We start from the raw sequence: 57671 nt of genomic DNA on the forward strand, positions 1-57671 counted from the left end.
ATTCGTCCAAGAAGAGAAAAAAATCCCATACACCTACGTAGAAACCGACTTCGGCCAAGCAGACATAGGCCAACTAAACACAAGAATGGCCGCCTTTATTGAGATGCTTTAGGGGATATTTTTTGATTGACTATTACCTTAAAGATAATATAATGATATTACCTTAAAGGTAATTTGGTTTCGGAGTTTAAGATTTGATAATAAATTATTCTAATAGAAAACTGATGAAAGAATGCACTAATATTAAGATAGCGAGAAAGCATTATGGTGAGAAAATAGCTTTAAGACTTCTTAAGGCAATAAATTTTATAGAATCTTCATCTAATTTGAAAGCGTTGATTAACAACAGAATTTATAATTTTCATAAACTCTCAGGTGATAGAAAAAATCAGTATGCTATAGATATAGGTAGTAGGAGAGATGGCTACCGACTAATACTTGAGTTTGATCAAGATGATGTATTTGTAAAAGCTGTTGAGATTGACGAACTTACAATTAAAGAAATGGGGAATCATTATGAGTAACTTTACAGAATATAAAAATTTAATAGCTTTTCATCCGGGATCTTATGTAGAAGATATAGTTGCTGATTTGAATATAAGTCAAAAAGAATTCGCTAGTCGTCTTGGTGTCTCTGCAAAAACTATTAGTACTTTGATAAATGCTGAATCTAATTTATCTACTGATTTAGCCTTGAAATTGGAGAAGCTAACAGGAATAGATTATCAAACTTGGATAAATCTTCAAAACAACTACGACAAAAAAAAGTTAGAAATTGAAAACGAAAAAATAAAAGATGAAGATATAGTTCTTGATAAGATTGATTTTAAATATTTTAAGAAAAATGGATTAGTAGAAGATAGGAAGTATAAAAGATCTGAGAAAAAAGACAGCTTATACTCTACCTTATACATTAGTAGTTTGACTTATCTATCAGCTTTCAATCCATTAGTAAGCTATAGAAATAACGATATTGATAATTTGAAGTCGGTTGTAAACTCTAACATAATGCTTTGTCTTGCTGAAAACATTGCTAGAAATATGTCGCAAAAAAAGCTTGATATAAGTAAGTTAAATGATTACTTGACTGAAATAAAGGCTATGAATTTAGAAAACTATGAAGACTTTATGCCAAGACTTAAACAATTACTCATGGAATGTGGAATTGTGCTTGTTACTTTGCCGCACTTATCAGGATCAGGACTTAATGGAGCATGCAAGATATTTAAAAATGGTTCCGTGTTGCTTTTAATGACTGATAAAAATAAGAGGGCCGATATATTTTGGTTCTCATTAATGCATGAGTTAGGTCATATAATTAATAAAGACTTTTATACAGATCTTTATGATATAGAAACCTATAAGAAAAAAGAAAAAATAGCAGATAAGTTTTCTGAAGAATTCTTCTTAAGTGAAAGCGAGTATGAGGAGTTTAAAATTGCGGGAGATTACTCCTATGGATCTTTAGTCGAATTTGCGAAAAGAAAGTCAATAATGCCAAGTATTTTAATTGGTAGGTTAAAAAATGATAAGCTGATAGAACAAAATAAATTAAATGACTTAAACAAATATTATAAATTTTCAATTGATATAAACAAATAAATATATTAAACATTTAAGCCTCACTAACTAGTACCTAGTGAGGCTTTTGAGCTTTTATGGAACAAATATTTAAATGTACTTACTAAGTAAATCATTGATGTAAAATAAAGTTAAATGCGAAGGAGGTAGACGTGGAAAATAATACTAAGAAACTTTCTTACTGGCTTTCTTTAGGAGCCTTGTTTGGGATGATTTTTGGAGGACTTTTTGATAAACTTGCTCTAGGAATTTGCCTGGGGTCTGTTTTTGGAATTTTGTTGGGCTTATCTAATAGCAAAGGGGGAAAATAATTTATCTTCCTCCTACCAATAAGCCTGTTAAATAGTACATTAATAGAAGGAGGAAGTATGAATTTTTTGGAAAATATTATTACGTCTTTGATGTTGATTAGGGTGACGGATATTATTGATATTGCAATTGTTGCCTTTGTTATTTATAAACTTTTCTCACTTCTAAGAAACACCAGGGCCGAACAGGTGCTTAAGGGGCTAATTTTTGTTTTGTTTTTCGCATCTATTGCGGATATGTTAAATCTTAATACAGTCTCTTGGGTGATGAATCAATTCTTGACAGTTGCTTTAGTCTTTATCATAGTTGTCTTTCAGCCAGAGCTTAGGAGTGCTCTTGAAAGGCTCGGTAGAGGTAGGAGTTTGTTTTCTAGTGAGAAGATCCAGAGGGATGAGAGAAGTATAGATGAGCTAGTTTCTGCTATGAGCTCTCTTTCTAGACAAAAGATCGGAGCCCTCGTGGTTTTGGAAAGGGAGGTTGGTCTGTCTGATATTATAGAAAGTGGGACCAAGCTTGATAGTGATATCTCTTCAGAGCTTCTTATCAATATCTTTATTCCCAACACTCCTCTTCACGATGGAGCTGTGATTATTAGGAAAAACACCATTGCTGCTGCAGCATGTTATTTGCCTTTGTCTTCTTCAAATACTATAGCCAAGGAGCTTGGTACAAGGCATAGGGCTGCTATTGGAATTTCTGAAAAGAGCGATTGTCTTGTGGTAATTGTATCAGAAGAGACGGGAAGTATTTCTGTGGCAGAAAATGGCAAGATCAATAGGTATTTTGATGAAGAAAGTCTAAGGATAAGGCTAAAAAATGAGCTTGTAAATACTGATAGTGCAAGCGAGGTATTGAAGAAAGAGAAGAAGGGAGAGGGAAATGAAAAAGAAAAATGATGTGCAATTGATAGTCCTATCTGTTATCCTTGCTATTGTCATGTGGGCCTTTGTAGTTACTTCGACCAACCCTTCTGTGAATAGAACTTTTAGAAATGTACCTATCCTCGTCCAAAACAAGGACGCCCTAGAAGCTAGAGGCTATACGATTATTGGCCTCGATGAGACAAGTAATGTCAATATCAGAGTTGAAGGCACTAGGGATAGGATTGTTGGAACTAAGCAAAACGACATCCAAGCAAGTATTGATGTCAAAGATGTGAAGGAAGGTATCCAATCCGTTGGGGTCAAGGTAGATACACCAAGCGGGGTTGGGATTTCCATGGTAGATCCTCCTTCAATAAATATCAATGTTCAAAAAAAGGTGGAAAAGGCCCTACCTATCAATATTGTGATAAAGGATAGCCTCAAGGACGGAAGATCTGTGGAAATTAACGAACAATCAATTAAGGAAGTTACAGTAAAGGGACCTGTATCTGCTATCAATCAAATCGATAGGGTTGAGGTAAATATCGACGAAGAAAGCTATCTAGATGGCAAAATCCACAATCTCGATATTCATATTTTGGATAAGGATGGTAAGGAAGTCACTGGCATCGAGAAGTCTAACGATGATATAAATATTTCCTTTAGGGCAGAGGAGACTAAAAGAGTTCCCATAAAAATGAGTTATTATGGTGAGCCAGCTTCTGGCTTCGAGATTAAAAATATAAGTCTATCTCAGAAGGAATGTGTCATAAAGGGAGATAGCGAGTCTCTTAAGTCAGTCGATCAAATCGAAACTTATCCAGTAAATGTAACTGAGATTAAATCTGAGAAAGACGGTGAAATTAAGCTTAATATTCCAGATGGGGTAAGTCTCTATGATGGGAAGGATCCTGTATCCTACAAGATAGAAGTAGATAAAAAAGAGAAGTGATGAGACTTAATACAAAGATAAATTACGAAAATATAATAGATAGATTGAATGAGGCTGGCTTTAAATCTTTTCCTGTGGGAGGAGCTGTTAGAGACAGCCTTCTTTCTAGGGAAGTTTCTGACATAGATATCACAACTGATGCAAGGCCAGGAGAGATCGAGGAAGTCTTTAGGGACTTTAAGCTAATCGATATAGGAAAGAGATTTGGAACTATCAAGGTCATAGTAAAAGGTGAAGCATTTGAGATTACGACTTTTAGGAAGGAAAGTGCCTACAGGGACGGGAGACACCCTACAGAAGTTAGCTTTTCTGATAATTTGATAGATGATTTAGAAAGAAGAGACTTTACAATAAATGCTATAGCCTTTGATAAGGGAGAGATTATAGATCCCTTTGGGGGTCGTGAGGACCTTTCAAGAAAGGTCATAAGGGCTGTAGGAAATCCTAGAGAAAGAATTGATGAAGATCTCTTAAGATGCCTTAGGGCGGTACGCTTTGCCAATCGCTTGGGCTTTACTATAGAAGAATCCTTGAAGGAAGCTATTAGAGAAAATGCAGGAAAAATCAATTTACTATCAAAGGAGAGGATAGCCAGTGAATTAAGTGAAATCCTTACTTCAGCTACTCCTTCCAGGGGTATAAGGCTTATGGATGAAGTAGGTCTCTTAGCTGAAATTTTCCCTGAAGTAAAAAGAACAATAGGCTTTGACCAACATTCAAGTTATCACGCAGATGATGTCTACGATCATAGCCTTAAGGTTCTTGATAGAAGCTATCCAGATCTTACAATAAGGTTTGCAGCCCTCTATCATGATGTAGGCAAGGTCGATACATTTTTCTTAGATGAAAGAGGAGAGGGGAGATTCTTCGGCCATCAAAATCTTTCTGAGGAGATGTTAAGGAAAAGGCTTAAGGAGCTAAAGTTTTCCAATAAATTCATAAGTGATGCGACAAGCCTTGTCAAAAGACATATGGACTGTTCAAATACTTACACGAAAAAGTCCATCAGAAAGCTTCTAAGAAGAATAGGTGAAGAAAATCTTAGACGCTTATTCGACCTACAAAGGGCGGATATCCTTTCAACCAAGCATCCTGATCCCAGTAATATAGACCTTGGAGAAAAGCTCCTTGCTGAGGTCTTGGCAGATGATATACCGAAGAAAAGATCAGATCTTGCCATTGATGGCAATGATCTAATAAGGATGGGCTATCCTCAAGGAAAGATTATAGGAGATCTTCTAAGAATAATAGAAGAAGAAATACTAGAAGAAAATTTAAAAAATAATAAAAAAGCAATCGAAGACTTTTTGACTAGAATGGGTGAAAACCTTGATAGCTTGACAAAGAAGTAGTATATTATTTCAATGAGTAAGAACACCAGGAGGAAAAAATGACAGAATTAAAATCACACGAAAATAACATAGCAAAATTCGAATTCAACGTGCCTTATGATGAGTTCAAAAAGGCAACTGACACTGTATATAAAAGAAACAAATCTAGATATAGGGTAGATGGCTTCAGACCTGGTCACGTTTCTAGAAAAGTACTTGAAAAAATGTACGGACCAGAAATCTTCTACGATGAAGCAATCCAAATAGTTTTCCCTAAACCATATGAAGAAGCTGTAGAAGAACTTGATCTTGAAGTAATCGACCAACCATCTGTAGACCTTGATGATATCGAAAAAGGAAAAGATATCACATTCAAGGTTGAAGTTGAAACAAAACCACACCCAGAACTAGGAGACTATTCAGAATTAATCGTTGAAGAGGTATCTAGTGAAGTAACAGATGAAGATGTTGAAGCAGAACTTAAAAAACAACAAGATGAAAATGCAAGACTTGTTCCAGTTGAAGACGATGAAGCAAAAGAAGGCGATACAGTAAATATCGACTTTGATGGTTTCCTTGATGGAGAAAGATTCGAAGGCGGTAAGGCAGAAAATTACGACCTAGTTCTTGGATCAAATACCTTTATCGAAGGTTTTGAAGGACAAGTAGCAGGCCACAAAGTTGGAGATAAGTTCGATGTTAATGTAACCTTCCCAGAAGATTACCAAGCTAAAGAATTCCAAGGAAAAGATGCAAAGTTCGAAGTTGAAATCAACTCAATTACCAGAAAAGAACTTCCAGAACTAGACGATGAGTTCGCAAAAGACATCTCAGAATTTGATACGCTTGATGAATTAAAAAACAGCCTAAGAGAAAAACTTGCTGAAGATAAGAAAGATTACGCTAAAAACCTAATCCAAAACCAAGCTATCGAAGCTCTAGTAAACAAGTCTGAAGTAAGCGCACCAAGACCAATGGTTGATGCTGAAATCGACTACGAACTACAAAACCTAGACCAAAGACTTCAACAAATGGGTATGACCCTAGCTCAATATATCGAGATGACAAAGATGGATATCAACGAAATCCGCGACCAATACAGAGCTCAAGCAGAAGCTAGAGTTAAGGCAAATCTCGTTATAGATGAAGTTGCTCTTAAAGAAGGCATTGAAATTACAGAAGAAGAAAAAGAAAACGAAATCAAAGAAGCAGCAGAAAATTATGGAGTAGATGATCTTGAGAAATTCAAAGAGCTTTTCGCTAAAAACATCTCTGATAAGACTCTAGAAGAAAATATCATGAGAAGAAAAGCAGTTGAACTTCTTACAGAAAATGCTAAAGCTCTTCCTCACGAAGAATACCACAAGGCAGTTGGTGAAGCAAACCACGACCACGAGGAAGGCGAAGATAAATAAGCTCCATTTAGATAAGGAGATAAAATGATTTCTAAAAATTATTTAGTACCAACAGTTGTAGAACAAACAAATAGAGGCGAGAGAGCCTATGATATATATTCAAGACTTCTAAAAGATAGGATAATCTTCCTATCAGGTGAAGTTCGTGATGAAATTTCAGATATAATCATAGCCCAATTGCTCTTCTTAGAAAGCGAAGACCCTGACAAGGACATCCAATTTTACATCAACTCTCCTGGTGGAGTTGTAACAAGTGGACTTGCCATATACGATACAATGAACTACATCAAACCAGATGTATCCACAATTTGTATAGGACAAGCTGCGTCAATGGCGGCAGTCCTTTTATCATCAGGAGCTAAGGGAAAGAGATACTCCCTTCCTAGCTCAAATATCATGATTCATCAACCTTCTGGTGGGGCCCAAGGTCAAGCTAGCGATATTGTGATACAAGCTGAGCAAATAATTAAGATAAAAGAAAGACTAAACAAAATCCTTTCTGATAATACAGGACAAAGTCTAAAGAAGATAGAAAAAGATACCGATAGGGACTTTGCTATGACAGCAGCTGAAGCGAAAGAGTACGGTCTTATCGATAAAGTAATTGAAAGTAAGTAGGAATAAATGTCTGATTACGAACAAAAAGAAATAAGATGTTCTTTTTGTGGCAAGGATAGCTCACAAGTTAAAAGAATTATAGCTGGTCCTAATGCTTATATTTGTAACGAATGTGTCGACTTATGTCACGAGATTATAGCCCAAGAGACTAATTCGGCCTCTGAGTTTTCGGCTGATATCGACCTATCGACACCAAAAGAGATCAAGGACTTCCTTGACTCTTATGTTATAGGTCAAGATGATGCCAAAAAGACCCTTTCCGTTGCAGTATATAACCACTACAAAAGAATTAATAGCAATGAAGAAGATAGCGACATAGAGCTACAAAAATCAAATATATTAATGCTAGGACCAACTGGTTCAGGAAAGACCCTCCTTGCCCAAACCCTTGCTCGCAAGCTAAATGTACCTTTTGCTATAGCAGATGCGACAAGCCTTACAGAGGCAGGTTATGTAGGTGAGGATGTGGAAAATATTATCCTAAAACTCGTCCAAGCCGCAGATTACGATATAGACATAGCAGAACGTGGAATTATCTATGTAGATGAGATAGATAAGATCACAAGAAAAAGTGAAAATCCATCTATAACCCGAGATGTATCAGGTGAAGGAGTCCAACAAGCCCTTCTTAAGCTAATCGAGGGAACAGAAGCGAATGTCCCTCCTCAAGGAGGAAGGAAGCATCCTAGCCAAGAGTATATCCAGGTTGATACGACAAATATCCTCTTTATCCTAGGAGGAGCCTTCGATGGAATTGAAGATATTATAAATAGGAGACTATCTGAAAAGACCATAGGCTTTGGGGCAAGTGTTACGAAAAATGCTAGTGCTAGCCTTAAGGAAGTTAATACAGAAGACCTCCTTAAGTACGGGCTCATTCCAGAATTTATAGGAAGGGTGCCTATAGTTGTAAGCCTTGATGCTCTTGAAGTTGACTCTTTAGTCAAAATCCTAAAGGAGCCAAAAAACTCCTTCGTAAGACAATACCAAAAGCTCTTCGAGCTAGATGGTGTTAAGCTTACATTTGAGGATGAGGCATTGGAAAAGATTGCCGAAAAGGCCTACAATCAAAAAACTGGTGCCAGAGGACTAAGGACCATAATGGAAAATCTCCTCCTAGATCTCATGTTTGAAATTCCTTCAATAGATAATCTAGAAGAAGTGATTGTCACAAAAGAGTCTATAGATGATAAGGAAAAATTAGTTTATAAGAAAAGATAGAAAGATGGGGTTGTTGCCGAATGAACAATCGTCCAGATATCATTAACGAATCTCTATTAATTTAAGATTATGTTTAATGAATGACGATAGTATTCATAAATTTGCAACAGCCCCATTTTATAGCGAGGTAAAAGATGACAGATGTTTATGAAAAAGTTAATAATAAATATCCTCTTATAGCCCTAAGGGGCTACTGGCCAATGCCAACCACCTTCCTAAGTTTCGATGCCAAAAGAAGTATTTCGGTAAATGCAGTTGAAGATGCAAGGCTTAGAAATACCAATCTATTTTTGGTAAACCAAAAGGATGTCTTCGATGACAATCCCAAAAAGGAAGGCCTCTACGAATTTGGTATAGTTGCAAGCATAAAAGATACCTTCGAGCTTCCAAATGGTGTGACAAGAGTCTTTGTAGATCCAATAGGAGTGGCAAGACTTGATGATCTAGAGGTATCTGAAGGCTTTCTAAAAGCTAATGTATGCGAATACCACTACAAGGAAGAAGAGGAAAAAGATAAGGAAAATCTCCTATCACTAAAGAAGATCTTGATAGATGACTTCAAGGAATATATCAGCCTTGATAACAATGCTCTTGATGAAATAGCCTATAGTTTGATAGAGATTGACAACTTCCACAGGTTAGTTGATGTGATAACCTTCCACCTAGAGCTTGCTCCAAAAGAGTATTACCAAATACTCGAGACTATCGACACAGAAAAGAGGATGCTTGCTCTCCACGAGATACTAAGTAAGGAAATTAGCCTTAAGAAGCTATCCAAGGAGATAGAAAAACAGGTTCAAGATAATATCAACAAGAGCCAAAAGGACTATTATCTAAGAGAGAAGATGGAAGTCCTAAAGAAAGAAATCAACGAAAATAACGGAGAGGCCAAGTCTGAGGCTGACTATTATAGGAAAAAAATAAAGGCTATTAAGCTTGATAAGGAAAGCAAGAAGTCACTAGAAAAGGATATCGAAAGAATCGACTCCCTACCAGAGATGAGCCCTGACTATGGAGTTTTGTCTGCCTATCTTGACTTTGTGGTATCCCTTCCTTGGAATAAGCTAAGCAAGGATGTAATAGACATCAATAGGGCAGAGAAAATCCTAGACGAAGACCACTACGGCCTAAGAGATGTAAAGGAAAGAATCCTAGAATCTATCGCAGTTCGACAAAAAAATAAGAACTCAAAGGGATCTGTTATTTGCCTAGTAGGACCTCCTGGTGTGGGAAAGACTTCTATAGCTAAATCCATAGCCCGAGCCCTTGATAGGAAGTTTGTCTCTATGAGGCTTGGTGGAGTAACCGATGAATCAGAAATCAGAGGTCATAGGAGAACTTATGTAGGAGCTATGGCAGGAAGGGTTCTTGCAAATATCGACAGGATCAATGTCAAAAACCCAGTCTTTCTCCTAGATGAGATCGACAAATTAGGATCAGATTTTAGGGGAGACCCATCAAGTGCCCTCCTGGAAGTCCTAGACCCAGAACAAAACGATAAGTTTATCGATAGATACCTAGATATACCTTTCGACCTATCAGATGTCTTCTTCATCACAACGGCAAACGACATGAATGAAATTCCTGATGCCCTCTACGACAGACTAGAAGTAATAGAGCTATCAGGCTATACAATAAGCGAGAAGGAATCTATAGCTAAGAAATATTTAGTAGCGAAAGAAATGGAAAACAATGGACTTAAGGAAGATGAAATTACTATATCAGATTCAGTAATTGAAAAAATCATCAAAAACTACACTAGAGAAGCAGGGGTCAGAGAACTTGAAAGACTTATTGCCAAGATTTGTAGAAGAGCAGTCAAAGAAATCCTTGCAGGCAAAGATAAGGTTCGTGTTACGATGCAAAACTACACGAAATACCTAGGCAGGGAGAGATTCCTCGACGATGCTATAGAAAAAGAAGACCAAGTAGGCCTTGTAAATGGACTCGCTTGGACCTCTGTTGGAGGCACTATGCTATCTGTTGAGGCAAATGTCATGGAAGGTAAGGGCAATGTAGAAATGACAGGATCCTTAGGAGATGTAATGAAAGAATCCGGCCAAGTAGCCATGGCCTATATTAGATCAAAGCAAAGTGAACTTGGAATCCGTGGGAAGTTCTACGAAAATAAGGACATCCACGTCCACTTTCCAGAAGGAGCAACACCAAAAGACGGTCCTTCTGCAGGAATTACTATGACCACTGCAATGGTATCAGCCCTTACTGGCAAGAAAGTAAGAAGCGATATAGCTATGACTGGAGAAGTTACAATCCGTGGTAATGTCCTCCCAATAGGAGGCCTTAAGGAAAAGGCTCTAGCAGCCTATTCTTACGGAATCAAAAACGTCATAATTCCAAAAGAAAATGAAAGAGATACAGAAGATATTCCAAAGGAGATTAGAGATAAGATTAACTTCATCACCGTCTCCAAGGTATCTGAAGTCATAGAAAAGGCCCTAGTATGAAGATAAAAAATATTGAACTAGAACAAGTTGCAGGCTTTAGAGAACAATGGCCAAGGGAAGACCTTCCAGAGCTTGCCTTTGTAGGTAGAAGTAACGTAGGTAAGAGCTCCTTTATCAATTCCTTACTAGGCAGAAAAAAGCTTGCCAAGACTTCCTCTGTTCCAGGCAAGACTAGGACGATCAACTTCTATAGGATAAATGATAAGTTTAGGCTAGTAGACTTACCTGGCTACGGCTATGCCAAGGTCAGCAAGAAGGAGAAGGCCAAGTGGGATAAGCTAATTAATGAATACCTCCACCAAAGAGAAGCCCTAAGAGAAGTCTTCCTCCTAGTTGATATCAGACACGAGCCAACTAGCCTAGACAAGCAGATGTATGATTGGATAAGAGAAACTGGCTTTACAGGCTTTGTAATAGCAACCAAGTTTGACAAGATTAAGAAAAGCCAGACCCAAAAACATATCAATCAAATCATGAAAAAACTAGAGATCGACGACGAAGGCCTAATATTTGCCTACTCTTCAGAGACTAAACACAACAAGGATGTCCTAGAAGAACAAGTCGATGTGATAATTAATTATTAAAGTCTAACCCCAAAGTCTAGACATAAGGTGACCCCAAAAAGTTGGACCTAATACCAGGACTGGTAGTTTACTAGTTCTGGTATTAGTTTATTACTTTCCACCCCTAGGGGTGGATTTTTTAAGCCGCATTCTTTTCTCTATATTCCACCGGACTTAAATATCCTAACTTTTCTTTTATTCTGTATTTATTGTAATATTCGATATATTCTTCTAATTTTTCTTTTAAGTCTTCATATGAATAGAATTTATTTCCATAGTATATTTCTTGTTTTAATATCCCAAAGAAGTTTTCCATTGGTGAGTTATCTAGACAGTTTCCTTTTCTTGACATTGACTGGATTATTCCTTCATCGTCTAGTCTTGATGTGTATTGTTTTACTTGATAGGCCCATCCTTGGTCTGAATGAAATATTCTATTACTCTTGTTCACACTTGTTATTTCTATTGCTTCATCTAAAGCTTTTAGTATTGGTTCTAGTGTCGGTTTTTTTGATATTTCATAGCTTATGATTTCACTATTGTACATATCTAGATATGGGTTTAGGTAAAGTTTTTTTACTTGGTAATTTCCTTTTTTGTCTTTTTCTAAGTATTTAAATTCTGTTGTGTCTGTTGTTATTTGTGTATATGGTATTTCTCATTTGAATTTTCTATTTATTTCATTATCGGCAATTTTACCTATTGTTCCTTTGTATGAGGAATATTTTCTTGTTTTCCTTGAGAAGTTTGTTACTTGAAGTTTTAATTTTTGTATTAGTTTTTGTACTTTCTTCTTGTTTATTAGTAGCCATTGTCTTCTCAATATACCTGTGATTCTTCTATATCCATAGTTTGGATTGTTTTTTCTAATTTCTATTATTTTCCTCTCTAGATGCTCATCCTTATTTGGTCTGTCTAAGCGTTTTTGCCAATACATGTAGGTTGATTTTGGCATTTTGAAATATTCTAACAAGTCTTTTAGTTTAAATTTATCTCTTAGTGATTTAATGATCTTAGATATTCGTCTATTTCTGATTCTGTCATTTGAGAGAATTGAATCTTTTTTTTTAGAATTTCTACTTCCATTTGAAGGTGGTAATTTTCTTCTCTTAGTTTTTCTATTTCACTTATATCTTCTTTAATTTCAGTTTTTTTAATAGGTTTCTTCTTACCATCTCTTTCCATTTTTGAAGGCCTCCCTCTCTTTTTAGGTTTTAGTCCTTCAATTCCTTCTTCTCTAAATTCTTTTACCCATCTAACTATTATGCTTGGGTTATTGATTTTCATTTCATTAGCGATGCTTTGATAGGATATTTCTCCAGTTAAGTACAATTTTACTACTTTTAATTTAAACTCTAAAGAGTAACTATTATTCCTTCTTGATACTTTTAGTTCATCATAACCTTGAGATTCGTAAGCATTAACCCACACTCTAATAGTTTTCTTATCTCGGATACTATATTTTTTAGCTAATTCATTGTAGCTTATCTTACTTTCAAGATATTCTTTTACTAATTTATATTTAAATTCTAGTCAAGTCCATAATATTGTGTAAATTAAACTAGCACAATATTTACTATTTCATTCTAATATATATTTTAGAAGATGTTATCCAATCCTCATTGATATCAATGAGGATTGCGCCTATTAGACGCATGGCTGAATCTTCATTAGGAAATATTCTAACGACTTTTTCTCGCCTTCTAACTTCTTGATTTAATCTTTCTAAGCAATTTGTTGACCTAAGTCTGCTATGAATTACATCATTAGCTAGATATGCAAAAGCATCTTCAAATCCTTCATCTAAGGTGTTTAAGGAGTTTTGAAATTTCTTTTCGGTTTCATATTTTAAGAATATTTCATCTTTCATTTTTCTTGCCAAGTTTATATCTTGGATTTTAAACAGTGTTTTGATATCAGTTCTAAATTCTTCAGTGTTTTTCTTTGGTGCCTTTGATAGGATGTTTCTTAGAAAGTGTACCTGACATCTTTGCCATATTACATTTACGAATGTTTCTTTTATTGCTTTTACTAGTCCTTTGTGAGCATCTGATATTACCATTTTGAGTCCAGATAGTCCTCTAGATTTTAAATATTCAAAGAAGTTTGACCAGGAGTATTCACTCTCGCTAGAGCTTAGGTCTAAGCCTATGATTTCTCTATTTCCTTTTTCATTTATTCCTATTGCAATATGACAAGCCTTTGATACTACACGATTGTTTTCCCTTACTTTTATATATACAACATCCACAATTAGATAAGGATATTTTATCGTACTTAGGTCGCTATTTCTCCGTAGTTTTACTTCTTCGTCAAGTTCTTTAGTTAGGGATGATACAAAGGATTTAGAATATGTTTTTCCGCACATATTTTCTATTACCTTGGATACTTTTCTTGTTGATACTCCTTGAACATACATTTCTAGCATTGTTGTAAGTAGAGCTTTTTCATTTCTTTGGTAGCTTTCAAAAACTTCTGTCGAGAATTTACCGTCTCTTGTTCTAGGAACTCTTAGAGTTAAAGTCCCTATCTTTGTTGTGTAGTCACGTTCGTAGTATCCGTTGCGGTAAGTGCTCCTATTAGGATCCCTTTGATAGGCTTTATTTTCTAAGTATTCATCTCTTTCTTTTTCCATTAGCTCATTAAAAACTTTTGTTAAGATAGATCTAGCAATTTCATTGTCTACAGATTTATTAATTAAATTTTGTATTTCTTCTTGATTAATTGTAAAGTGTAATTGGGTCATTTGTTTCTCCTAGTTGGTTTTTGTCGTTGAAAACATTGTACTAGTTTAGGTTCCAAATGACCTTTTCTTTTTACACAATTATACGGACTCTATCTAAATTCTGTACTATATTTTGTCATTAAAACCGACCTTAACTGGCCGATTTTTAATTTCTTATTTTGAAGACAAGGTAAATTCTTCGATTTTTTCATAGTTACCATTTGTTAGTTTGCCGGAGGATTCATTTAATTTTGCTCCTAATAGGGTAAATTCTATTTCTCTACCATCTTTTATTTCATCTAGACTTAGGTCTGAGAATGTTGAATTGTAGATGAAGGTTGCCACTCCATCAGAGACTGTTCTTAGGTCTAAGGAGACTTCTTTGCCTTCTTGGTCAACACCTTTGATTTGATAATCATAGTTTGAATCTAATCCTTCAATTACAGCGGTCATAGCTATTGGATTTACCTTCATCATTCTAATGTTTGCACCATTTTCTAGTTTATAGTTTTCTGCAAGTATTTTATTGTCTTTGTTTACTATATTTGAGCTTGCTTTGATTGATACAATTTCATTTGAAGTGCCACTTCCAATATAAAGGTCAATATTTGCATCTTCTAGTTCTGGGAAAGTCTTTTCGAATGTTGTCATGTATTCAGAAACAAAGGCCTTGCCGTCATCTGACATGCCTGTTGATCCGCTTTGCCCCCATGCCTTGTAGGTCTCACCGTTTATTACTACTTTATAGATATTTGTGGTATTAGAAACGTCTTCCTCAAGGCTTCTTCCTTTTGGATCTCTGAGTATTGTTGAATAGATCTTGTCATCTTCGATTACAAGATTTTCGAGAATAATAGATTCATCACCTATTTCTATTGGCTTATGAAGTTCTGTTACATACTTATAGGATTCTGGGCTTGCTCCGATTGTTTCCATCATAGATACTTTAAGGTCTGTGAAAGTCTTAGAAACACCTGCCCTTACAGGAGGCATTGTTAGTCCTGCTGCAAGGAGGAGAGCGGCTGCTACTGCTATATATTTTTTCTTAGAATTTTTCTTGTAGGATTTTGCTGTCATATATAATTTCTCTCTTTCTATATCATCGAGCTTAAATTCGCTAGTTTCAAAGTCTAGGTCATTTATCTTATCATAAACATTTTTCATTTTCTATATCCTTTCTAATTTTTTTCTTGCCTCGGGATACTCTGTTATAAAGCCCAGCCTTTGATATGTCGTAGATTTTGGCAAGGTCATCATAGGAGTAGCCTTCTATAAATAATTTACTAAAAATTTCTCGGTCTTTTTCGTCTAGGATCTTTAGAATTTCATCTGTTTCGTCTAAGTTAATCCCACTTTCATCTTCTAAATAGTTTTCTACTTCATCAAAATCCACACTTTTGTGTCTGATTTCTTTTCTTAGGGCGTCGATTGCCTTATATCTTGCAACACCTGCGCACCAGTTTTTAAAGCTTGATCTTTTAGGGTCAAAGGAATCTATATTATCCCAAACTGCAAGGATGCTGTCATTTAGGACTTCCATCCTTATATTTTCGTTAAAGGTTAATACCTTATAAATAGATGCTTTCATAACTGGGCCATAGGTGTCGATAAAAATCGTTAAGGCTTTTTCATTTCTTTTTTTCATGCCCTTTATTATTTTTTCTTCACGCATCTTATCCTCCTTCACCTATATATTCGTAACAAGATCTTGTTTTCTATCAAAAATTATATTATTTTTCTAATAATAATTATTCACCAAATTCTATTAAAATCTACTTTTTACTGAATATTTGATATAAAGCATAAGTATTTATAGAAAATACTTTAACCCGCTATTTTAAGGACTTGCAAACATTATCATAATTTGTTATCATTTATAAGCAGTATTAAAAAGGGAGGATATATGAAGAAGAATAAAATTTTGCCAATTCTTTTATCAGCAGCTATGCTTTTTACTGCATGTGGCAATAATACAGCTGATAATAAGGATGGAGCTAAGGAAGAAAATGCTAAAGTAGAAAGCGTTAAGACTACAAAAGCAGGACACAACGGAGACATAGAAGCTACAGTTAATTTCGATGGAGATAAGATAGCTTCAATTGATCTAGTACATAAGGAAACAGAAGGCTTAGGAGATGAAGCAGCTGATAAAATCGTAAAAGAAATTGTAGATAAACAATCTATAAATGTAGATACTGTTTCAGGAGCTACAGTTACTTCAACTGCCCTAATCGAAGCAGTAAAGGCTGCCATTGAAGAAAGTGGTCGTGATCTTAAGCTTTATGAAAAGGAAAGTGACGAAGCTAACAAGGAAACAGAAACTAAGGATTATGATGTAGTAGTTGTAGGTGGTGGTGGAGCAGGATTTGCTGCTGCAGTAACTGCCAAAGAAGCAGGTGCTAATGTCCTACTTCTTGAAAAACTTGGCCAAGTTGGTGGTAATACCCTAATTTCTGGTGGAGAATACGCAGCTCCAGTTAACGAACTTCAAGAAAAAGAAGGAATCGAAGATAGCAAAGAACTATTCGCCAAAGACGTTGAAGAAGCAGGCGGAAATAAGGAGTTAATCGAAGTATTAGCTGATAAGGCAACAGATGGTGCCCACTGGCTAAGAGATGACATCGGAGTAGAATGGCTAGATAGTTTGATGTTCTTCGGTGGACACTCAGTTAAGAGATCTTACATTCCTAAAAACCACACAGGAAACGAATTAATTTCAAAATACAAGACAAAAGCAGAAGAGCTAGGAATCGACCTAATGACAAACACAGACGTTAAGGAAATTCTTACAAAAGACGGAGTAGTGTGCGGAGTTAGGGCAGAAGGAAGCGATAAAAACTACGAAATCAACGCTAAATCAGTAGTTCTTGCTACAGGTGGATTTGGTGCAAATGATGAGATGACTTATGAGAACGACCATGAAATCGACGAACATGTCCTATCAACTAACTCTCCAGGAGCAACAGGAGATGGTATCGTAATGGCACAAGCTCTTGGTGCAGATACTGTAGATATGGACAAGATCCAACTTTACCCAATATGTGACGTTGAAACAGGTAAGCTTCTATATGTTGGAGATACAAGACTAGTAGGTGGAGCACTTCTAGTAAACAAAGAAGGTAAGAGATTCGTAGAAGAGCTTGATACAAGACGTGCTATCTCAATGGCTATCAAAGATCAAACAGACTATGTAGGATACCTAATTTGGGATGAAAAATCAAACGAAAAAACTGGTACAATGAAATCTAACCCAGAAGAAGCTAAGAGCCTATTTGATAGAGGCCTTCTATACAAGGCTGACACAATAGAAGAGCTTGCAGACCACTTTGGTATCGACAAAGAAGCTTTAGTAGAAACAGTAAATACTTTCAACGAAAACTCTAAAAATGGAGAAGACCCAGAATTTAATCTAAGAATGCTAGGTTGGACAATCGATGAAGGTCCTTACTACATGCTAAAGGCAGCTCCAGCAGTTCACCACACAATGGGTGGTCTAGTAATAAACACTGACGCAGAAGTTCAAACAGAAGATGGCAAGTCTATCGAAGGACTTTACGCAGCAGGAGAAGTAACAGGTGGAATCCACGGCAAAAACAGGCTTGGTTCTGTAGCTATGGCTGACATCACAGTTTACGGAAGAATAGCAGGAGAAAATGCAGCAAAACACGCTGGAAAATAAGATAAGAATTAAGGAGTCAGAGAAATCTGGCTTCTTTTTTTGCTTTCTTTGGGTATAGATTAAGATGAAAAACGTGATAGACTTTTCTAAAGTTAAGATAAAGAAAGGATAAAATGTGAAGCTTGAAATATGTATAGATTCCTATGAATCTTTTATAAATGCGAAAGAAGCTGGTGCTAATAGAGTAGAAATATGCTCCGCCCTAGATCTTGATGGTATAAGTCCCTCTGTGGGACTTGTTAGTAAAATTGCAGGAGATAAAAATATAGAAAAAGTTGTCATGATTAGACCAAGGCCCTACGATTTTTCCTATAATGATGAGGAATTTGAGATGATGAAAGAAGAGATAAGGATCTACAAGGACTTCGATATAGATGGCTTTGTCTTTGGACTTCTCAAAAAGGATGGGAGGATTGATCTAGCTAGGACAAAAGAATTGGTTGAGCTTTCTAGGCCAAAGGAAGCTATATTCCACAGGGCCTTTGATTACTCCAAGGATGGGGAGGAAGTGATAGATGATTTGATAGAAATTGGGATCAAGAGAATCCTTACTTCAGGGAAAAGCCCCACAGCTATAGAAGGAATTGAGCTTTTATCAAGGATTAATCACAAATACAAGGACAGGATCGAAATTATGGCAGGATCTGGAATAAACTATTCAAATATCTACGAAATCTATAGGAAAAGTGGAATTGAAAACTTCCATATGTCGGCTAAAAACAAAAGAAAAACAGAGATGGTCTATCTTAAAGAATCGAAACTATATCAAGATATAGGCTTTAGTGATAGATCGCTTATAAGAAAAGCCAAAGAGACAATAGAGAAATTATCTTAAAATCAGCTTAAAAAAGTGGCCTAAAGATAAAAAAAATAAACTAAAAAGGAGCTTTCTGGCTCCTTTTTTAGCTTATTTTATTCTTCAACAAAAGTAATCTTGCCGTCTTCTAATTTTGCAATTCTTGCTAGGGAGTATACTTCTAGTCCCATTTCGTTCTCGATTACGCTACGACCTTCAGAGAAGGACTTTTCTATTACTATACCAAAGCCTACTGGGTTGGCGCCTGCTTGTCTTACTAGAGCAACCATTCCCTTGGCTGCTTGACCATTTGCCAAGAAGTCGTCTATCATGAGGACGTTTTCGTCTTCTTTGATGAAGTTTTTGGAAACTATAAGCTCATTTGTAACTTGTTTGGTGAAGGAGTATACGCTTGAATGATAAACATCATCTCCGGTTGTAAGGGATTGTTGTTTTCTTGCGAATACACACTTTACTCCAAGCTCTAGGGCTGTAGCAAGGGCTGGGGCTATACCTGATGATTCTACTGTTAGAACCTTATCTATCTTTTGATCTTTGAAATGCTCAGCAAATTCCTTGCCCATTTGTTGGATAAGCTTACAGTCTATTTGTTGGTTGAGGAAGGAGTCTACCTTTAGGATATTAGGTCCAATAACGATTCCTTCTTCTAATATTTTTTCTTCAAGTTCTTTCATGTTCACTCCTTATGTAGAATTTATACGCTTTTAATAATTATAGTGTTTTTAAGAAATTAGTCAAATTCAGATAAGTTAGAAGGGTTTTGAAGGAATATGATTGATTTTGAATGAAAATGATGATATAATATCAGCATGATAGTAGAAGAAAGACTCGATATGATATTGGATGTGCTTTTTAAGGAAAAGAAGATATCCAACAGATATTTAACTAAGAAGCTACATGTCAGTGAGTCAACCCTAAGACGCGACCTCGACATCTTGGAGGAAGCTGGAAAGATAAGGAGGGTCCACGGGGGAGCTGTATTAAATATAAAGACAGATGAGAGAAGTTTCACTGATAATGAGCAAAGCATGTTAGAAGAGAAGAAATCTATAGGAAGAAAGGCCGCAAAGTTAGTCACTGACAAGAGCTTGGTTTTCTTAGATGCTGGATCTACAACAAATATGATGATCGACTTTCTAGAAGCCAAGGATATAAGGATTGTGACAAATGGTCTAATGCATACCAGTAAACTAATTGAGAAAGGGTTCGATACGATAATTATCGGAGGAAGGCTTAAGGCAAAAACCAGGGTCACTACTGGGGTAATTGCTATGAATGAGCTTTGCGATTTTAATTTCGACCTAGCTTTTATTGGTGCAAATGGCTTTGATGATGAGTATTTCTATACCGCTGATATAAACGAGGCTCTTATAAAGAGAAAGGCGATTGAGCTTTCCAACAAGGCCTATATCCTAGCAGATTCTTCTAAGGACCAAGAGTTATATCATGCGAAGATTATAAAAAGAAGTGAAGTAGAACTGATTGAGGAGGACAGATGATTTATACATTAACAACGAATCCATCAATAGATTATATAATGAGGATAGAGGACTTTGCCCACGGAGCTACCCTTCGCAGCAAGGCAAGCGAAATGTATCCAGGCGGTAAGGGAATCATGGTCTCAAAGCTACTTAAGAACTTGGGAGATGATCCGGTAAATATTGGCTTTCTTGGTGGCTTTACTGGAGATTTTATAAAAAATGAGCTAGAAAAGCTAGGCATTAAGGAAAACTTTACAGAAATTAAGGAAGATTCTAGGATCAATGTCAAATTAAAATACCAAGATGAGACAGAGATCAATGCAGAAGGACCTCATATAGAAGAGACGGAAGTAGAGAAGTTTTTTGCTAGTCTCACGGAGGTTAAAGAAGATGACCTTCTAGTAATCTCAGGATCTTTACCAAAAAGTCTAGATAAAGACTTCTATAAGGAAGTAATAAGAAGGATTTCTTGTAAGTTTACAATAGATATAGCAAACAAGGAAGTCCTAGATTATCTAAAATATAAGCCAGTTCTTGTGAAACCAAACAAAGAAGAGCTGGGAAGGATATTTGAAACTGAGATAGAAACAGATGAGGACATAATCTCTTACGCAAGAAAGCTTAATGAACTTGGGGCAGAAAATGTAATCGTATCTCTAGGAGGAGAGGGATCTATCTTTGTAGATAAGGATAGGGTCCTTAAGGCGAGCCCAATTACAGGAAAGCTTGTAAACTCCGTTGGAGCGGGAGATTCCATGGTGGCAGGATTTGTCTACGGCCTAAGCCATGGCTTATCTAAGAAAGACGCCTATAAGCTAGCGGTAGCTTGTGGAACAGCGACAGCCTTTAGCCCTGATATAGGAAGTAAGGAAAAAATTGATGAGATTTTAGAAAAAGTGGAGGTAAAGGAAAGTGGAAATTAGAGACTTACTCAAGCCTGAACTGATGATATTTGACCTTCAGGCAAATGATAAGAAAAGTGCAATCGATGAAATAGCCTCAAAGTTTTTCGAAAAAGGCTATGTAAAAGACAAAGAAGACTTCAAAAATGGACTTATAGCAAGAGAAGAAGAAGGATCAACTGCCCTAGGTGAGTCAGTAGCTATCCCTCACACCAAAAACGAAACTGTCAAAGAACCTGCAGTTTTGTTTGCAAGAAAAATGGGAGGACTTGACTACGAAGCCCTAGATGGCGAGCCTACAGAAATATTCTTCTCCATAGGTGCACCTGCTGGAGAAAACAACCTCCACGTAGAAACCCTAGCCGAGCTTTCAAAAATGATTATGAAAGAAGGCTTCATAGATGACCTTAAAAAATGCTCAAACCCAGAAGAAGTTTACGCTATAATCGACAAATACTCAGAGAAAAAGAAGGCCCCAGTAGTAGAAGAAGCAACAAACAGCGATATCAAATTGCTAGCAGTAACAGCTTGTCCAAACGGTATAGCCCACACTTATATGGCCCAAGAAGCTCTAGAAAAAGCAGCCAAAAAAGCAGGAGTTTCAATCAAGGTCGAGACAAATGGGTCTGATGGAATAAAAAATAGACTAACTGCCAAGGAAATCGAAGAAGCTGACGCTATAATCATTACAGCTGATAAGAAAGTCGAAACAAATAGGTTCGATGGCAAAAGACTTATCCAAAGACCAGTATCTGACGGAATCAGAAAAAGTGATGAACTAATCGAAAAGGCCATCAAGGGTGAAGGAAGAATCTTTACTGCAGAAGAAGGAGCAAGTAAGGAAAGCTCTGACGATGGTGAAGGTCAAAGCTTCTGGCAAAAGATTTACGGAGACCTAATGAATGGAATAAGCCACATGTTACCATTTGTAATCGGTGGTGGAATCCTTATGGCAATCTCCTTCCTAGTAGAAAGATTCGCAGGAGATAGCTCCCTTGCCTTCACCTTCCTAAATGGTCTTGGTGGAGATGCCTTTAGCTTCCTAATACCAATCCTTGCAGGCTTTATTGCCATGTCTATTGGAGATAGACCAGCCCTAATGCCAGGTATGGTTGCAGGACTTATGGCAAGCCGTGGAGCAGGCTTTATCGGTGGACTAATCGGAGGTTTCCTTGCTGGTTACGTAGTTAATTTACTAAAGAAAGCCTTCAGAAATCTTCCAAAATCAGTCGAAGGCCTAAAGCCAATGCTAATCTATCCAGTATTTGGTCTTCTAATTGTTGGAGCCTTGATGTTCTTTATCATAGACCCAATATTTACTGGAATTAATACCTTCATTAACAACTGGTTAATGAGCCTATCAGGGGCTAATATGCTTCTTCTAGGAGCAATCCTTGCAGGCATGATGGCAATAGACATGGGTGGTCCTATCAATAAGGCTGCTTACGCCTTTGCAATCGGAGCCTTCACAGATACAGGAATAGGAACCTTTATGGCAGCTGTAATGGTTGGAGGAATGGTTCCACCAATTGCAATAGCAATAGCAACAACATTTTTCAAAGGTAAATTTACAGAAGATCAAAAGAAGACTACAATTACAAACTACATCCTAGGACTAAGCTTTATCACAGAAGGAGCAATTCCTTTCGCAGCTGCGGAACCAACTAAGGTAATCCCAGCAAGTGTTATAGGATCTGTCATAGCAGGAGCAATAGTTGGAGGCTTTAACATATCAGCCCCAGCCCCACACGGAGGAATCTTCGTATTGCCAGCTATGTCAAGCCTAAGCCAAGCCCTAATCTTTGTAGGAGCTGTATTAGTAGGTGCAATTGTTGGTGGTCTAATCTACGGATTTATCAAAAAGAAAGACTAAGCATAATAATTAAAGAAAAAGAAGTTTTCTATTTAGGAAAGCTTCTTTTTCTATTTGCAGTATTTAACGTTATTTGAGAGATAAGTAAAAAAAATAGAGAAGAAATGAAAATCATCAAATCTTCTCTATAGATCAAGTTTCTAATTTATACTGGAAAGATATTTGTAAACATATATAGGAGCAATCAAAGCGCCTATTACACTGTGAAATCTAAATAATATCCAACTTTCCGCCTTACCTTTATCTGTAGAAATATGGAGGGCTGGAAATATATAAGGGATTGTTACAATAAAAAGTATTCGTAGAAATAGGACTAAATACTTATTTAAACTAGTAGTTCTTAAAAATACATTGACTGCGGAAACTACAACTATTACGACAATCCAAGCTATAACTGTGGCTATGTAATCGCCGGTTTTCTCAGGTTTTTCAACAGATTGCCACAAGGCTGCTTTTAACACTTTTTATCTATTAAGCCCTCCTTAAATCTCAAAATATCGTTTAATATTTTCTTACCCTAAATTTTCTTATATAAATTTAATTAGCTAATAAAAAATATTGTAAAGATTATGTAAAATGTTTTCCTATATATTCTAATCTAGGTCAAAATATCTTATAATATATATAAGAACTATTTGGGAGGCTTTTATGAAGAGAAAACTTAAGATTGGGCTTGGTGTGATTGTAGCTATAATCATAATTCTTTTTATTGCTTTTTCTATCTTTATCGGCAAGGCTACCTTCGATGGGATGACTGAAAATGTAAGCAGGGATGTGACTAATAAGGAGCTTATTTCTTATAAAGAAGTTTACGATGACTTTGCTCGAGGAAAAGATAGCAAAGAAATCAAGATAAAATCAAGCGAAGATGGACATGAAATTCCTGCTGTATTTATCAAAAATCCACAAGCTAAGGGGATTTGCATCATGGTTCACGGGATGGGAGGGACTAAGTATTCTCTTTATCCTCAAGGTCAGATTTTCTATGATTTAGGATATTCTCTTATATTCTATGATCAGAGAAATTCTGGGGATAATCTAGCACCTTACAATACCTATGGGGTTCTTGAATCCTTTGATTGTCTGGATGCGATTTCTTATATAAAAGAGGATTATCCAGATGAGAAGATTATCCTTTATGGCGAATCCTATAGAGGAGCGACTAGTCTTATTGCTGCTAGTAGGGATAGTTCAAATATTGACTACCTGATCTTAGACTGCCCTCTAGGAGATAGTAGAGAAATGGTAGATAAGGTCTTAGCTAAAGTAGAAGAAGAGGAGAAGATCCCTCAAAGTTACATGAAATTTTTGGGAAATATCTTCCTAAAGATGAAATTAGGCTTTGGCCTAGAAGATATTGACTCTACTGAGTGGGCGAGACAGGCAGATATCTCAAACCCTGTCCTTGTAATAAATTCAAAGATAGATACTATGACCCCTTATCATATGGGATATGAAGTATATGAGTCTATAAACTCAAGCAAGAAAGAAATCTATACAGGAGAGGACTTCGGCCACTGTGAGTTTTCTAAGATTGATCCCGAAGGCTTTAAGGATCTTATAGGAACTTTCCTAGCTAAATATTAAAATTATTACAATCACCAAGCTTATCTTATTTCAAAATGAAGGAAGGATAATTTTGGGTATGATATAAGTATGAATAGTTTAGAATTTAGTAAAGATTTAATAAAATTTATTGATGATAGTCCAGTTTCCTATTATGCAGTAGAAAATGCTCGTAAGATATTAAAGGAAAAGGGCTACACAGAACTTTTTGAAAATGAAAAGTGGGATATTAAGGAAAAGGGCAAATATTTTGTAGTTCGTGACGGGACTGCTCTTTTTGCCATAAATCTCGGAAAAGATTTAAGAGATGGCTTTGATATAATTGGTTCCCACACAGAAAGTCCAACTTTTAAAGTAAAATCCAATCCTGAAATGGCAGAAAATGGATATCTCAAGCTAAATGTTGAAGCATATGGAGGGATGATTTATTCGACATGGCTTGATAGGACTTTATCACTTGCGGGAAAAGTAGTTTATGAAAAAGAAGTCAAGCTATTATCTAGTCTAATAAATATAGATAAGGACCTTCTAACAATACCAAATGCTGCAATTCATATGAATAGGGCTGTAAACAAGGACTTTTCTTACAATCCACAGGACAATTTGTATCCTATCATTACTACTATCAAAGATAGGGCCCAAAAGGACGGCTACATTCAAAAGCTTATAGGAGAAGAGCTAGGAATTGACCCAAAATCCATAATAGATTATGATTTATCCTTATACGATAGACAAAAAGGAACAATTATAAATGACATGTATCAGATAGGTAGAATTGACAACCTAGGATCTGTCCACGCCTCTCTTATGGCCTTTGTAAATGCTGATTCTACAAAGACAAATGCCTTAATTTTAAATGATAACGAGGAGATTGGTTCAAGGACAAGAACAGGGGCCTTCTCACCATTTTTAGGAGATTGCCTAAAGAGATTTACCCTTTTAAGTGGAGGAAATGAGGAAGATTATCAAATAGCAATTGAAAACTCATTTTTGATAAGTGCTGACCAAGCTCACGCAATCCATCCAAACTTCAAAGGAATCTCTGACCCAACTAACGAAGTTAGGATGAATGAGGGACTTGTGATAAAAATTGCAGCAAATGGTGCCTATAGTACAAATATCGAAAGCAAGGCAAGAATTATTAAAATTGCAAGAGACTTAGGCTTAAAGCTTCAAACTTTCCATAATAGAAACGACAAACAAGGTGGTTCAACTATTGGTCCAATAGCTTCAGCAAATTTGGGTATAAGAAGTATAGATGTAGGCGAGCCTATCCTTGCCATGCATTCTATAAGAGAGCTTGGAGGAACCTATGATCACTTTGACGCTTATAAGATTTATAAAAGATTTTACGAGGAGGATTAGATGGCAGTAGTAGAAGTATGCCTAATACCAATAGGAACAAAAGAAACATCAGTAAGCAAATACGTAGCAGAAGCAGAGAAAATCCTAATGGCAGAAGGTGTAAAATATAAACTAAACCCTATGGGAACAGTGATAGAAGCAGATGCCGACAAGGCACTTGAAGTTATCAGAAAAATGCAAGAATCTGTCTTTGATAAAGGGGCAGATAGGGTGTATTCTGTAATCAAAATGGACGATAGAAGAGATAAAAACGCAAGTATGGAACAAAAAATCAAATCAGTAGAAGATAAACTATAAATCAGGAATGAACCCTCTAGTGGTTCATTCTTTTTTTGAAAAAATCTTGTTATAAATTTAACTATTTGTTACAATAATAGTAAATAATGTTGGATAGATGCTGGTAAATTTTTTGTAATTAAATAGTCAAATCTAGGTGGTGTTTATAGCTTAAGATAAAATTTCTACCTAGATTAGCTCATATGGTTATGAATAGGGATTTGCCAACACAGAGAAAATTCTAGGAGGAATTATGAAAAAGAGAAACATATTCGTAAGCCTTGCCCTTGCAGGTCTTTTGCTTACTTCTTGCGGTAATAAGGATACGAAGGAAAATGCAGAAACTAGCGATAAGCCACTTAAAGTAGCCATGTATACAGAAATCGATTCTCTCGATCCTTTCAATGCTACTGCAGGAGATACCAAGACTATCATGGATCAAGTCTTTGATGGACTCTTCGATGTGGATGAAGATGGAAATCTAGTTCCTGACCTTTGTGAATCTTACGAGATAAGTGGAGATGGCCTTACTTATGATTTCAAATTAAAAGAAGGGGTCAAATTCCACAATGATAAGGACTTTACTGCAGATGATGTCTACTACACTTATGATATCCTAGCAGGACTAACAAGCGGAGAGCCAAAGTCTTCTAAGTTTGCCCAAATAGAATCAATGGAAGTAGTATCTCCTACAGAAATTAAAATCAAACTAAAGGAAAAATCTAATTCCTTTATTTTCTTAAATACCCAACCAATAGTTCAAAAAGACTATGAGGACAATCAGACAAAGCCAATAGGAACTGGTCCCTTCGAGTTTGTTTCCTACACACCAGGTGAGGGAATGAAGCTAAAAAGATTTGACGACTATCACAGAAAAGACCACCTTGCGAAGTTTGCTGACGTAGAGATTTTAAGAATTGCCGACAGACAAACCCTAATCATGGCCCTAAATAACAAGGACGTAGACCTTGCTACAGGACTTACTAATGATGAGCTAAGCCAAATAGAAGAAACTTGTGATATCCATTCCTTCCCACAAAACTTAGTTCAAGTCCTAGGTCTTAATAACGATGTTAAACCTTTCGATGATATGAGGGTAAGGCAAGCTATTGCCTACGCAATCGATAAGGATGAGATCATAAACACAGCAGCAGGTGGCAGGGCAAGTAAGCTTGTATCAAACTTCTCCCCAGCCCTTAAAGAATACTACAATGATATGGAAGAAAAATACCCATACAATCCAGAAAAGGCCAAGGAACTTCTAAAAGAAGCAGGTCTTGAGGATGGATTTTCTGTAAAACTAACTGTGCCAAGTGATTACAAATATCATATGGACACAGCAGAATTAATCCAAGCCCAACTAGGCAAGGTAGGAATTGATGTAACACTTGATCCAATCGAGTTTTCTACTTGGCTAAGCAAGGTATACAAGGATAAGGACTATGAGGCTACAGTTTCAGGCTTTATAGGCTATGTTGATCCAATCAGAGTAATCGATAGATATGTATCAACTAATGACAAAAACTTCATTAACTACAAGTCAGAAGCCTATGACGAGGCTATAAAGGCAGCCCAAAGTGCAGATACTGAGGAAGATATAATCCAAAATGTAAAAGAAGCCCAAGAATTTATGGCAGAAGATGCAGGATCAGTCTTCTTAACAGACCCTGACAACAACCAAGCTCTAAACAAGGACCTTACAGGACTTAAGTCCTATCCAGTACAAAAGATAAATCTAGAGGATATAGAAAAGAAAAATGACTAAAGCAATTGTAAAAAAGCTCTTGTCTATAATATTGACTTTGTTTTTTGTATCTGTCCTAATATTTCTAGTATTTCAAATAATTCCAGGTAACCCTGCCGAAATAATACTAGGAACAGAGGCAGATCCAGCCCAGATAAAGGCTCTCGAAAGGGAGCTTGGGCTTGATAAGTCAATGTTTCAAAGATATATATCCTGGATAGGAGGGCTTTTGAGATTAGATATGGGAGAAAGCCTTAAGTACAGGATGCCTGTAAGCACACTCTTTCTAAGAAAGCTTCCAGTAACCCTAACCCTAACTCTTTACTCCCTAATCCTATCGATAATAATAGCAATCCCACTTTCAATTCAAATCACCTTGAAGTCTGATAAGTGGTATTCATCAATCATTACGGCTATAACCCAACTTGGTATTTCCATACCTTCATTTTGGTTGGCCTTTTTGCTAATTTATGTATTTGCAGTAAAGCTTGATATATTTGATACCCTCTCCTACAATGCCATGGCGGGAGGCTTCTTTGAGAGACTTAAGAGCTTCTTTCTTCCTTCCCTTGCCATAGCCATACCTAATATTGCTACCATAATTAGATATATGCAGGCGGCAATCTTAGATGAAATCAACAAGGACTATGTAAGAACAGCGAGGATGAAGGGGATGACCCTTAAGGAAATCTTATACAAACACGTTCTAAAAAACGCCCTAATTCCTGTAATTACAGTAATAGGAATGAGTCTTACATCAAGTGTTGGAGGATCTTTAATCATAGAAAATGTTTTCGCCCTACCGGGGATTGGCTCTTTGATAGTAGCATCTATCTCATCGAGAGACTTTCCTTTGATCCAGTCAGTCGTAATAGCTGTGGCCTTCTTGGTAATTTTTATAAACTTCATCATAGACATAGCCTACGGCCTAATTGACCCAAGAATAAGAGGTGGAAAATGATAAAGAATAACAAAATAACAATTAATATAGGAAAATTTATCATAGGCTTCTACTTTTTAGTCTTTATCGTATCCATATTTTGGACTCCCTATGATCCAAATGCCATCGAGACTAGCCAGAAACTTTTATCTCCAAGCCTCGCCCATCCCTTTGGGACTGATAATATGGGTAGAGACATCCTATCAAGACTTATGGAAGGAAGTAAGTACGCCATAGTTCTTTCCTTTGGGACGGTAGGACTTGCCCTAATCCTAGGTTCTATTATAGGAGCTTGTGCAGGTTATTTTGGAGGAAGGGTTGACGAGATCCTCATGCGTTTTATAGATTCCCTTATGGCCTTTCCTGGAATACTTTTTGCCATGATGCTGGTATCTGTATTTGGTTCAGGCTTAATTAATACAATTTTTGCTATAGGAATCATGTCTATTCCTTATTTTGCAAGAGTTGTAAGAAGTGGCTTCCTCCAAGTTAAAAACGCCCAGTTCGTAAAATCAGCTGTAGTAAAGGGAGCAGGACCTGTCTATATAGCTATAAATCACATCATGCCTAATATCAAAAACCAAGTCATGGTTGCCATAGTCCTTTCCATATCCCAAGCCATCCTTGCAGAAAGTGGATTGTCCTACCTAGGTCTTGGAGTTAGGCCGCCAGATCCATCTTGGGGAAGGATGCTAAAGGAGAGCCAAATTTACTTTAACCAGGCCCCTTATTATTTTATAGCGACAGGAATTTGTCTAAGCCTCTTGGTTTTAGGATTTACCCTCTATGGAGAGAAGTTTAGAAATGAAAGATTAAAGGAGAAGGCAGAAAGATGAAATTATTAGAAGTAAAAGACCTTACGGTAGCCTTTCCCACAGAAAATGGGGATAAGAACGCAGTAAATCACCTATCCTTTGATCTTCATGAAAATGACTTCGTGGGTCTTGTAGGAGAAAGTGGCTGTGGCAAGACCGTTGCTACCCAAACCATCCTAGGAATCCAGGCCCAAGCGGCCTTAGTTAAGTCAGGGTCAGTTAAGCTAAGGGACATAGAAGTTCTGGGCTTAAGTGATAAGGAGTGGAAGAAGTACAGGTCACGTAACATAGCAACAGTCTTTCAAGAGCCAGGCTCCGCCCTAAATCCCTTGATGAAGGTCGGTAAGCAAATCGAAGAAGTCCTTAAGATCCACTATGATTTTGATAAGGAAAAAAGAAAGAAACTTGTCCTAGAAACTATGGAAAAATGTGGGCTAAAAGATGTAGAAAGCCTCTATAATAAGTATCCCCACGAGCTATCTGGAGGAATGCAACAAAGGATAATCATAGCTATGAGCCTTATAGCAAATCCCAATGTCCTTATAGCAGATGAGCCGACTACAGCCCTTGATGCCAAGGTCCAAGCCCAGATTATAGATCTCTTCAAAGAAATCTCTATGATCTACAAGGGAGCTATAGTTTTTATTAGCCATGACCTTAACTTAATAGAGCGAATCTCAAAGACTGTAATGATAATGTATGCGGGAAGGATTGTCGAAAGAGGGAAGACAAGCGATGTAATAGCAAATCCCCTCCATCCTTATACTAGGGCCCTCCTAAAGGCTGTGCCAAACTTTAGAAAAAGAGGAGAGAAGCTATACAATATCAAAGGCCATGTTCCAGACCTTAAAAATAGGCCTAACACAGGCTGTCCTTTCGCCGACAGATGTGACCATGTTATGGATATTTGTAGGGAAAGCTTCCCAGAAACAACGAGAGAAGGGGACCACGAGGTAAACTGTCATCTTTATGGAGGAAACAATGGATGAGATTTTAAGAATTGATCATATTACAAAAATCTTCAAGGATTCCTCCCTGCTTTTTAGGAAAAAAGATAAAGTCGCCCTAGATGATGTAAGTTTTGCTGTAAAAAAGGGCGAAATCTTTGGCCTTGTAGGAGAAAGCGGATCTGGTAAGACTACTCTGTCAAATATTATCCTAAGGCTAGTCAAAGAAACTAGTGGGTCGATTTACTTTAAGGATAAGGATATTAGTAAATTCACCAAGGAAGAGCTTAAGGAATACAGGAAAAATGTCCAAGTGGTCTTCCAAAATCCCTACCAAGCTCTTAATCCCAAAAAGACTATAGGCTTTTCCCTAAGGGAAATCCTTAAAATCCACGACCTCTATGAGGATGGAGGAGAGGAGAAGATAAGGGAAATACTTGAAGAAATCGAGATGGAAGTAGACGTCCTAGACTATCTTCCTAGTAAGCTTTCTGGAGGACAGAAACAGAGGATTGCTATAGCCGCAGCCCTTCTTATAGATCCTGAGTTTCTTATAATAGACGAGGGAGTAAGCGCACTTGATGTAAGTATCCAGGCCCAAATCCTAAATCTTATCAAAGAACTTCAAGATATCCACCAATTTACTACATTTTTCATATCCCACGACCTTAATGTAATAGCCTATCTATCAGATAGGATAGGGGTCCTCTACAATGGGAAATTGGTAGATCTCTTCAAGACAGAAGATATAGGAAAAGAAGAAAGGGCAGACTATACCAAGGAGCTTTTTAAGGCTATTAGAATTTAAGAAAATATAGACTATTCTATGAAGAAAAGATAAATTTAATATTCTAGCTTTTTTAGAGATAAATAAGCAAAACAAAACGAGGTCTTAGAAATTTGTTTCTTGGGACCTCGTTATTCTCTTCAAATCATTTTTTCTATTTTCTTGTAAGCATTCATAAGCATCAAGCCAAAAATCGAATTAACTACCATAGCTACGAGAACTACTGGAAGGGATGGGACAAATAGATTCATTTGTTTAGTTATACCTAAAGCTAGAAGCAAAAATAATACTCCGCTTAGGAGGGTGCCGAAGGCGTAGATAAAGACTGTTTGGTATTTGTTTAAGCTTTTGCCAAATTTTTGGATAAGAAAAAATATTGTTACAGCTACTATAATTTTTTCTATAAAATTTGGTATTTGTCCTCCAGGAAAGCTTGTTGTAAGAGCGCTCATTATCCCACCCGCTACTCCAATAAGGATAGCCTCCTTGATATCACCTGCTATGATAAGGGATATAAACATCATGGATAAGAGAAAGTCAGGTTTTACTCCTCCAAAGATTGGTGGGACCAAAAAGTGCATTACAAGTCCAAGTGCCATAAATATTGCCGATATAGTTAAGTTTCTAGTTTTCATAATTTCCTCCTAATAAAAAAAGCCCGCTCCATATAGGAGCGAGCATAGGCCCACGGTGCCATCCTTCTTGCCTTACTAAGGCGCTTTAGATACATACATATCCTATCCCTGTAAGGTGGGAAGACCCGCCGGCTACTAGATTCACCATTGATCTGATAGATCCATTCACAAGTTAAAATCCAGAAATTCTCATCAACCATTTCCTTTCTGTAGGTCTTTTAATCTTCTTACTACTTCTATCTACGATTATTATTGTTATAATTATAAAGCTATTTTAAACTTTTGTCAAATATTCTAGAAAAGTGGCAATAGATATCTTAGGATAAATACTAGTGAAAGTACATAAACTAGTGGTGAAACTTCCTTGCCCTTTCCTGTTAGAAGCTTAATTAGTGCATAAGAGATCATTCCAAATGATATACCTTCTGCTATAGAATATGTTAGTGGCATCATTAGGATTGTCATGAAGGCTGGGAAGGCTTCTGATATATCTGAGAAGTCAATATCCACAACTGTAGTAATCATGAATAATCCTACTGTAACTAAGGCTGCCGCTGTAGCTGAAGCTGGTATTATTGAAAATACTGGAAAGAAGAAGGCTGCAATTACAAAGCATACTGCTGTAGCAAGGGCTGTAAGGCCAGTTCTTCCACCTTCTGCAACTCCTGATGATGATTCAACGAAAGTTGTTACTGTACTTGTTCCAACCATAGATCCTAGTGTAGTTCCTATAGCATCTGATAAAAGTGCCTTTTTAATCTCTGGTAAGTTTCCATCCTCATCGAGCATATCTGCCTTAGTAGCAACTCCTGTAAGTGTTCCTAGAGTGTCGAAAATATCGACAAAGAGGAAGGAGAAGAGTACTGAGAACATTTCAAGTGAGAATACACTTGAAAAGTCTAGCTTAAAAAATACTGGTGCAATTGATGGTGGTAGACTTACTATATGAGAGTCAGGAAAGTGGGTTACGCCGAGGACTAGTGAGAGAATTGTAGATACTAAGATTCCCCATAACAAGGCTCCCTTAACCTTTCTTGCTGTAAGAACTACCATTATGATAAGTGCAAAGAAAAAGATAAATCCATTTGCATTAGTTAACTCTCCAAGAGATAGTGAGATATCGCCGACCTTTAGGATTCCTGCATTTAGTAGACCGATTTCTGCGATAAATAAACCGATACCTACTGACACTGCCTTTTTGAGGTTAATAGGAATTGAATTAAAGATAGCTTCTCTGACACCTACGAAAGATAAAAGTAAGAATATAAGGCCTTCTAAAAATACTGCTGTGAGTGCGAATTGCCAAGTTTTTCCCATTTGCATAACAACTGTGTAGGTAAAGAAAGCATTAAGTCCCATACCTGCTGATAGACCAAATGGAAGATTGGCATAAAAAGCCATAAATAGCATTGCTATCACGCTTGCGATGATAGTGCCTGTAAAAACTGCTCCGTAATCCATACCGGATTCTGATAGAATCTGAGGATTTACTGCTAGAATATATGACATGGTCATAAATGTAGTAATACCTGCCATTATTTCTGTTCTAGTGTCTGTACCATGCTTTTTTAGTTTAAAAGCTTTTTCGAAAAATGAATTTTCTGCCATTTTTTCCTCCCTTATTTATGATACACATCTATTATATACTTAAATTACATAAATTCATATTTTCCCCTTTTAATTTATTAAAATCTATCTTATAATATAATAAGGAGGACGTTTTGACTACTATCAATATAATTCAGCTGATTCTTATAATTTTGGGAGTGATGTTTTCGGCATTTTTCTCCTCATCAGAAACAGCTCTTACAAGTATTAATACATTTAAAATCAGACAAATGGAAAAAAATGGAATTAAAAACTCCCATATCCTTAAAAAATTAGTAGATAATATCACCAAGGTACTTACTACTATCCTTATTGGAAATAATATAGTAAATATTGTAACGACCACCATAGCGACCATATTTTTTACAGATGTTTTTGGACCTAAGGGTGCTGTGATTTCACCTATAATTTTAACAATAGTTGTTCTAATTTTTGGAGAAGTAACTCCCAAAAATATAGCTGCATCAAACCCAGAAAGATTATCCCTAAAGGTTGCTAAGCCTATTAGGTTTTTTAATATAATCCTAACTCCCTTATCCTTTATCCTTGGTCTAATTACAAATTCAATCGGAAAACTTTTTATAAGCGATAGTGGAGATAATGACAGAGTAACAGAAGAAGACCTTAAGACTATAGTCGATGTGTCTGAAGAGCAGGGAGTAATCAATAACGAAGAAAGCGAAATGATAAATAATGTTTTCGAATTTGGTAACTCCGATGTTTCAGATATCATGACAGCAAGGACCAATATGGAAGCTATACCAGTAGATCTTCCGATTGATGAGCTTAAGGCCTTCCTTAAAGAATCCAACCATTCTAGAATTCCTGTTTATGGCAAAAACATAGACAATATCCTAGGCATCCTTCATATGAAAGATCTGGTAAGTCATATGGTTCAGGAAAATGACCTAAGCCTTATAGATTGCATAAGACCTGCCTATTATGTCTACGACAATATGCACATCTTCGACTTATTTACAACCATGAGAGGGGAGAATCTTTCCCTTGCTATTGTAATCGATGAATACGGCGGAACAAGCGGACTTGTAACCATAGAAGATATAGTAGAAGAGCTTGTAGGAGAGATCGATGACGAATACGATTCTGCCTACGAGACTATTTATAAGATAAATGACAAGGAATATTTGGTCAATCCTTCAATCCACTTAAATGATTTCAACGACTATTTTGATACGGATCTAGAGGAGATCAAAAACGACTCTATTGGAGGTTTTGTGATTGATAATCTTTCTAGGATTCCTAACAAGGGAGATTCTATCAAAATTAACAACATGACTATCACAGTCCTTCAAGTCGACAGGTATAAAATCGAGATGCTCAAAGTAAATTTTATATAAAGGAGTTATTATGAGAGAAGTAGTTTATATCACAGGCCATAAGAATCCAGATACAGATTCTATAATGAGTGCCTTAGCCTATGCTGACCTTAAGAACAGACTCGGTGAAGTCAAGGCAATTCCAATTAGATTAGGCAAGCTCAACCCAGAAAGTAAGTTTGTCCTAGACTATTTTGGCCTTAAGCCACCAAAGCTTAAGGAATCGATCAAGCTTCAAGTCAAAGACCTTGATATTGATAAGGGTAATATCATAGACCCTTCTATTGCTATAAGGTCTGCTTGGGAAATCTTCCAAAAGGGAGATGCCAACTCGCTTTCTGTTGTCGATGCTAATGGGAAAATTGCAGGAATCGCATCTCTTTCTAACATCACCCGTGCCTATATGGACGTTTGGGATGACAAGATTTTGGGAAGGAGCAAGACTCCAATCGATAATATAATAGACGTACTTGCCGCCAAAATCATCAACCTACCAGAAAATACAAGGGCCTATGATGGAAAGATGACAGTCTTTGCCATGAATGATGAGGATGGAGAGACTTTGGATGAAGTTTTCCTCGAAGGAGATATTATTATCTCAGGTAACAGGGAAGATTATTATGAATATATTCTAAATAAGAAAATCGCCCTCCTAATCCTAACCCATGGGGCAGAGATGAATGATGAAATGGTTGAACTTGCCAGGAAAAATGAAGTCGCAGTCCTATCTACAGAATACAATTCTTTTATGACAGCTAGACTTCTGCCAATGACTATTCCAGTTAGCCACGTTATGACTACAGATAATCTAATTTATTTTACTGAGGATGATAATCTAGATACAGTAAGAGATGCCATGGCCAAGTCAAGATTTAGGTCATATCCAGTAGTGGACTCAACAAAAAGAGTCGTAGGATCTGTATCAAGATACCATCTTATCTCATCTGATAAGAAGAAATTGATCCTAGTAGATCACAACGAGAGAAACCAATCAATCGAGGATATAGAAGAAGCAGAAATCCAAGAGATAATCGACCACCACAGGGTAGCCAATATCTTAACTACAGGGCCAGTATTCTTTAGGGCAGAGCCAGTAGGGTCAACTGCAACCATAATATCTGAGATGTATCTAGAAAGTGGAATCAGACCAAGCAAGGAAATTGCAGGGATTCTTTGTGCTGCTATGATTTCCGACACACTTTTGTTTAGGTCTCCAACAACAACAGATACCGATAGGAGAATTCTAGATAGGATGAGTAAGATTGCCGACATTAATCCAGAGGAGTTTGCCGATAAGATGTTCAGAGCAGCAACTTCCCTAAAGGGAAAATCCGCCAGCGATTTGGTAGAAGGAGATGTAAAGACCTTCAATATAGCAGGAGAGGACTTTAGAGTTGGTCAAGTTATGACAATGAATCCAGAAGAGCTCCTTCCAATTATGGATGAGCTAAAAGACTTGATGGATAAGAAAATCAAATCCAAAAACGAATCTACCTTCGTCCTAGTCCTTACAGATATCTTTAACGAGAGAAGTGAGCTTCTTGTAGTAGGAGAACATTTCGATTCTATAAAAGACGAATTTGGAGAAATCACAGACAAGGGCACTATCAACGCACCAGGTGTCCTAAGTCGTAAGAAACAAGTAATACCAAGAATAACAGCAGCTGTAATGGCTGACAAATAGATATGTCCTAGGCTGATTCTCACTAGAGGATAGGCCTAGGTTTTTTGCGAGGAAAAATGGAAATATTAGACTTATATGATGAAAACAGGATAAAGACAGGTGGGACCTACATAAGAGGGGAGAAGATGCCTGAAAATACCTTTAGGCTCATAGTTCATTTATTGATATATGATGATTGGGGTAATCTTCTCATCCAGAAAAGACAAAAGACAAAGTCTATGGCAAACTTGTGGGACATCACTTGTGGAGGAGCAGCAAGCGCTGGAGAGACCAGCAAGGAAGCTATAGCTAGAGAGCTTAGAGAAGAGCTAGGTATTAACTTAGATTTTACAAATACGAGACCCATCATCACAGCCAACTTCAAATATGGCTTCGATGATTTCTACCTAGTAAGGAAAAATATAAATCTAGATGAAGTAAGTCTCCAGGAAGAAGAAGTAGCTGCTTGTAAGTGGGCAAACTTTGATGAAGTAATGGATCTTATGGAAAGGGAGAGATTTGTAAGATACAAGAAAAACTTTATCAAGCTTCTCTTTGACTTAAATTCCGATATGAGAGTAGTAGAAATCTAGGAAAATTAAGAGAAAATTCGCTAACAAATTGCAAAGTAAATATATTTTATGATATATTTATAAGAAGAAAAGGAGGAACATATGTCAGAAAAGAAAGTGAAAAAGAAATCGAATCTTACAAGAAACATCCTAATCGCCCTAGTCTCGGCGGTTATCCTAGGTCTATTACTGCAAAGTAAGGCAGAGATTTTAAATCAGTATATCAAACCCTTCGGTGATATATTTTTAAATCTAATCAAATTTATAGTAACTCCGATAGTATTTTTCTCAATCATTGGAGGAATTGTCTCCATGAGAGATATCAAAAAGGTCGGAGAAGTCGGAATTTTTACCATAGTTTATTATTTCCTAACCACATCCTTTGCCATAGTGATAGGACTTGGCTTTGCCAATTTATTTAAGAAAATATTTCCAGTAATAGCTACGACCAACTTGGAATATGAAGTTGGAGAGCAAGTTTCCTTTATGGATACCCTAGTAAACATCTTTCCTAAAAACTTCCTAAGCCCGATGGTAGAAGCTAATATGCTCCAGATAATCGTAGGGGCAATGATTGTTGGTTTTTCTATCCTACTTATCAAAAAAGAAAGCCAAGCTAAGGCCATTGATGGAGTTGATGTCTTAAATGAAATATTTATGAAGGCAATGGAATTAATCCTAAGCCTATCGCCAATAGGTGTATTTTGCTTGCTCGTTCCAGTAATAGCAGAAAATGGTGCAATGATTATAGGATCTCTCGCATCAGTATTGCTTGTAGCCTATCTTGCCTATCTCCTACATGGACTTGTAGTCTACTCATTTACCATAAAGACCTTGGCTAAAATGAGCCCTATTGAGTTTTTCAAGGGCATGGCACCAGCTATAATGTTTGCCTTCTCATCAGCATCTTCAGTAGGAACTATTCCAATCAACATCAAATGCTGCGAAGAGCTTGGAGCAGATCATGACGTAACAAGCTTCGTCCTACCCTTAGGAGCTACTATAAATATGGACGGAACAGCAATCTACCAGGGAGTGTGCGCAGTATTTATCGCTTCTTGTTATGGAATCGACCTAACACTTGGCCAGATGATAAATATAGTTCTTACAGCAACGCTCGCATCCATAGGAACAGCAGGAGTTCCAGGAAGCGGAATGATAATGCTTGCTATGGTCCTTCAATCAGTAGGTCTTCCAGTAGAAGGAATCGCCCTAGTAGCAGGAATCGATAGGATATTTGACATGGGAAGAACTACCCTAAATATCACAGGAGATGCAACTGCTGCTATAATAAATACCGAAAGACTTAGAAGAAAAGGGAAAATTGCATAAAAAAAGGGGCAGTTGCAAAACTATGAATAATCATCGTACCATCGTTAGAAGGTTCTCTTAGGGAATTTTACCTCTGCTGGCCGGTGGGCCTATTGGCGCCTGCCGGCTGATGGAGGCGGTTAGCCTGTCGGCTTATTGAGACTTTCCGTGGAGGTTCTTCTAACGATAATGGTACGATTTATTCATTCTGCAATAGCCCCTTCAAATAAATAAATCCACCTTCAGGGGTGGATTTACTTTTATTTATTCAATTCTTCAAGTAGGTAGTCGCAATCCATTCCGTGTACCATGCAAGCTTCTTCGAGGCTTTCATAGAGGGAAGATGGACATGCGATACAACCCATTCCTGCCATCAAAAGTGTATTGATAGCTTCAGGTTTTATTTGAATTATCTCGCCTATAATCATATCACGAGTGATTTTCTTTTCACTAGTTTTATCAGTTGTTTTATTTTCTTCTAAAGCCATATAGACCTCCTTCTTGCTAGTATTATTTTACTACAAAAACAAAACGATTCAAAGTGTTTTACTAGGGATTGATTTATTATATAATAAATATAGGAGGAAATATGGACAAAAAGAAAAAAATATTAGAAGATATAAGCGAAGATAGGAAGAAGCTTTTTAGGATAAATGAAGAGATAGAAGGATTAAATAAGGAAGTTTCCTTTTGGAAGATTTTCCTTTTCCCATTGCTGATTTCTCTTATAGTCTTTTTACTAGCAGGGCAAATGGGATTAAGTGATGGACAAAAGATCGGGATTTTTATTATAACTTTTGCCCTAGCCTTGATTCTTCTTACGAGAAGGTCTAAAAAGATTATTAGCCAAGAGAAGGAAATCTTGATTGAGAAAAGAAAAAATATCCAACATGAGATCTTTGAAAAGACTAAGAGATTAAGAGAGGATGAGTAAGAGTAAGCTAAAGAAATTTCTCTAAGGCTATTTTGCTATATTAGTGATATCGGCTAGGCTTTTGGATTGAAAAATCGCAAGAGCTTAGTATAATATTAGCAGTCAGATACAAAGAGTGCTAAGGAGGATAAATGAAAAAAGAATTTAAAGCTGAAGCCAAAAAAGTAATGGATCTTATGATCAACTCCATCTATACAAACAAGGAAATCTTCCTAAGAGAGTTGATATCCAATGCTTCAGACGCACTAGATAAATTATATTACAAGGATTTAAAAAGCGATAATTCTACCGACAAGAGTGATTATTATATAGAACTAATTCCAAACAAGGATGAAAGAAGCCTAACCATCAGGGATACGGGAATTGGTATGAATGAGACCGACCTTACAGAAAATCTCGGAACAATTGCCAAATCTGGTACAGAAGCCTTCAGAAAATCAGTTGAGGATTCAGATATCAAGGACCTCATAGGCCAATTCGGTGTAGGATTTTACTCTGCCTTTATGGTAGCAGATAAGATCGAAGTTCTTACTAAAAAGTTCGGCGAGGATGAGGCTTACTTGTGGGAGTCAGTAAATGCAGAATCTTACGAGATCAAGGAAGCGACTAAGGAAGGTCACGGAACTGATATCAAGCTTTTCTTTAAGGAAAATACAGAAGATGACAACTACGATGACTTCCTCGACCAATATAGGATTAAGTCTCTTGTAGAGAAATATTCTAACTACATCAGATACCCTATAAAGATGCTTGTAACAAAGACAAGGCAAAGCGAGGATTCTACAGAAGATGAACCTAAATATGAAGATTACAAAGACTATGATATCCTAAATTCCAACGAGCCAATCTGGAAAAAGAAAAAGACCGACCTTAAGGATGAGGATTATATTAACTTCTACAGGGAAAGCCACTATGGTTTTGATGAGCCACTTTCCTGGGTACACTTCGCAGTTGAAGGTCTAGTAAGCTTTAAGGCTCTCTTATATATACCAAAGAAGGCTCCATTTGACTTCTACTCCAAAGATTACAAGAAGGGGCTTGAGCTATACTCCCACGGGGTCAAGATTATGGATAGGTCAGAAGACCTCCTAGATGACAGCTTCTCTTTTGTAAAGGGTGTGGTAGACAGTGATGATATTAGCCTAAATATCTCAAGAGAGACCCTCCAACAAGACCGCCAAGTTAGACTTATTGCTAAGCAAATCAACAAGAAGATCAAACAAGCCCTAGAAGACTTGATGAAAAATGACAGGGAAAAATACGAGACCTTCTTTAAGGAATTTGGCAATAGCCTAAAGGTAGCAATCTATGAATCATATGGAGCAAATAAGGCTGATCTTGAAGATCTCTTGCTCTTTAATTCAAGAAAGGAAGATAAGCTAATAAGTCTAGCTGAGTATAAGGAAAATATGAAGTCTACTGATGAAGAAATCCTCTACGCAGTGGGAGATAATCTCGAAAAGATTAAGAACTCCCCAGCCCTAGCTCTAGTAGATCAAGATAAAGATGTCCTTCTCCTAGATGAAAAGCTAGATGAATTCCTAATCAAGATGCTAAAAGACTACAAGGACCTTCCTTTCAAATCAATCAACCAAGAAGAAGAAAAAGAAAGTGAAGAAAAGGACGAAGCCCTTACCAAACTAGTAGACTTTGTTAAAGAAAATACCCCGGAAGATGTAGTAGATGTAAGATTTACTGACAAACTTGCTGACCTACCATCAATGATCAAGCAAAGGGGAGAAGTCTCAATCGAGATGGAAAAGACCTTGAAGGACCAACCACAAGCCATGGGCATCAAGGCAGACAAGGTACTTGAGATAAACAAAGGGACCAAAGCCTTTGATATCCTAAAAGAAAATATGGATAAGGATGAGGATAAGGCAAAGATGATTGTAAATCTCTTATTAGATCAAGCAAGACTAATGGAAGGCCTAGAAATAGATGACCCAGTAGCCTATACTAAAAATATATGGAAATTAATTTAGGAGAAATAATGGAATACAAAAGAAAAAATGTTTGGTTAAACATTGACCAAGCCAAAAAAGACGAGCTAGAAAACTTTTCTTCCGACTACATGGACTTTATGAATAAGTCCAAGACAGAAAGGCTCGCAGTAAAAGAAATCGTAAAAAGGGCAGAAGAAGCTGGCTTTAGAAATATAGACGAGGTCATAGAAGAAGGAAGGCTTGAAGCAGGAGATAAGGTCTATGCCATAAATAGGCAAAAGGCCGTAGCCCTTTTCGTAATCGGAAGCGAGGACTTCGAGGCTGGAATGAATATTGTAGGAAGCCACCTGGATAGCCCAAGACTTGACCTAAAGCCTGTTCCTCTTTACGAATCAAAAAACATAGCCTACCTTAAGACCCACTATTATGGAGGAATCAAAAAATACCACTGGATCAATATTCCCCTAGCCCTCCATGGTGTAGTATACAATAAGGATGGCGAGAAAATCGAAGTATCTATTGGAGAAGAAGCAGATGAGCCAGTATTTTTCATCTCAGAGCTTCTAGTTCACCTTTCCAAAGACCTAAACCAAAAAAAGGCAGCTGAAGTTATAGAAGGCGAACAATTAAATATCATGGTTGGATCAATCCCATTAGAAGATGAGAAGGATAATCCAGTTAAGAAAAACATCCTACAAATCTTAAATGATAAATACAATATAGAAGAAGAGGACTTCCTCACAGCAGAATTTGAAGTAGTTCCTGCAGATAAGGCAAGACTAGTTGGTCTAGATTCATCAATGATTATGGCCTACGGTCACGACGATAAGGTATGTGCCTACACTTCCCTTCGTGCTATTTTGGAAAGTGAAAATCCTAAAAAGACCCTAGTGGGACTATTTGTCGACAAGGAAGAGATAGGTTCAGTAGGAGCTACAGGAATGAGCTCACAATTTTTCGAAAACACTGTAGTTGAGCTTATGAACCTAAGAGGGGGAGTAGATCTTGTAAGCTTTAAAAGAGCTATGAAAAACTCAAAAGTCCTCTCAGCAGACGTAACGCTTGCAGAAGATCCAAACTTCCTCGAAGCTACAGAAGAAAATAACACTGCCAAACTCGGTCACGGAGTTTGTCTAACTAAATATACAGGAGCAAGAGGTAAGGGTGGATCAAACGACGCCGACGCAGAGTTCCTCCAAGAAGTAAGACTTGCCTTCGATAAGGGAGAAGCTATTTGGCAAACAGGAGAGCTAGGAAGAATCGATCAAGGTGGTGGCGGAACCATAGCCTACATCCTCGCAGAATACGGCATGCAGGTAGTAGACTGCGGAACACCAGTAATCTCCATGCACGCTCCACTAGAGCTTGTAAGCAAAGCCGATGTTTACGAGACTTACAGAGCCTACAAATCTTTCTACGAAAATATTTGACAAGGTCACTAAAGAGCGTATAATTATAAATTTGACATTACTTATGATTCATAGTATAATAGTACTCATAACGAATGAGAGGATGATTAAATGGCACATAAATCAGTTCAAGATATTAGAGATGAAGTAAGAAGTAATGTGGGTAAGGAAGTTATTCTCAAAGCAGATATGGGAAGAAAAAGAATCAAAACTAAGACTGGTGTCATAGTTAATGCCTTCCCAAGCGTGTTTACAGTTCGAGTTAACAATGATTTCGATGTAGAAAGGACAGTGTCCTACACTTATTCAGATATATTGACATCAACAGTTAAACTCGTAGCTAATTAAAGATTAGACCTTGTTGCATGATTGCACAGGGTCTTATTTTTATGATTTATAAAGGAGAAAAAATGAAAGAAATATATGCAGACCTACACTCCCATACTAACCACTCTGATGGACTCTTGGAAATAGAAGAGCTTCTAAAGCTTGCGAAGAAAACTCAAATCGAAGTCCTTGCCATAACAGATCACGATACGACAGACCAGTATGAAGAAATAAGAGAAAAGGCAAAAGAAATTGGCATAAAAACAATCAAGGGAGTCGAGATAAGCTGCTATGATTATGAAGTAGACAAAAAAGTCCATATAGTAGCCCTCTTCCTTCCTGATAAGACCCCTCATATAGACAAAGTCTGCAAGGCTTTTCTAGAAAAAAGAGGTGCCAATCACAGGAAATTAATAAAAGACTTACAAGATAAAGGCTATGACATAGACTATAAGGCATGCAAGAAGTTCTCACCATATTCGATAGTCTTTAAGTCTAATATCCTTGAGGCTCTTAATGAAAGATATCCAGAAGAAGACTTTACCTTCAAGGAAGTCTTCGGTTCAATGAAAGATAAAAAGAAAAACCTAGAAATGGGCTATATAGATGTAGAAGATGGAATAAGAGCAGCCCTAGCCGATGGAGCAATTCCCATCCTTGCCCATCCCTGCCAGTACGAAAACTACCCAGAAGTCGAAAAATACGTTTCTTTTGGCCTAAGGGGAATAGAAATATCCCACAGACTAATGAAAGAAGAAGACTTTGAACTAACAAAAGACCTGGCAGAAAAGTATGATCTCATTGGTTCAGGAGGATCTGACTTTCACGACCCAGCAAAACACAAGCTAGGAGACTTTGGCCTAAGCAAGGAAGAATTCGATAGGCTTCTAGAAAAGTCAGGAAAGAAATTATAAATAAAATTGTTCACAAAAAAGGTAATCCAGAAATATTCCTGAGATTACCTTTTAATTTATCTATTATTCATTTTCCTTCTCTACTCTTAGGGTTTCGTCTAGGAGGGTTAGGTAGTATTTTTTGGCTGTTTCTATTTCAAAGATTGAAGAGTCGTTGAAGTAGTCGCCAATTTCTCCTATTAGTTTGGTGATTTTTTCATCTTCTCCGTATTTGTCGGCGAGGGTTTCTGATTTTTCTATAAGTTGGTTAATCTTATAGATTAGTCCCATGGTCTTGGCTTCTCTGTCGTTTTCCTTGAGAAGTTCCCTTAGGGTCCATTTTACGTTGTTTTCTGTAATACCTGCCTTATGTTGAACACTTGCATTATTTTCTCTTAGGGTATCTAGAAGGTCGAAAAGCTCTTCGTTTTCGAAGCCATTAAATAAGGTAAAGTCAAAGTCTAGATCGTAATCGTCATCAGTAACTTCCTTTTTATCTCCGCTAAAACCCTCGATGCCTAGAAGGTGACCTATTGTATAGTCCAGATCATTTTTTCCCACTTCGATTATCTCTATGTCATTTTCCTCAGCGATTTTCTTAAATCTATCGTATTTATCCATATCTATAGGATTGTAAAATAAAATTTCTGCCATATTTACCTCTCTTCTTATTATATATCATAAGTATACTAATATGGGAGGAATAAGACAAATTATAGGATTTTGTTACAGTGTAAACTATCTATGATCTTACTCGAGAAAAGCCCGTCCGGCTCGTGGAGGACAAGCCCGTCCGGCTAATAGAGGACTGGAGAAATCTCACGCCATTCGTCGTTCTTTTGACCTTTTTTTCTAAGAAACAAAAAGTCACTGCACTATTTGTTTTTCAGACAAACAGTGGCCCAACAGGAGGGCAACCTTACCTCGACATTCCCTTTCCCTTGCTTCGACCGAACGGAGTGAGTGGAGAAGCCTTTCGAGGAATAGTAAAATTATAATTCTTCTAATCCTAGAATTGCAGCAATTCACACAATTACCGCCATCTCGAACGAATGTGAGAGATCTACAGTCTATGATGACATTTGTATAAAAGAGTTTAAGTTATCTACGAAAATACACACCTAACAAAATCAAAGATCAAACACGTCCCAAAGTTCTGTAGACCTCTCGTCGCTTCCCTGTGGAAGCTCTGTCGAGGTGGAGGGTGGGGAAAGAGATGTCTCGACTACGCTCGACACTAGGTAGGAGAAAGAAAACAAAGTTTTCTAGGAAGTATTAGAACGCCATTCGTCGTTCTTTTGACCTTTGTTTCTAAGAAACAAAAGTCACTACACTATTTGTCTTTCAGACAAACAGTGGCCCAACAGGCGGGCAACCTTGCTTCGACCAACGTGGAGAAGCCTCCTTAGAAATAGTAAAAGTATAATTCTTTTAATGATCATAGTTATTGCGACTCACACCTTTACGCCATCTCTAATGGAATTGTCATAGTGAGCATAGCGAACTGATGAAACTCCTTAATCGAGGCTTGGCGAGGTGAAGGTCTTTGACCTGAGCCCGCAAGCTACCGTCGAACGAATGTGAGAGATCTACAGTCTATGATGACATGTGGATAATAGAGCTAATATTATTATGAAATCCAATAAGATGTCTCGACTACGCTCGACACTAGGGAGGTGAAAGAAAACATAGTTTTCTAGGAAGTATTAGAACGCCATTCGTCGTTCTTTTGACCTTTGTTTCTAAGAAACAAAAGTCACTACACTATTTGTCTTTCAGACAAACAGTGGCCAAACAGGCGGGCAACCTTGCTTCGACCAACGTGGAGAAGCCTCCCGAGAAATAGTAAAAGTATAATTTTTTTAAGCCTATAATTATAGTTGTTCACACAATTATCGCCATCTCTAATGGAGTTGTCACAGTGAGTATAGCGAGCTGATGAAACTCCTTAATCGAGGCTTGGCGAGGTGAAGGTCTTTGACCTGAGCCCGCAAGCTACCGTCGAAGGAGGAACGACTGAGAGATCTACAGTCTATGATGACAAGTGGATAAAAAGGTTTATGTTATCTACGAAAATACACACCTAACAAAATCTAAAATCAAACATGTCCCAAAGTTCTGTAGACCTCTCGTCGCTTCCCTGTGGAAGCTCTGTCGAGGTGGAGGGGAGGAAAAGATGTCTCGACTACGCTCGACATAAGGGGTAAGAAAACAAAGTTTTCTCTCTTCTTCCCTTGCTTCGACCGCAGTGGAGAAGCCTCATGCAATTATCTAGATCAAACAATTCAGTATGAATAATGAGAATAAACTCAAATAGTAATTTCACCATCTCGACAGAGCGAAGCGACGAGAGATCTACAGTCTATGATGACATGTTGATAATAGAACTAATATAATCTATGAAATCCAAGGAGAGATCTTATCGTGACGATGAACAAAATCAAAGATAAAATTGAAAATATCCTATGAAGACCTTTGACAAACTATATATTTTCCCTCACTTGGGTATAAATAAATTAAGAATCTATACGGAGGAAATTATGATTGAAGAAAAATTAGATGAACTTTATAAAAGACAGGTCGAAGTTGATAAATATATAAAAGATGCGAGAAAAATTTATAATGATATCTTGATATCTTCAAGAAGAGTGGGAAAAAGCTCAGATTTTACAGGAAAGAAATTCCTTAGGGGAAATATCGTGGGAGACTTACTAAGGGCAAACAAGAATCATAATGCCAACAAGTCCATTGGAAGAATACAAGAAGAACTACTTGATTTTCACTCAAATCTTCTCCTATTTGATGAAAAGTTAGCAAATAAGCTTTATCTTCCATCAAAGGTTAGCGAGTATTCGAGAATTAACGGTAAGGTAAGCGACATAGCCTTTAGATACAAGCTTAGGAAAAAGGAAGTAGATATAAGTAAGTCTGCTAGGTCAGTCCAAAAGGTCCTAATGAGACTTTTGTCTGAGAAGAGAAAAATCGCCTACGATATTAGAAAGATCAAGGAATACAAGGATTTATAGAAGATAGGGACTTATATATTATAAGGGTGGTGGGATAGGATTTGGTTCAAATCTCGCCGCCCTTTTTCTATTATGGCCTATTTATAGAAAAGTAGCTTGAGCTAATATTTATCTAGAAGATAAGATTTAAGATAAATAATCAATGTTTTACAAGCTTACGATATATATGTTACTATTAAATAAGTTAGAAGTTGGAAATTAGAAAGGAGTAATAATGATTGAAGTTTCGAATTTTTCAAAGATTTATTCCAACGGAAAAAAGGCCGTTGATGATATTTCTTTTACTGTCAATGATGGAGAGATATTTGGATTCTTAGGTCCAAATGGAGCAGGTAAGTCTACTACTATAAAAAGCATCGTAGGAATCAATTCAAAAACAAGTGGTAAGATTAGCATAAATGGCAAGACTTTAGAAGAAGATGCCAAGGCTTACAAGAGCGAGTTTTCCTATGTGCCTGATAACCCGGACCTTTTCGAGAACTATTCAGGCAATGAATATATTAACTTCGTCTCAGATATCTACGGCATAGATAGTAAGACCAGAAAGGAAAGGCTTGATTATTATCTAGAGTATTTTGACCTAAAGGATGCCATGGACAATCAGATTTCAAGTTATTCTCACGGTATGGCCCAAAGGCTTGCCCTAATCGGAGCTTTGATCAATGATCCTCCTGTAATCTTCCTAGATGAGCCAATGGTAGGTCTTGATGCCAAGTCCGCCTACAATCTCAAACAGATTTTAAGAGAAAGAGCTGCGGCAGGAAAAATTGTCTTCTTCTCAACCCACGTTATGGAAATTGCCCAAGAGCTTTGCGATAGGATTGCCATTATCAACAAGGGCAAGATCATCACAGTCGGAACCTTCGATGAGATAAAACACGCCGCCAACAGAGAAGGCTCGCTTGAAGAAATTTTCTTGGAGCTTACTGATGAATAATATAAAGACTATTACAAAATACGCCTTCAAGGAACAGTTCTTCCCATATTTTCCATCAAAGAAAATAGCGGGCATGCCCAAAAACTATCTGGGAAGGCTCCTTAGTCTTATCTGGTCCTATTTGTTCTTTGGCTTTATCTTCTACCTTGTCATGGGAGCATCTGTCAAGGTCTTTGTAGAAAGTGGGAATGATACTATGTACTTTACGGTCTTTGCCATGCTAATGACTGTAATAGTCCTTCTCCTTCACGGAGCTAAGATTTACTCGGACTTTTTTACAGAAAAGTCTATAGCAAACTATCAAACCATGCCAATAACTGAGGGTGAACTTTTCCTAGGAAAGATTTTTGGAGGGGTCTTATCATTTTTCGACTACTTCCTATTCTTCCTAATGGGGCTTTTCCTCTACTTTTCTGCTGTTGGATTTGACCTAGGGGCCCTCCTTCTTGGAATAATCAACTTCTTTCCAATGATTCTAATCCCTTATAGTATTCTTGCTATAATATTATTAATCATCAAGAAGTTTACCAACGTCAACAGGCACAAGAAGCTTTTCAAAAACTTGGGCTATGTCTTGATGTTTGCTATCATAGGAGTAATCTACTATTTTTCCTTTAAGTCAGGACAGTCTGGAGATAGTTTCGATAAGTTTGCAAATGGAATGGTAGATGCTGCTAATAAAAACCAAGCTGTGTCCAATATCTTCTTCCAGGCCAAGCTATTTGGTCTATCCCTAACAGGAGGAGTCGGTCAGAGAATACTTTCGACCATAGTGCTTTTAGCCCTAGCGGGCCTAATCACATTTATTGCTTATAAATTAGCAAGTAAATTCTACTACAAGTCAGTTTTTGAAAATACTGTAACAGAAGAAACTAGCCAAAAGATTAAGAAAGATAAGAAGAGAAAACCAGTAGGTCTAGAACAAAAAGGCCAGGTCATGGCCATAGCCAAGAGAGACCTAAGGATTATGACAAGCAATCTAATGTTTCTCTACACACCAATCCTTATGGCTATGATCTTTACTATCCTTCCTCTTACCCAAGGAAGAGATATAGTAGGAGAAATTGGCTATGAGAATATCTTTAGCCCAGTGGCTAAGTTTTACTTCTTCGCAATAGCCTTTGCGGCAGGCCTTATGATTTGGATAAATGGGGCGCCGACTTCCAATTCTCTCTCAAGAGAAGGAAAGGGATTTTTCCTAATCCAAACCCTACCGGTTGATCCCAAAAGCCATATGAAGGCAAGGCTCTTATCAGCCATGGCTATAGCCTGTCCAATCAATCTTATCATGACCCTAATCATAGGAGTGATTCTAAAATTAGGATTTGTAAATTCCCTAATGATTTTCCTAGGCCTAAGCCTAGCAGCCCTAGCAGCAAACATAGTGGGCTTACTACTTTCAACAATAGGAATAAATACCACTTGGCAAAATCCTAAGGAGCTAATGCAAGGTGGAGCGAGATTTATAATCTACTATATCATAAGCTTTGTAGTAATAATAGCCCTAGTAATACTTACCGTAGTCTTGATGAATGTAAGTGATGGCAAGGTCCTTATAGGAATAGGGGTACCTGTCCTAATAGTAATAGCCCTAACAGCAATCTTCTATGGGCTAGCTTATAAGAGATACAAAAAGGGCTTTATGGATGTTTAAAATCAAATAAATACAGTAGCGTTCTAGTGAATAGAACGCTATTTTTATGCTTATTATACAATAATTATACAAAAAAGACTATGAAATATATCGGCAATAAAACAGAAGTAATGAAAAAGATTGATAAAAAAAGTTAAAGATATAACATTTTCCTTTTATCAATTTAGTGTATGCAAGAGGTGAATTGTTGAAATATGCTTATGTAGCTAAGTTTTATATATATTGGGAAAATCTTTGATTTTGATAAATATAACTAAAAATTCAATGATTAAGCTTGAAATGAAAATAATCGGGTATAGAATAATTATAAGACATTTTGCGAACACGCAGTCTATGATAAATGTAACTAGGACAGACTCTAATATATGGGGTTTTGGGCCTGTCGATTATTTATGGAGGAAAAATGGACAACAAATTTAATAGAATTATTGAGTACAAAAAACAAAAAGGCTCAATAAGAAAACCTAAATACGCTACAAGAAAACTATCAATAGGATTAGTATCTTGCATGCTAGGTTACGCACTCTTAGTATCTCCATCCTCAGTAGAAGCAGCTGAACTTGATAGCGAAAAAGCTGTAGCTGAAGAATCTGCTGAAACAGAGACTACAAGTGGGGAAAATTTAGAAGAAGAAAATAAAGAAGAAACACCAGCTGAAGGAAGTGTTGAAGAAGAAACTCCAGCACCAGCTGAAGAAGAAAAACCAGCAGAAACAACAGAAAACACTGGAGCTCCTACAGAAAAGGAAACAACAGAAGAAGCTGTTGTAGAAGACAAAGAAGCTTTCAGCCTAACAAAAGACCAAAGACAAGCTCTAAAAGAAGCTGGCTTTACTGATAGTGAAATAGCAGAAATCGAAAAAGAAATAGCTAATAAACTAGAAGCTGATTCTAGCCTTAACGCACAAACATTAGTTGATGAAAAGATTTCAGAAAAAACAGATACACTTGGAATGTCTGAGGAAGCTAAACCAGAAGCTGTTGCAGCTCCATCTGATGAAAATAGAGAACCAAAAGACATATCTAACGATGTTCAAAGCAAATATGTTGCCTTAACAGAAGAAGGACACGAAACAAAAGGAACTATAAAGCCAGATAATGGTGAAGCAGTAGGTTGGGAAGTTTTCTTCACATCTCCAAAGGGAACAATTGCAGGAGATTACTTTACAATTGACCTTTCAGATAACCTATCTTTAAAGGGAATCGAACCTGACCACGAAAAAGAATATCCAATTGAAATCGATGGAAAAGTTGTTGCTGATGGTATTAGAACTGGTAGAAGTACAATCAAATATACTTTCAACGAAAACATCAAAGATCAAAGAAATGTAGTAGTATCTGTAAAGGGTTTTGCTTATATTGATAAGACAAAAGTTCCTAATAACACAACAGATGAAAAAATCTCTATTGCATTAGGAGATACAGTAGATGAACATAATATTAATGTCCAATATGGCGACCCATATTACACTGGGGATAAGCTAAATGGTGTGAGTCAATTTACAGAATTTGACCCTGAAACCGGTGAATACACTCAAGTATTCTATATAAACCCTGATTCAAAAACTATTACAACATCTACAAGAAATTGGGCCACAGGTAAAGTTGCAGCATTTATAGATGGAATTACACCTGATGGAAGTAAATCTGATGTAAATTATACAGATAAAGATACAACTGTAACAGTACAAAAACTTCCTGCTGGCACTAAAGTACCTGATGCTATTATAGAAAACCCAGTTGAAACTGATGAACCAACAATGGTTAAGACCACTTTCAGAGATGGCGGTATTGAAATTGTATTCGCAGATAATTCAGATGATAATCTTCGTAGCAATAATATCGACAGTCCATATATCATTACTGTTAAATCAATAGCTGCTCCAAGCAAAACAGGCAACAATGTATATTCAAGAGCAACTTTTTATGGTGATGGAAGTAAGTTCCACATTATGGACAATAGTATTGTAACGACTAAAGGAGATACTGAAGCACAAGGCGATAAAATTGGTTACTTCATCGAACACCATGTTTACAAAACAAAAGTAGATGGCGTACTTCAAGAAGACAAGACATTTACTCTTCATTCAAACAAAATGGAAGGTTACGATTACAACAAATACTTTACAAACAAAAATGTAATTGATGACTTTAAATTTGTAAAAGTTGATACAGATAAATTAGTAGAAAACCCAGTATATAATACAGATGGTACTATTGCTCGTGGTAACTACGAACCTGGCAAAACAAAAGAAGTAACTTATATCTATGAAAGAGATATAACAAGTGGAAAATTCCAAGAACACCATATTTACCAAACAGTAGATGAAAAGGGAAATGTTTTAACTACAGATGATACTGTTAATAAAGATGAAACAAAAGGTATTGATGAAGATTCTTACAAAACATCTAAGATTGATAGAGATGGTTACACTCTTACAGAAGTAAAGGCAACAAATGATGAGTCTGCAAAACTAGGAGTAAAATTCGATTCAAAAGGTGCAGAAACAACAGGAAACTATGTAAATGGCAAAAAGTTAGAAGTAACTTATATTTATCAAAAACAAAAACCGGTAGAGAAAAAAGGTTCATTCCAGGAACATCACATTTACCAGACAAAGAAACTAGACGGAACAATCGTAAAAGATGATGAAGTAAATAAAGATGTAACAGAAGGAACAGAAAAAGAAAACTACAAAACATCAAAAGAAGATAGAGACGGTTACAAACTAATCGAAGTAAAATCAGTAAACGGCGGTCAATTTAACGAAGACGGAAGCGAAAAAGAAGCAGCATACATTGCAGATACAAAACAAGAAGTAACATACATCTATCAAAAAGAAGAAGTAGCAAAAAAAGGTTCATTCCAAGAACATCACATTTACCAAACAAAGAAACTAGATGGAACAATCGTAAAAGATGATGAAGTAAATAAAGATGTAACAGAAGGAACAGAAAAAGAAAACTACAAGACATCAAAAGAAGATAGAGCAGGTTACAAACTAATCGAAGTAAAATCATCAAACGGCGGTCAATTTAACGAAGACGGAAGCGAAAAAGAAGCAGCATACATTGCTGATACCAAACAAGAAGTAACATATATCTATCAAAAAGAAGAAGCAAAACCTTGGACACCAATCGAAGAAACAGGTAAGTTCCAAGAACACCACATCTACATCACAAAAGATAAAGACGGTAAAGAGATAGGACGTGAAGTAGTAGATGGAAAAGTAAGTGGTGGAACAAAAGACATGGCTTACACAACAGGCAAAGACGAAAAAGACGGATTCAAGTTTGTAAGAACAGAAGATGCCAAAGAAAACCCAAGCTATGATAAAGATGGAAAAGAAACAACAGGCAACTTCAAACCAGGTGTAACTCAAGAAATCACCTATGTATACGAAAAAACAGAAAGTGAATGGACACCAATCGAAGAAACAGGTAAGTTCCAAGAACACCACATCTACATCACAAAAGATAAAGACGGAAAAGAAATCAAGCGTGAAGTAGTAGACGGCAAAGTAAGTGGTGGAACAAAAGACATGACTTACACAACTGGAAAATCTGAAAAAGACGGATTCAAATTCGTAAGAACAGAAGATGCCAAAGAAAACCCAAGCTATGATAAAGATGGAAAAGAAACAACAGGCAACTTCAAACCAGGTGTAACTCAAGAAATCACCTATGTATACGAAAAAACAGAAAGTGAATGGACACCAATCGAAGAAACAGGTAAGTTCCAAGAACACCACATCTACATCACAAAAGATAAAGACGGTAAAGAGATAGGACGTGAAGTAGTAGATGGAAAAGTAAGTGGTGGAACAAAAGACATGACTTACACAACTGGAAAATCTGAAAAAGACGGATTCAAATTTGTAAGAACAGAAAACCCAGTAGAAAATCCAACATTTGATGAAGAAGGAAAAACTACAGAGGGTAAGTATAGACCAGGTGTAAAACAAGAAATCACCTATGTTTACGAAAGAACAGAAACACCATGGACACCACTAGAACCATCTGAACCAGTTGAACCAGAAACACCAGGTGAAACTCCAGATATTCCATGGACACCACTAGAACCATCTGAGCCAGTTGAGCCAGAAACACCAGGTGAAACCCCAGATATCCCATGGACACCACTAGAACCTTCTGAGCCAGTTGAACCAGAAACACCAGGTGAAACTCCTGAGACTCCAGAAAAACCTGAAAATCCTGAAAAACCAGAAACTCCTGAGACACCTGACAAACCTGAAAATCCTGAAAAACCAGAAACTCCTGAGACACCTAAAAAACCTGAAAAACCAGGTAAATCAGAAACTTCAGAAGATAAGAAGGATAACAAGGTTCAAGTTCCAGTAGTTGAAGCTAAGAAGGAAGTTAGAAAAGAAACACCTACTAGAAAGAAAGGTAACCCTAAGACAGGTGTAGGTTCAATATCAGGTGCAGCACTAGGACTAATCGCAGCTGCTAGTGGACTCTTTGTCAGCAAGAAGAACAAAGACGAAGAATAAAAATAAATAGACAGATTGTTACCATATATTAATCCAAAACTCCAAGTTCTCCAGCTTGGAGTTTTCTCTTGGATATTTTTAGCTAATATTAGAATGATAAATAATTTAAGGAATAAATACAATTATATTAATATTTATAGGATATTTTGTATTTTAATTATAGTTTATTAGAGTATAATAATGATTAAATAAATTCCAAGGAAGCCCTAAGAGAAGTAGGCCTAGAAAGTCCATCGATGATGGAACAATAGAGAAAATCCTCCCAAAACTTACAGATTACCTAGAAAGTTTGGACAAGGAAAAGATTGGTAAGAAGATGAGTTAATCGATGAAATCCAATGAGATATCTCGACTCCGCTTCGCTCCGCTCGATATAAGGGTGTGCAGGGGCCTTCAAGTCATGAATAGAACTGAAGAAATCTTTTTTCCACATATCCCTTATTTCGACCTTGTGGAGAAGTCTCACTCATTACATTTAAGAGGCAGATAATTATTTACTTTGAAAAAATCTAAACAATCCTTACACCATCTCGAAGGAGCTACGACTGAGAGATCTACAGTCTGTGATGACATGTAGATTATTAAGTTTAAGCTATTTACGAAAATACATAAATAAGAAAAACTCAAGCCAAACACGTTCCAAGGCTCTGTAGACCTCTCGTCGCTTCCCCGTGGAAGCTCTGTCGAGGTGGAGGGGGGGAGAGATGTCTCGACTACGCTCGACATAAGGGGTAAGAAAACGAAGTTTTCTCTCTCTTTCCCTTACCTCGACCGAAGTGGAGAGGTCTCATAAATTAACAGTATCGTAGAATAATTGCCTATACTTTGAGAATAAATCAAAACAAGGTTTCCGCCATCTCGAACGAATGTGAGAGATCTTAAGTCTATGATGACATATAGATAATGAAGATAAGCTATTTACGAAAATACGAAAATACATAAATAAGAAAACTTAATCCAAGCATGTCCCAAAGTTCTGTAGACCTCTCAGTCGCTCACTCCTTCGAGGTGGCGAGTAAGGAATATCTCATAATTAAAAATAAAAATTACTACATGAGATCTCTCGACTACGCTTCGCTCCGCTCGAGATAAGGGGTAATGTATACCAAGCTTCTATCGTGTTTACAATAGTTCATTGTGGCCAGGACCATTAGACATAAGGGAGGTAAGAAAACAAAGTTTTCTCTCTTCTTCCCTTACCTCGACCGAAGTGGAGAGGTCTCACTCATTATATTTAAGAGGCAGATAATTATTTACTTTGAAAAAAATGTAAACAATCCTTACACCATCTCTAATGGAGTTGTCACAGTGAGTTTAACGAACTGATGAAACTCCTTAATCGAGGCTTGGCGAGGTGAAGGTATTTGACCTGAGCCCGCAAGCTACCGTCGAAGGAGCTACGACTGAGAGATATACAGTCTGTGATGACATGTAGATTATAAAGATTAAGTTATTTACAAAAATATATAAATAAGAAAAACTCAATTCAAACATGTCCCATAGTTCTGTAGACCTCTCGTCGCTTCCCCGTGGAAGCTTTGTCGAGCTGGCGAAGCTAGGAATTATCTTAATTATACAGATAATTATCTCATGAGATCCCTCCACTAGGGTCGGGATAAGGGATGAGAGTAGGGTCGGGATAAGGGATGAGAGGTGCTCACACACCCTACCTATTCCTTTACACCAATTGCAGTGGAGGGAGTTTTTTCCTAGCAATCCTTATCCTCAAATACCACAACTACAGCCCCGTCTTTTACCCCTATTTCAAAATCTTCTTTCTTTGTTTCATTTGATACTCCTAGGGCATCGTCTATTTTCATTTTGTAGTCTTCTAGTTCGTAGTAGAGTCCCTTAATTGTAAGTCTGGTCTTATCATTTAGGGAGAATATTGATACGTAGAAGTCGTGGTTTTTGTAAGTATAGGAGAAGTTATCATCTACTACAAATATTTCCTTAGATCTCGATTTTAGTTTTACATTGATTCCTTGTTTTTGGTAATGGTAGATAGTGCGGATGTTTGATATGGTGTGGCTTTCTCTGCCTCCCAGTCCTCCATAGATGATAATCTCCCTAAAGCCTTTTTCTTTGGCAAATTCTATCGCAGCAACGGTGTCCGTAAAGTCCTTTACTGGATTTAGGGCGATTACGTTGATATCGTCTGGTCTTTTGGATGAGTCGAAGTCTCCTATGATGTAGTCGACATTGATATTTTCTGATTTAGCAAGTGTATAGCCCCTATCAGCTGCAAGGACTAGGTCATTTTTTCCTATTTCGTCGAAGAAGCCGTCGAAGCTTCCTCCTCCAATTATATAACAAGTTTTCATATTTCACCTCTCCTCTTAGTTTATTATAAATTGTGCAATTGAGCAATTTTTTATTAATCGCCATATTCCTTTTATTTGTGGTAAAATATACATATCAGGTAGTAATGGAGGTAGATATGGAAAAGCTAGATAAAAAATCTAGAGATTTATTAAAGGTTATTTGTTATGGAATTATATTATTTTTTGCCTTCTGGTATTTTCCAGTTATCAAGGATGGATTCAATAAAGTAGGGCGAGTCTTACAACCCTTTATCATAGGAGGGATGATTGCTTATCTAGTAAGTATTCCTATGAATTATTTTGAAAGAAAACTTGTGGCGAACTTCCCAGATAAGAAATATAGGAAAAGGATAAGTGCCCTATCTTTATTTGTATCATGGGTACTTATTATATGTTTCTTGGTTTTATTTTTAAATATCCTTATTCCAAGGATTGCTACAGTTATCTTATCCTTCTTCAATAGATGGCCTGAGTTTGTTAGAGAAACTTACGAGACCTTAAATAGTCACTCTATCACAAGGCCTTATGCTGATAAGTTCTATGAGTATGTGAACTCCTTCGGCTGGTATGAGGTGAGAAATGCTGTTATGAATTTTATCACAGATAAGAAGACTGACCTATTTAGTCTAACTACAGGAGTCCTTAACTCAGTAAGCTCTTCTTTGATTTCGATCTTTACGATTATTGTCTTTTCTATCTTTGTCCTAATATATAAAGATATGCTTAAGACAAATGGAACTAGGATTTTATATGCTTTAATGAGTGAAAAAAGAGCGGATTATCTAAACAAGGTCCTATCCCTATCTTATAACACCTTTAAGGATTATATTTTCTCAAGGCTTATAGCAGTGGTTACCCTTTCTGCTTTAACCTTTGTAGGAATGTTTATTATGGGCATCCCCAACGCTGGAGTTATATCGCTTTTTGTGGGAGTGTCAGATTTGATTCCGATTTTTGGTCCTATAGTAGGAGCTGGTCTATCTGCGGTTATTATATTTTTGGAAAGTCCAATCAAGGCTTTGATTTTCCTAATCTATGATGTAATAGTCCAACAAATCCAGGAAAATATTATCTACCCTGCCATAGCGGGCGAGAAGATCGGACTTCCTGCGGTTTGGGTCCTTGCGGCAATTACAATTGGTGGATCACTCTTCGGTATTTGGGGTATGCTTGTCGGTATTCCTGTAGCATCTATTATATATACACTATTTCACGAGTTTATTGATAATAAGCTTAAGGATAAGAATGTTACAGATAAAATGATCGAAGAAAAGAAGAATGAGAAATACACCATGGAGGATATTGATAGCCATGAAGCTAAGTAGATCAGCCTTAGGCGAATTTGTT

51 protein-coding genes and 1 pseudogene (2 of these 52 running past the window's edge) are annotated in these 57671 nt (G+C 36.9%); 40 read left to right on the forward strand and 12 right to left on the reverse strand.

All coding sequences use genetic code 11. The features are described 5' to 3' along the window. The 12 genes from C7D97_RS09265 to yihA all read left to right on the forward strand — a co-directional run. A protein-coding gene (locus tag C7D97_RS09265; RefSeq protein ID WP_105301747.1) for a double-cubane-cluster-containing anaerobic reductase crosses the window boundary here: on the forward strand, positions 1-112 show its final stretch. The gene continues 1040 nt to the left of window position 1, outside the view; only the last 112 of its 1152 coding nucleotides appear in the window; the start codon falls outside the window, past its left edge; it ends in the stop codon at positions 110-112. Positions 113-224: 112 nt separating this feature from the next. Continuing rightward, positions 225-524 carry a type II toxin-antitoxin system RelE/ParE family toxin gene (locus tag C7D97_RS09270; RefSeq protein ID WP_158679134.1) on the forward strand — a complete coding sequence of 100 codons (300 nt, stop codon included), beginning with the start codon at positions 225-227 and terminating at the stop codon, positions 522-524. Next, entirely contained in the window at positions 517-1602 is a 1086-nt protein-coding gene (locus C7D97_RS09275) for a HigA family addiction module antitoxin (protein WP_105301749.1), read from the forward strand. Before C7D97_RS09270 ends, C7D97_RS09275 begins: the two co-directional genes overlap by 8 nt. 131 nt (positions 1603-1733) lie before the next feature. Continuing rightward, complete coding sequence (locus tag C7D97_RS10545) at positions 1734-1892, forward strand: glycine zipper domain-containing protein (protein WP_158679135.1); 159 nt, start codon at positions 1734-1736, stop codon at positions 1890-1892. Positions 1893-1949: 57 nt separating this feature from the next. Continuing rightward, entirely contained in the window at positions 1950-2786 is an 837-nt protein-coding gene (cdaA, locus tag C7D97_RS09280) for a diadenylate cyclase CdaA (RefSeq protein ID WP_105301750.1), read from the forward strand. Further along, positions 2770-3705, forward strand: coding sequence for a CdaR family protein (locus C7D97_RS09285; RefSeq protein ID WP_105301751.1), 936 nt, complete (start codon positions 2770-2772; stop codon positions 3703-3705). The genes cdaA and C7D97_RS09285 overlap by 17 nt, the downstream gene beginning before the upstream one ends. Further along, entirely contained in the window at positions 3705-5057 is a 1353-nt protein-coding gene (locus C7D97_RS09290; RefSeq protein WP_105301752.1) for a CCA tRNA nucleotidyltransferase, read from the forward strand. Before C7D97_RS09285 ends, C7D97_RS09290 begins: the two co-directional genes overlap by 1 nt. Positions 5058-5095: 38 nt before the next feature. Then, positions 5096-6451 (forward strand): trigger factor, encoded by a 1356-nt coding sequence (gene tig, locus C7D97_RS09295; protein ID WP_105301753.1) that lies wholly within the window; start codon positions 5096-5098, stop codon positions 6449-6451. A 24-nt stretch (positions 6452-6475) separates the two neighbouring features. Then, the gene (gene clpP, locus C7D97_RS09300; RefSeq protein WP_105301754.1) at positions 6476-7069 is read left to right on the forward strand and encodes an ATP-dependent Clp endopeptidase proteolytic subunit ClpP; all 594 of its coding nucleotides are present in this window, start codon (positions 6476-6478) and stop codon (positions 7067-7069) included. 6 nt (positions 7070-7075) lie between these two features. Next, on the forward strand, positions 7076-8290 hold the full coding sequence (gene clpX / locus C7D97_RS09305) for an ATP-dependent Clp protease ATP-binding subunit ClpX (protein WP_105301755.1): 1215 nt from the start codon (positions 7076-7078) through the stop codon (positions 8288-8290). Positions 8291-8424: 134 nt separating this feature from the next. Beyond that, the gene (gene lon / locus C7D97_RS09310) at positions 8425-10755 is read left to right on the forward strand and encodes an endopeptidase La (RefSeq protein WP_105301756.1); all 2331 of its coding nucleotides are present in this window, start codon (positions 8425-8427) and stop codon (positions 10753-10755) included. Next, the gene (gene yihA / locus C7D97_RS09315; RefSeq protein WP_105301757.1) at positions 10752-11339 is read left to right on the forward strand and encodes a ribosome biogenesis GTP-binding protein YihA/YsxC; all 588 of its coding nucleotides are present in this window, start codon (positions 10752-10754) and stop codon (positions 11337-11339) included. Before lon ends, yihA begins: the two co-directional genes overlap by 4 nt. Before the next feature lie 118 nt (positions 11340-11457). Here yihA and C7D97_RS09320 read toward each other — a convergent pair whose 3' ends face one another. From C7D97_RS09320 to C7D97_RS09345, 6 genes and pseudogenes are all read right to left on the reverse strand, one after another. Continuing rightward, the gene (locus C7D97_RS09320; protein WP_105301758.1) at positions 11458-11973 is read right to left on the reverse strand and encodes an IS3 family transposase; all 516 of its coding nucleotides are present in this window, start codon (positions 11971-11973) and stop codon (positions 11458-11460) included. A gap of 3 nt (positions 11974-11976) precedes the next feature. Beyond that, positions 11977-12273 carry an IS3 family transposase gene (locus tag C7D97_RS09325; protein WP_158679137.1) on the reverse strand — a complete coding sequence of 99 codons (297 nt, stop codon included), beginning with the start codon at positions 12271-12273 and terminating at the stop codon, positions 11977-11979. A 41-nt stretch (positions 12274-12314) separates the two neighbouring features. After that, positions 12315-12833 (reverse strand): annotated as a pseudogene (locus C7D97_RS09330) (transposase); the annotation flags it as partial. A gap of 61 nt (positions 12834-12894) precedes the next feature. Continuing rightward, complete coding sequence (locus tag C7D97_RS09335) at positions 12895-14064, reverse strand: IS256 family transposase (RefSeq protein ID WP_105301761.1); 1170 nt, start codon at positions 14062-14064, stop codon at positions 12895-12897. A 153-nt stretch (positions 14065-14217) separates the two neighbouring features. Beyond that, the gene (locus C7D97_RS09340) at positions 14218-15207 is read right to left on the reverse strand and encodes a hypothetical protein (protein WP_105301762.1); all 990 of its coding nucleotides are present in this window, start codon (positions 15205-15207) and stop codon (positions 14218-14220) included. Beyond that, positions 15191-15715, reverse strand: coding sequence for a sigma-70 family RNA polymerase sigma factor (locus C7D97_RS09345; protein ID WP_105301763.1), 525 nt, complete (start codon positions 15713-15715; stop codon positions 15191-15193). Before C7D97_RS09345 ends, C7D97_RS09340 begins: the two co-directional genes overlap by 17 nt. Before the next feature lie 231 nt (positions 15716-15946). Between C7D97_RS09345 and C7D97_RS09350 the strand changes: the two genes are divergently transcribed. Together C7D97_RS09350 and C7D97_RS09355 are read left to right on the forward strand one after the other, a co-directional pair. Next, on the forward strand, positions 15947-17722 hold the full coding sequence (locus C7D97_RS09350; RefSeq protein ID WP_105301764.1) for a flavocytochrome c: 1776 nt from the start codon (positions 15947-15949) through the stop codon (positions 17720-17722). Between the two features lie 115 nt (positions 17723-17837). After that, positions 17838-18557, forward strand: a complete 720-nt coding sequence (locus C7D97_RS09355; RefSeq protein WP_105301765.1) for a copper homeostasis protein CutC — start codon at positions 17838-17840, stop codon at positions 18555-18557. A 77-nt stretch (positions 18558-18634) separates the two neighbouring features. Here C7D97_RS09355 and C7D97_RS09360 read toward each other — a convergent pair whose 3' ends face one another. Continuing rightward, positions 18635-19213, reverse strand: coding sequence for a xanthine phosphoribosyltransferase (locus tag C7D97_RS09360; RefSeq protein ID WP_105301766.1), 579 nt, complete (start codon positions 19211-19213; stop codon positions 18635-18637). Between the two features lie 135 nt (positions 19214-19348). On the opposite strand from C7D97_RS09360, the gene C7D97_RS09365 reads away from it, so the two are divergent. From C7D97_RS09365 to C7D97_RS09420, 11 genes are all read left to right on the forward strand, one after another. Beyond that, a complete protein-coding gene (locus C7D97_RS09365) occupies positions 19349-20038 on the forward strand; it encodes a DeoR/GlpR family DNA-binding transcription regulator (protein ID WP_105301767.1) in 690 nt (229 codons plus the stop codon). Then, positions 20035-20943, forward strand: a complete 909-nt coding sequence (pfkB, locus tag C7D97_RS09370) for a 1-phosphofructokinase (RefSeq protein ID WP_105301768.1) — start codon at positions 20035-20037, stop codon at positions 20941-20943. The genes C7D97_RS09365 and pfkB overlap by 4 nt, the downstream gene beginning before the upstream one ends. Further along, on the forward strand, positions 20933-22795 hold the full coding sequence (locus C7D97_RS09375) for a PTS fructose transporter subunit IIABC (RefSeq protein ID WP_105301769.1): 1863 nt from the start codon (positions 20933-20935) through the stop codon (positions 22793-22795). The genes pfkB and C7D97_RS09375 overlap by 11 nt, the downstream gene beginning before the upstream one ends. A gap of 648 nt (positions 22796-23443) precedes the next feature. Beyond that, on the forward strand, positions 23444-24382 hold the full coding sequence (locus C7D97_RS09385; protein ID WP_105301771.1) for an alpha/beta hydrolase: 939 nt from the start codon (positions 23444-23446) through the stop codon (positions 24380-24382). A 69-nt stretch (positions 24383-24451) separates the two neighbouring features. Next, entirely contained in the window at positions 24452-25726 is a 1275-nt protein-coding gene (locus C7D97_RS09390) for a M18 family aminopeptidase (RefSeq protein ID WP_105301772.1), read from the forward strand. After that, positions 25727-26023 (forward strand): MTH1187 family thiamine-binding protein, encoded by a 297-nt coding sequence (locus tag C7D97_RS09395; protein ID WP_105301773.1) that lies wholly within the window; start codon positions 25727-25729, stop codon positions 26021-26023. It begins immediately after the preceding gene. A gap of 232 nt (positions 26024-26255) precedes the next feature. Further along, positions 26256-27767 (forward strand): ABC transporter substrate-binding protein, encoded by a 1512-nt coding sequence (locus C7D97_RS09400; protein ID WP_105301774.1) that lies wholly within the window; start codon positions 26256-26258, stop codon positions 27765-27767. Then, the gene (locus C7D97_RS09405; protein WP_105301775.1) at positions 27760-28707 is read left to right on the forward strand and encodes an ABC transporter permease; all 948 of its coding nucleotides are present in this window, start codon (positions 27760-27762) and stop codon (positions 28705-28707) included. Before C7D97_RS09400 ends, C7D97_RS09405 begins: the two co-directional genes overlap by 8 nt. Continuing rightward, a complete protein-coding gene (locus tag C7D97_RS09410) occupies positions 28704-29522 on the forward strand; it encodes an ABC transporter permease (protein WP_105301776.1) in 819 nt (272 codons plus the stop codon). The genes C7D97_RS09405 and C7D97_RS09410 overlap by 4 nt, the downstream gene beginning before the upstream one ends. Beyond that, the gene (locus tag C7D97_RS09415) at positions 29519-30490 is read left to right on the forward strand and encodes an ABC transporter ATP-binding protein (protein ID WP_105301777.1); all 972 of its coding nucleotides are present in this window, start codon (positions 29519-29521) and stop codon (positions 30488-30490) included. The genes C7D97_RS09410 and C7D97_RS09415 overlap by 4 nt, the downstream gene beginning before the upstream one ends. Then, positions 30483-31256 carry an ABC transporter ATP-binding protein gene (locus C7D97_RS09420; protein ID WP_105301778.1) on the forward strand — a complete coding sequence of 258 codons (774 nt, stop codon included), beginning with the start codon at positions 30483-30485 and terminating at the stop codon, positions 31254-31256. Before C7D97_RS09415 ends, C7D97_RS09420 begins: the two co-directional genes overlap by 8 nt. Before the next feature lie 119 nt (positions 31257-31375). Here the strand turns inward: C7D97_RS09420 and C7D97_RS09425 are convergent, their stop codons facing one another. After that, complete coding sequence (locus C7D97_RS09425) at positions 31376-31870, reverse strand: tryptophan transporter (RefSeq protein ID WP_105301779.1); 495 nt, start codon at positions 31868-31870, stop codon at positions 31376-31378. Positions 31871-32164: 294 nt separating this feature from the next. Then, entirely contained in the window at positions 32165-33478 is a 1314-nt protein-coding gene (locus tag C7D97_RS09430; RefSeq protein WP_105301780.1) for an NCS2 family permease, read from the reverse strand. A 113-nt stretch (positions 33479-33591) separates the two neighbouring features. Here C7D97_RS09430 and C7D97_RS09435 point away from each other — a divergent pair, with 113 nt between their 5' ends. From C7D97_RS09435 to C7D97_RS09450, 4 genes are all read left to right on the forward strand, one after another. Further along, on the forward strand, positions 33592-34836 hold the full coding sequence (locus C7D97_RS09435; protein ID WP_105301781.1) for a hemolysin family protein: 1245 nt from the start codon (positions 33592-33594) through the stop codon (positions 34834-34836). Positions 34837-34846: 10 nt separating this feature from the next. After that, positions 34847-36499, forward strand: coding sequence for a putative manganese-dependent inorganic diphosphatase (locus C7D97_RS09440; protein ID WP_105301782.1), 1653 nt, complete (start codon positions 34847-34849; stop codon positions 36497-36499). Positions 36500-36555: 56 nt separating this feature from the next. Beyond that, complete coding sequence (locus C7D97_RS09445; RefSeq protein ID WP_105301783.1) at positions 36556-37071, forward strand: NUDIX hydrolase; 516 nt, start codon at positions 36556-36558, stop codon at positions 37069-37071. Between the two features lie 81 nt (positions 37072-37152). Then, positions 37153-38382, forward strand: coding sequence for a dicarboxylate/amino acid:cation symporter (locus tag C7D97_RS09450; protein ID WP_105301784.1), 1230 nt, complete (start codon positions 37153-37155; stop codon positions 38380-38382). A 239-nt stretch (positions 38383-38621) separates the two neighbouring features. Here C7D97_RS09450 and C7D97_RS09455 read toward each other — a convergent pair whose 3' ends face one another. Next, positions 38622-38849 (reverse strand): DUF1858 domain-containing protein, encoded by a 228-nt coding sequence (locus tag C7D97_RS09455; protein ID WP_105301785.1) that lies wholly within the window; start codon positions 38847-38849, stop codon positions 38622-38624. A gap of 101 nt (positions 38850-38950) precedes the next feature. Between C7D97_RS09455 and C7D97_RS09460 the strand changes: the two genes are divergently transcribed. From C7D97_RS09460 to C7D97_RS09480, 5 genes are all read left to right on the forward strand, one after another. Next, entirely contained in the window at positions 38951-39295 is a 345-nt protein-coding gene (locus tag C7D97_RS09460; protein WP_105301786.1) for a hypothetical protein, read from the forward strand. Positions 39296-39426: 131 nt separating this feature from the next. Beyond that, entirely contained in the window at positions 39427-41280 is a 1854-nt protein-coding gene (htpG, locus tag C7D97_RS09465; RefSeq protein WP_105301787.1) for a molecular chaperone HtpG, read from the forward strand. Positions 41281-41288: 8 nt separating this feature from the next. Continuing rightward, entirely contained in the window at positions 41289-42671 is a 1383-nt protein-coding gene (locus tag C7D97_RS09470) for an aminopeptidase (RefSeq protein WP_105301788.1), read from the forward strand. A 90-nt stretch (positions 42672-42761) separates the two neighbouring features. Beyond that, a complete protein-coding gene (locus C7D97_RS09475) occupies positions 42762-42998 on the forward strand; it encodes a Veg family protein (RefSeq protein ID WP_105301789.1) in 237 nt (78 codons plus the stop codon). Positions 42999-43060: 62 nt separating this feature from the next. Next, entirely contained in the window at positions 43061-43891 is an 831-nt protein-coding gene (locus C7D97_RS09480) for a PHP domain-containing protein (RefSeq protein WP_105301790.1), read from the forward strand. 63 nt (positions 43892-43954) lie between these two features. Here the strand turns inward: C7D97_RS09480 and C7D97_RS09485 are convergent, their stop codons facing one another. Next, positions 43955-44524, reverse strand: a complete 570-nt coding sequence (locus tag C7D97_RS09485; protein ID WP_105301791.1) for a DUF3783 domain-containing protein — start codon at positions 44522-44524, stop codon at positions 43955-43957. Between the two features lie 1886 nt (positions 44525-46410). On the opposite strand from C7D97_RS09485, the gene C7D97_RS09490 reads away from it, so the two are divergent. The 4 genes from C7D97_RS09490 (at position 46411) to C7D97_RS09510 (ending at position 54000) form a co-directional block, all read left to right on the forward strand. After that, entirely contained in the window at positions 46411-46896 is a 486-nt protein-coding gene (locus C7D97_RS09490; RefSeq protein ID WP_105301792.1) for a hypothetical protein, read from the forward strand. 214 nt (positions 46897-47110) lie between these two features. Next, positions 47111-47833, forward strand: a complete 723-nt coding sequence (locus tag C7D97_RS09495; RefSeq protein WP_105301793.1) for an ABC transporter ATP-binding protein — start codon at positions 47111-47113, stop codon at positions 47831-47833. Beyond that, positions 47826-49487, forward strand: a complete 1662-nt coding sequence (locus tag C7D97_RS09500) for a hypothetical protein (RefSeq protein ID WP_105301794.1) — start codon at positions 47826-47828, stop codon at positions 49485-49487. The genes C7D97_RS09495 and C7D97_RS09500 overlap by 8 nt, the downstream gene beginning before the upstream one ends. Positions 49488-49890: 403 nt before the next feature. After that, the gene (locus C7D97_RS09510; protein WP_105301796.1) at positions 49891-54000 is read left to right on the forward strand and encodes an Ig-like domain-containing protein; all 4110 of its coding nucleotides are present in this window, start codon (positions 49891-49893) and stop codon (positions 53998-54000) included. Positions 54001-55709: 1709 nt separating this feature from the next. Here the strand turns inward: C7D97_RS09510 and C7D97_RS09515 are convergent. Beyond that, positions 55710-56324, reverse strand: coding sequence for a thiamine diphosphokinase (locus C7D97_RS09515; RefSeq protein ID WP_105301797.1), 615 nt, complete (start codon positions 56322-56324; stop codon positions 55710-55712). Between the two features lie 116 nt (positions 56325-56440). Here C7D97_RS09515 and C7D97_RS09520 point away from each other — a divergent pair, with 116 nt between their 5' ends. Together C7D97_RS09520 and C7D97_RS09525 are read left to right on the forward strand one after the other, a co-directional pair. Beyond that, a complete protein-coding gene (locus C7D97_RS09520; protein ID WP_105301798.1) occupies positions 56441-57649 on the forward strand; it encodes an AI-2E family transporter in 1209 nt (402 codons plus the stop codon). Then, positions 57636-57671 carry the 5' portion of a hypothetical protein gene (locus tag C7D97_RS09525; RefSeq protein WP_105301799.1) on the forward strand. It continues 573 nt past the right edge of the window, so 36 of the gene's 609 nt are visible here — the first part of the coding sequence; its start codon is at positions 57636-57638; its stop codon lies beyond the right edge, outside the window. The genes C7D97_RS09520 and C7D97_RS09525 overlap by 14 nt, the downstream gene beginning before the upstream one ends.

This window comes from Anaerococcus marasmi, assembly GCF_900290195.1.
Taxonomy (GTDB): domain Bacteria; phylum Bacillota; class Clostridia; order Tissierellales; family Peptoniphilaceae; genus Anaerococcus; species Anaerococcus marasmi.

What these genes read in the sequence shown, in the direction of transcription:
- C7D97_RS09275 (WP_105301749.1), top strand. Translation starts at nt 517, where the DNA reads ATGAGTAACTTTACAGAATATAAAAATTTAATAGCTTTTCATCCGGGA.
- C7D97_RS09485 (WP_105301791.1), bottom strand. Translation starts at nt 44,524, where the DNA reads ATGGCAGAAATTTTATTTTACAATCCTATAGATATGGATAAATACGAT.
- lon (WP_105301756.1), top strand. Translation starts at nt 8,425, where the DNA reads ATGACAGATGTTTATGAAAAAGTTAATAATAAATATCCTCTTATAGCC.
- yihA (WP_105301757.1), top strand. Translation starts at nt 10,752, where the DNA reads ATGAAGATAAAAAATATTGAACTAGAACAAGTTGCAGGCTTTAGAGAA.
- C7D97_RS09520 (WP_105301798.1), top strand. Translation starts at nt 56,441, where the DNA reads ATGGAAAAGCTAGATAAAAAATCTAGAGATTTATTAAAGGTTATTTGT.
- C7D97_RS09405 (WP_105301775.1), top strand. Translation starts at nt 27,760, where the DNA reads ATGACTAAAGCAATTGTAAAAAAGCTCTTGTCTATAATATTGACTTTG.
- C7D97_RS09495 (WP_105301793.1), top strand. Translation starts at nt 47,111, where the DNA reads ATGATTGAAGTTTCGAATTTTTCAAAGATTTATTCCAACGGAAAAAAG.
- C7D97_RS09455 (WP_105301785.1), bottom strand. Translation starts at nt 38,849, where the DNA reads ATGGCTTTAGAAGAAAATAAAACAACTGATAAAACTAGTGAAAAGAAA.
- C7D97_RS09325 (WP_158679137.1), bottom strand. Translation starts at nt 12,273, where the DNA reads ATGCCAAAATCAACCTACATGTATTGGCAAAAACGCTTAGACAGACCA.
- C7D97_RS09470 (WP_105301788.1), top strand. Translation starts at nt 41,289, where the DNA reads ATGGAATACAAAAGAAAAAATGTTTGGTTAAACATTGACCAAGCCAAA.
- C7D97_RS09270 (WP_158679134.1), top strand. Translation starts at nt 225, where the DNA reads ATGAAAGAATGCACTAATATTAAGATAGCGAGAAAGCATTATGGTGAG.
- C7D97_RS09385 (WP_105301771.1), top strand. Translation starts at nt 23,444, where the DNA reads ATGAAGAGAAAACTTAAGATTGGGCTTGGTGTGATTGTAGCTATAATC.
- C7D97_RS09285 (WP_105301751.1), top strand. Translation starts at nt 2,770, where the DNA reads ATGAAAAAGAAAAATGATGTGCAATTGATAGTCCTATCTGTTATCCTT.
- C7D97_RS09340 (WP_105301762.1), bottom strand. Translation starts at nt 15,207, where the DNA reads ATGAAAAATGTTTATGATAAGATAAATGACCTAGACTTTGAAACTAGC.
- C7D97_RS09480 (WP_105301790.1), top strand. Translation starts at nt 43,061, where the DNA reads ATGAAAGAAATATATGCAGACCTACACTCCCATACTAACCACTCTGAT.
- clpX (WP_105301755.1), top strand. Translation starts at nt 7,076, where the DNA reads ATGTCTGATTACGAACAAAAAGAAATAAGATGTTCTTTTTGTGGCAAG.
- C7D97_RS09335 (WP_105301761.1), bottom strand. Translation starts at nt 14,064, where the DNA reads ATGACCCAATTACACTTTACAATTAATCAAGAAGAAATACAAAATTTA.
- C7D97_RS09430 (WP_105301780.1), bottom strand. Translation starts at nt 33,478, where the DNA reads ATGGCAGAAAATTCATTTTTCGAAAAAGCTTTTAAACTAAAAAAGCAT.
- C7D97_RS09490 (WP_105301792.1), top strand. Translation starts at nt 46,411, where the DNA reads ATGATTGAAGAAAAATTAGATGAACTTTATAAAAGACAGGTCGAAGTT.
- C7D97_RS09515 (WP_105301797.1), bottom strand. Translation starts at nt 56,324, where the DNA reads ATGAAAACTTGTTATATAATTGGAGGAGGAAGCTTCGACGGCTTCTTC.
- C7D97_RS09400 (WP_105301774.1), top strand. Translation starts at nt 26,256, where the DNA reads ATGAAAAAGAGAAACATATTCGTAAGCCTTGCCCTTGCAGGTCTTTTG.
- C7D97_RS09415 (WP_105301777.1), top strand. Translation starts at nt 29,519, where the DNA reads ATGAAATTATTAGAAGTAAAAGACCTTACGGTAGCCTTTCCCACAGAA.
- C7D97_RS09510 (WP_105301796.1), top strand. Translation starts at nt 49,891, where the DNA reads ATGGACAACAAATTTAATAGAATTATTGAGTACAAAAAACAAAAAGGC.
- C7D97_RS09500 (WP_105301794.1), top strand. Translation starts at nt 47,826, where the DNA reads ATGAATAATATAAAGACTATTACAAAATACGCCTTCAAGGAACAGTTC.
- C7D97_RS09395 (WP_105301773.1), top strand. Translation starts at nt 25,727, where the DNA reads ATGGCAGTAGTAGAAGTATGCCTAATACCAATAGGAACAAAAGAAACA.
- C7D97_RS09440 (WP_105301782.1), top strand. Translation starts at nt 34,847, where the DNA reads ATGAGAGAAGTAGTTTATATCACAGGCCATAAGAATCCAGATACAGAT.
- tig (WP_105301753.1), top strand. Translation starts at nt 5,096, where the DNA reads ATGACAGAATTAAAATCACACGAAAATAACATAGCAAAATTCGAATTC.
- C7D97_RS09290 (WP_105301752.1), top strand. Translation starts at nt 3,705, where the DNA reads ATGAGACTTAATACAAAGATAAATTACGAAAATATAATAGATAGATTG.
- C7D97_RS09475 (WP_105301789.1), top strand. Translation starts at nt 42,762, where the DNA reads ATGGCACATAAATCAGTTCAAGATATTAGAGATGAAGTAAGAAGTAAT.
- C7D97_RS09445 (WP_105301783.1), top strand. Translation starts at nt 36,556, where the DNA reads ATGGAAATATTAGACTTATATGATGAAAACAGGATAAAGACAGGTGGG.
- C7D97_RS09360 (WP_105301766.1), bottom strand. Translation starts at nt 19,213, where the DNA reads ATGAAAGAACTTGAAGAAAAAATATTAGAAGAAGGAATCGTTATTGGA.
- pfkB (WP_105301768.1), top strand. Translation starts at nt 20,035, where the DNA reads ATGATTTATACATTAACAACGAATCCATCAATAGATTATATAATGAGG.
- C7D97_RS09450 (WP_105301784.1), top strand. Translation starts at nt 37,153, where the DNA reads ATGTCAGAAAAGAAAGTGAAAAAGAAATCGAATCTTACAAGAAACATC.
- cdaA (WP_105301750.1), top strand. Translation starts at nt 1,950, where the DNA reads ATGAATTTTTTGGAAAATATTATTACGTCTTTGATGTTGATTAGGGTG.
- C7D97_RS09420 (WP_105301778.1), top strand. Translation starts at nt 30,483, where the DNA reads ATGGATGAGATTTTAAGAATTGATCATATTACAAAAATCTTCAAGGAT.
- C7D97_RS09425 (WP_105301779.1), bottom strand. Translation starts at nt 31,870, where the DNA reads ATGAAAACTAGAAACTTAACTATATCGGCAATATTTATGGCACTTGGA.
- C7D97_RS09390 (WP_105301772.1), top strand. Translation starts at nt 24,452, where the DNA reads ATGAATAGTTTAGAATTTAGTAAAGATTTAATAAAATTTATTGATGAT.
- clpP (WP_105301754.1), top strand. Translation starts at nt 6,476, where the DNA reads ATGATTTCTAAAAATTATTTAGTACCAACAGTTGTAGAACAAACAAAT.
- C7D97_RS09460 (WP_105301786.1), top strand. Translation starts at nt 38,951, where the DNA reads ATGGACAAAAAGAAAAAAATATTAGAAGATATAAGCGAAGATAGGAAG.
- htpG (WP_105301787.1), top strand. Translation starts at nt 39,427, where the DNA reads ATGAAAAAAGAATTTAAAGCTGAAGCCAAAAAAGTAATGGATCTTATG.
- C7D97_RS09410 (WP_105301776.1), top strand. Translation starts at nt 28,704, where the DNA reads ATGATAAAGAATAACAAAATAACAATTAATATAGGAAAATTTATCATA.
- C7D97_RS09365 (WP_105301767.1), top strand. Translation starts at nt 19,349, where the DNA reads ATGATAGTAGAAGAAAGACTCGATATGATATTGGATGTGCTTTTTAAG.
- C7D97_RS09345 (WP_105301763.1), bottom strand. Translation starts at nt 15,715, where the DNA reads ATGCGTGAAGAAAAAATAATAAAGGGCATGAAAAAAAGAAATGAAAAA.
- C7D97_RS09350 (WP_105301764.1), top strand. Translation starts at nt 15,947, where the DNA reads ATGAAGAAGAATAAAATTTTGCCAATTCTTTTATCAGCAGCTATGCTT.